At 51.5% G+C, this 56,758-nt stretch carries 53 protein-coding genes, 3 tRNA genes, 2 rRNA genes and 1 pseudogene (1 of these 59 cut by a window edge); 28 read left to right on the plus strand and 31 right to left on the minus strand.

Translation table 11 applies throughout. The features are described from left to right. Together LX59_RS13655 and rrf are read left to right on the plus strand one after the other, a co-directional pair. Positions 1-101: ribosomal RNA gene (locus tag LX59_RS13655) — 23S ribosomal RNA — on the plus strand; the annotation flags it as partial. A gap of 111 nt (positions 102-212) precedes the next feature. Beyond that, positions 213-328, plus strand: a 5S ribosomal RNA gene (gene rrf / locus LX59_RS13660). 101 nt (positions 329-429) lie between these two features. Here rrf and lexA read toward each other — a convergent pair. Further along, positions 430-1,035: a transcriptional repressor LexA gene (gene lexA, locus LX59_RS13665; RefSeq protein ID WP_144572796.1), complete on the minus strand. Its 606-nt coding sequence runs from the start codon at positions 1,033-1,035 to the stop codon at positions 430-432. A gap of 173 nt (positions 1,036-1,208) precedes the next feature. Here lexA and LX59_RS13670 point away from each other — a divergent pair, with 173 nt between their 5' ends. The 4 genes from LX59_RS13670 to LX59_RS13685 are packed head-to-tail and all read left to right on the plus strand — an operon-like array spanning position 1,209 to position 4,192. Further along, positions 1,209-1,859: a TetR/AcrR family transcriptional regulator gene (locus LX59_RS13670; protein ID WP_246118771.1), complete on the plus strand. Its 651-nt coding sequence runs from the start codon at positions 1,209-1,211 to the stop codon at positions 1,857-1,859. Between the two features lie 18 nt (positions 1,860-1,877). Next, positions 1,878-2,402, plus strand: a complete 525-nt coding sequence (locus LX59_RS13675) for a L,D-transpeptidase (protein WP_211354869.1) — start codon at positions 1,878-1,880, stop codon at positions 2,400-2,402. Between the two features lie 13 nt (positions 2,403-2,415). After that, positions 2,416-3,414 (plus strand): beta-N-acetylhexosaminidase, encoded by a 999-nt coding sequence (gene nagZ, locus LX59_RS13680; RefSeq protein ID WP_144572802.1) that lies wholly within the window; start codon positions 2,416-2,418, stop codon positions 3,412-3,414. Positions 3,415-3,442: 28 nt separating this feature from the next. After that, positions 3,443-4,192, plus strand: coding sequence for an S-methyl-5'-thioinosine phosphorylase (locus tag LX59_RS13685; protein WP_144572804.1), 750 nt, complete (start codon positions 3,443-3,445; stop codon positions 4,190-4,192). Positions 4,193-4,259: 67 nt separating this feature from the next. On the opposite strand, the gene LX59_RS13690 is transcribed toward LX59_RS13685, so the two are convergent. The 4 genes from LX59_RS13690 to LX59_RS13705 are packed head-to-tail and all read right to left on the minus strand — an operon-like array spanning position 4,260 to position 7,833. Then, positions 4,260-4,661, minus strand: a complete 402-nt coding sequence (locus tag LX59_RS13690; RefSeq protein WP_144572807.1) for a hypothetical protein — start codon at positions 4,659-4,661, stop codon at positions 4,260-4,262. A 38-nt stretch (positions 4,662-4,699) separates the two neighbouring features. Next, positions 4,700-5,041, minus strand: a complete 342-nt coding sequence (locus LX59_RS13695; protein ID WP_144572810.1) for a YdbL family probable chaperone protein — start codon at positions 5,039-5,041, stop codon at positions 4,700-4,702. 1 nt (position 5,042) lies between these two features. After that, on the minus strand, positions 5,043-5,228 hold the full coding sequence (locus LX59_RS13700) for a YnbE family lipoprotein (protein ID WP_144572974.1): 186 nt from the start codon (positions 5,226-5,228) through the stop codon (positions 5,043-5,045). A gap of 19 nt (positions 5,229-5,247) precedes the next feature. Further along, a complete protein-coding gene (locus LX59_RS13705) occupies positions 5,248-7,833 on the minus strand; it encodes an intermembrane phospholipid transport YdbH family protein (RefSeq protein WP_144572813.1) in 2,586 nt (861 codons plus the stop codon). Between the two features lie 562 nt (positions 7,834-8,395). Here LX59_RS13705 and LX59_RS13710 point away from each other — a divergent pair. Continuing rightward, entirely contained in the window at positions 8,396-8,596 is a 201-nt protein-coding gene (locus LX59_RS13710) for a hypothetical protein (RefSeq protein ID WP_144572816.1), read from the plus strand. Here LX59_RS13710 and rlmF read toward each other — a convergent pair. The 5 genes from rlmF to LX59_RS13735 all read right to left on the minus strand — a co-directional run bounded on the left by rlmF (position 8,593) and on the right by LX59_RS13735 (position 14,877). Next, the gene (gene rlmF, locus LX59_RS13715; protein ID WP_425457500.1) at positions 8,593-9,582 is read right to left on the minus strand and encodes a 23S rRNA (adenine(1618)-N(6))-methyltransferase RlmF; all 990 of its coding nucleotides are present in this window, start codon (positions 9,580-9,582) and stop codon (positions 8,593-8,595) included. The genes LX59_RS13710 and rlmF overlap by 4 nt on opposite strands. Before the next feature lie 43 nt (positions 9,583-9,625). Continuing rightward, positions 9,626-12,460 (minus strand): valine--tRNA ligase, encoded by a 2,835-nt coding sequence (locus tag LX59_RS13720; RefSeq protein ID WP_144572822.1) that lies wholly within the window; start codon positions 12,458-12,460, stop codon positions 9,626-9,628. 89 nt (positions 12,461-12,549) lie between these two features. Further along, entirely contained in the window at positions 12,550-12,882 is a 333-nt protein-coding gene (locus LX59_RS13725; protein ID WP_144572825.1) for a hypothetical protein, read from the minus strand. Between the two features lie 42 nt (positions 12,883-12,924). Next, positions 12,925-13,344 carry a DNA polymerase III subunit chi gene (locus LX59_RS13730; RefSeq protein WP_144572976.1) on the minus strand — a complete coding sequence of 140 codons (420 nt, stop codon included), beginning with the start codon at positions 13,342-13,344 and terminating at the stop codon, positions 12,925-12,927. A 45-nt stretch (positions 13,345-13,389) separates the two neighbouring features. Continuing rightward, positions 13,390-14,877: a leucyl aminopeptidase gene (locus LX59_RS13735; RefSeq protein ID WP_144572828.1), complete on the minus strand. Its 1,488-nt coding sequence runs from the start codon at positions 14,875-14,877 to the stop codon at positions 13,390-13,392. Positions 14,878-15,010: 133 nt separating this feature from the next. Between LX59_RS13735 and lptF the strand changes: the two genes are divergently transcribed. Continuing rightward, positions 15,011-16,141 carry an LPS export ABC transporter permease LptF gene (lptF, locus tag LX59_RS13740; RefSeq protein ID WP_144572830.1) on the plus strand — a complete coding sequence of 377 codons (1,131 nt, stop codon included), beginning with the start codon at positions 15,011-15,013 and terminating at the stop codon, positions 16,139-16,141. Then, entirely contained in the window at positions 16,134-17,201 is a 1,068-nt protein-coding gene (gene lptG / locus LX59_RS13745) for an LPS export ABC transporter permease LptG (protein ID WP_144572833.1), read from the plus strand. The genes lptF and lptG overlap by 8 nt, the downstream gene beginning before the upstream one ends. Before the next feature lie 13 nt (positions 17,202-17,214). Here the strand turns inward: lptG and LX59_RS13750 are convergent, their stop codons facing one another. After that, positions 17,215-17,724 carry an RDD family protein gene (locus tag LX59_RS13750; protein WP_144572836.1) on the minus strand — a complete coding sequence of 170 codons (510 nt, stop codon included), beginning with the start codon at positions 17,722-17,724 and terminating at the stop codon, positions 17,215-17,217. A gap of 90 nt (positions 17,725-17,814) precedes the next feature. Next, entirely contained in the window at positions 17,815-18,027 is a 213-nt protein-coding gene (locus tag LX59_RS13755) for a cold-shock protein (protein ID WP_144572839.1), read from the minus strand. Between the two features lie 485 nt (positions 18,028-18,512). Here LX59_RS13755 and LX59_RS13760 point away from each other — a divergent pair, with 485 nt between their 5' ends. The 3 genes from LX59_RS13760 (at position 18,513) to LX59_RS13770 (ending at position 19,704) form a co-directional block, all read left to right on the plus strand. Further along, on the plus strand, positions 18,513-19,175 hold the full coding sequence (locus LX59_RS13760; protein ID WP_144572842.1) for a Crp/Fnr family transcriptional regulator: 663 nt from the start codon (positions 18,513-18,515) through the stop codon (positions 19,173-19,175). 87 nt (positions 19,176-19,262) lie between these two features. After that, positions 19,263-19,565 carry a N(2)-fixation sustaining protein CowN gene (cowN, locus tag LX59_RS13765; protein WP_246118769.1) on the plus strand — a complete coding sequence of 101 codons (303 nt, stop codon included), beginning with the start codon at positions 19,263-19,265 and terminating at the stop codon, positions 19,563-19,565. A gap of 62 nt (positions 19,566-19,627) precedes the next feature. Next, positions 19,628-19,704: transfer RNA gene (locus LX59_RS13770), tRNA-Ile, on the plus strand. A 173-nt stretch (positions 19,705-19,877) separates the two neighbouring features. Here the strand turns inward: LX59_RS13770 and cptA are convergent. The 7 genes from cptA to LX59_RS13805 all read right to left on the minus strand — a co-directional run bounded on the left by cptA (position 19,878) and on the right by LX59_RS13805 (position 26,712). Beyond that, complete coding sequence (gene cptA / locus LX59_RS13775) at positions 19,878-21,629, minus strand: phosphoethanolamine transferase CptA (protein WP_425457501.1); 1,752 nt, start codon at positions 21,627-21,629, stop codon at positions 19,878-19,880. A 277-nt stretch (positions 21,630-21,906) separates the two neighbouring features. Next, positions 21,907-21,980, minus strand: a tRNA-Cys gene (locus LX59_RS13780). 38 nt (positions 21,981-22,018) lie between these two features. Next, positions 22,019-22,094: transfer RNA gene (locus LX59_RS13785), tRNA-Gly, on the minus strand. A 63-nt stretch (positions 22,095-22,157) separates the two neighbouring features. After that, a complete protein-coding gene (gene pgsA, locus LX59_RS13790) occupies positions 22,158-22,712 on the minus strand; it encodes a CDP-diacylglycerol--glycerol-3-phosphate 3-phosphatidyltransferase (RefSeq protein WP_144572845.1) in 555 nt (184 codons plus the stop codon). 178 nt (positions 22,713-22,890) lie between these two features. After that, the gene (gene uvrC, locus LX59_RS13795; RefSeq protein WP_144572848.1) at positions 22,891-24,714 is read right to left on the minus strand and encodes an excinuclease ABC subunit UvrC; all 1,824 of its coding nucleotides are present in this window, start codon (positions 24,712-24,714) and stop codon (positions 22,891-22,893) included. Continuing rightward, positions 24,714-25,358, minus strand: coding sequence for a UvrY/SirA/GacA family response regulator transcription factor (gene uvrY, locus LX59_RS13800; protein WP_144572851.1), 645 nt, complete (start codon positions 25,356-25,358; stop codon positions 24,714-24,716). Before uvrY ends, uvrC begins: the two co-directional genes overlap by 1 nt. Positions 25,359-25,632: 274 nt before the next feature. After that, positions 25,633-26,712: a 3-deoxy-7-phosphoheptulonate synthase gene (locus LX59_RS13805; protein ID WP_144572854.1), complete on the minus strand. Its 1,080-nt coding sequence runs from the start codon at positions 26,710-26,712 to the stop codon at positions 25,633-25,635. 315 nt (positions 26,713-27,027) lie between these two features. Between LX59_RS13805 and LX59_RS13810 the strand changes: the two genes are divergently transcribed. Continuing rightward, positions 27,028-27,456: an ArsC/Spx/MgsR family protein gene (locus LX59_RS13810; protein WP_144572857.1), complete on the plus strand. Its 429-nt coding sequence runs from the start codon at positions 27,028-27,030 to the stop codon at positions 27,454-27,456. Between the two features lie 15 nt (positions 27,457-27,471). Here LX59_RS13810 and LX59_RS13815 read toward each other — a convergent pair whose 3' ends face one another. Then, entirely contained in the window at positions 27,472-28,389 is a 918-nt protein-coding gene (locus LX59_RS13815; RefSeq protein ID WP_144572860.1) for a LysR family transcriptional regulator, read from the minus strand. Positions 28,390-28,556: 167 nt separating this feature from the next. On the opposite strand from LX59_RS13815, the gene LX59_RS13820 reads away from it, so the two are divergent. Together LX59_RS13820 and LX59_RS13825 are read left to right on the plus strand one after the other, a co-directional pair. Next, positions 28,557-29,573 (plus strand): zinc-dependent alcohol dehydrogenase family protein, encoded by a 1,017-nt coding sequence (locus LX59_RS13820; protein WP_144572863.1) that lies wholly within the window; start codon positions 28,557-28,559, stop codon positions 29,571-29,573. 257 nt (positions 29,574-29,830) lie between these two features. Beyond that, a complete protein-coding gene (locus tag LX59_RS13825; protein WP_144572866.1) occupies positions 29,831-32,011 on the plus strand; it encodes a methyl-accepting chemotaxis protein in 2,181 nt (726 codons plus the stop codon). On the opposite strand, the gene LX59_RS13830 is transcribed toward LX59_RS13825, so the two are convergent. The 5 genes from LX59_RS13830 to LX59_RS13850 are packed head-to-tail and all read right to left on the minus strand — an operon-like array spanning position 32,008 to position 36,707. Beyond that, positions 32,008-32,778: an ABC transporter ATP-binding protein gene (locus tag LX59_RS13830; protein ID WP_144572869.1), complete on the minus strand. Its 771-nt coding sequence runs from the start codon at positions 32,776-32,778 to the stop codon at positions 32,008-32,010. The genes LX59_RS13825 and LX59_RS13830 overlap by 4 nt on opposite strands. 16 nt (positions 32,779-32,794) lie before the next feature. Beyond that, positions 32,795-33,568: an ABC transporter permease gene (locus LX59_RS13835; protein ID WP_144572872.1), complete on the minus strand. Its 774-nt coding sequence runs from the start codon at positions 33,566-33,568 to the stop codon at positions 32,795-32,797. 10 nt (positions 33,569-33,578) lie between these two features. Further along, positions 33,579-34,415, minus strand: coding sequence for an ABC transporter permease (locus tag LX59_RS13840; RefSeq protein ID WP_144572875.1), 837 nt, complete (start codon positions 34,413-34,415; stop codon positions 33,579-33,581). Continuing rightward, on the minus strand, positions 34,408-35,628 hold the full coding sequence (locus LX59_RS13845) for an MFS transporter (RefSeq protein ID WP_144572879.1): 1,221 nt from the start codon (positions 35,626-35,628) through the stop codon (positions 34,408-34,410). The genes LX59_RS13840 and LX59_RS13845 overlap by 8 nt, the downstream gene beginning before the upstream one ends. A 5-nt stretch (positions 35,629-35,633) precedes the next feature. Then, entirely contained in the window at positions 35,634-36,707 is a 1,074-nt protein-coding gene (locus LX59_RS13850; RefSeq protein WP_246118770.1) for an ABC transporter substrate-binding protein, read from the minus strand. A 371-nt stretch (positions 36,708-37,078) separates the two neighbouring features. On the opposite strand from LX59_RS13850, the gene LX59_RS13855 reads away from it, so the two are divergent. Both LX59_RS13855 and LX59_RS13860 read left to right on the plus strand, forming a co-directional pair. Beyond that, positions 37,079-37,702, plus strand: a complete 624-nt coding sequence (locus LX59_RS13855) for a glutathione binding-like protein (RefSeq protein WP_144572882.1) — start codon at positions 37,079-37,081, stop codon at positions 37,700-37,702. After that, the gene (locus tag LX59_RS13860) at positions 37,699-38,739 is read left to right on the plus strand and encodes an NADP(H)-dependent aldo-keto reductase (RefSeq protein ID WP_144572885.1); all 1,041 of its coding nucleotides are present in this window, start codon (positions 37,699-37,701) and stop codon (positions 38,737-38,739) included. Before LX59_RS13855 ends, LX59_RS13860 begins: the two co-directional genes overlap by 4 nt. Here the strand turns inward: LX59_RS13860 and LX59_RS13865 are convergent. Next, entirely contained in the window at positions 38,718-39,809 is a 1,092-nt protein-coding gene (locus LX59_RS13865) for a sigma-54 interaction domain-containing protein (protein ID WP_144572887.1), read from the minus strand. The two genes, LX59_RS13860 and LX59_RS13865, sit on opposite strands and share 22 nt — an antisense overlap. Positions 39,810-39,942: 133 nt before the next feature. Continuing rightward, on the minus strand, positions 39,943-40,866 hold the full coding sequence (locus LX59_RS13870; protein ID WP_144572889.1) for a LysR family transcriptional regulator: 924 nt from the start codon (positions 40,864-40,866) through the stop codon (positions 39,943-39,945). A gap of 182 nt (positions 40,867-41,048) precedes the next feature. Here LX59_RS13870 and LX59_RS13875 point away from each other — a divergent pair, with 182 nt between their 5' ends. The 11 genes from LX59_RS13875 (at position 41,049) to LX59_RS13925 (ending at position 53,517) form a co-directional block, all read left to right on the plus strand. Next, positions 41,049-42,389: a dicarboxylate/amino acid:cation symporter gene (locus tag LX59_RS13875; RefSeq protein WP_144572891.1), complete on the plus strand. Its 1,341-nt coding sequence runs from the start codon at positions 41,049-41,051 to the stop codon at positions 42,387-42,389. A gap of 63 nt (positions 42,390-42,452) precedes the next feature. Next, on the plus strand, positions 42,453-43,352 hold the full coding sequence (gene ttdA / locus LX59_RS13880) for a L(+)-tartrate dehydratase subunit alpha (protein WP_144572893.1): 900 nt from the start codon (positions 42,453-42,455) through the stop codon (positions 43,350-43,352). Further along, positions 43,349-43,957, plus strand: a complete 609-nt coding sequence (ttdB, locus tag LX59_RS13885) for a L(+)-tartrate dehydratase subunit beta (protein WP_144572895.1) — start codon at positions 43,349-43,351, stop codon at positions 43,955-43,957. Before ttdA ends, ttdB begins: the two co-directional genes overlap by 4 nt. 89 nt (positions 43,958-44,046) lie before the next feature. Next, complete coding sequence (locus tag LX59_RS13890; RefSeq protein ID WP_144572897.1) at positions 44,047-45,678, plus strand: methyl-accepting chemotaxis protein; 1,632 nt, start codon at positions 44,047-44,049, stop codon at positions 45,676-45,678. Between the two features lie 150 nt (positions 45,679-45,828). Then, positions 45,829-46,695, plus strand: coding sequence for an isocitrate lyase/PEP mutase family protein (locus LX59_RS13895; RefSeq protein ID WP_144572899.1), 867 nt, complete (start codon positions 45,829-45,831; stop codon positions 46,693-46,695). Positions 46,696-46,956: 261 nt separating this feature from the next. Further along, positions 46,957-47,874, plus strand: a complete 918-nt coding sequence (locus LX59_RS13900) for a TauD/TfdA dioxygenase family protein (RefSeq protein WP_144572901.1) — start codon at positions 46,957-46,959, stop codon at positions 47,872-47,874. A gap of 424 nt (positions 47,875-48,298) precedes the next feature. After that, on the plus strand, positions 48,299-48,778 hold the full coding sequence (gene rppH / locus LX59_RS13905) for an RNA pyrophosphohydrolase (RefSeq protein ID WP_144572903.1): 480 nt from the start codon (positions 48,299-48,301) through the stop codon (positions 48,776-48,778). A 17-nt stretch (positions 48,779-48,795) separates the two neighbouring features. Beyond that, complete coding sequence (gene ptsP / locus LX59_RS13910) at positions 48,796-51,081, plus strand: phosphoenolpyruvate--protein phosphotransferase (protein ID WP_144572906.1); 2,286 nt, start codon at positions 48,796-48,798, stop codon at positions 51,079-51,081. Between the two features lie 49 nt (positions 51,082-51,130). Further along, positions 51,131-51,913, plus strand: coding sequence for a sulfite exporter TauE/SafE family protein (locus LX59_RS13915; protein ID WP_144572907.1), 783 nt, complete (start codon positions 51,131-51,133; stop codon positions 51,911-51,913). A 9-nt stretch (positions 51,914-51,922) separates the two neighbouring features. Further along, the gene (lgt, locus tag LX59_RS13920; RefSeq protein ID WP_144572909.1) at positions 51,923-52,726 is read left to right on the plus strand and encodes a prolipoprotein diacylglyceryl transferase; all 804 of its coding nucleotides are present in this window, start codon (positions 51,923-51,925) and stop codon (positions 52,724-52,726) included. Beyond that, entirely contained in the window at positions 52,723-53,517 is a 795-nt protein-coding gene (locus LX59_RS13925; RefSeq protein WP_144572941.1) for a thymidylate synthase, read from the plus strand. The genes lgt and LX59_RS13925 overlap by 4 nt, the downstream gene beginning before the upstream one ends. Before the next feature lie 4 nt (positions 53,518-53,521). Here the strand turns inward: LX59_RS13925 and LX59_RS13930 are convergent, their stop codons facing one another. The 4 genes and pseudogenes from LX59_RS13930 to rsmB all read right to left on the minus strand — a co-directional run. Further along, the gene (locus LX59_RS13930) at positions 53,522-54,424 is read right to left on the minus strand and encodes an AEC family transporter (protein WP_144572943.1); all 903 of its coding nucleotides are present in this window, start codon (positions 54,422-54,424) and stop codon (positions 53,522-53,524) included. A gap of 70 nt (positions 54,425-54,494) precedes the next feature. Then, positions 54,495-54,892 (minus strand): annotated as a pseudogene (locus LX59_RS13935) (acyl-CoA thioesterase). A 153-nt stretch (positions 54,893-55,045) separates the two neighbouring features. Continuing rightward, a complete protein-coding gene (gene trkA / locus LX59_RS13940) occupies positions 55,046-56,419 on the minus strand; it encodes a Trk system potassium transporter TrkA (RefSeq protein ID WP_144572944.1) in 1,374 nt (457 codons plus the stop codon). Next, positions 56,416-56,758, minus strand: partial view of a 16S rRNA (cytosine(967)-C(5))-methyltransferase RsmB gene (gene rsmB, locus LX59_RS13945; RefSeq protein ID WP_144572946.1) — the 3' portion only. The gene runs 986 nt beyond the window's last position; only the last 343 of its 1,329 coding nucleotides appear in the window; the start codon falls outside the window, past its right edge — the gene reads right to left on this strand; it ends in the stop codon at positions 56,416-56,418. The genes trkA and rsmB overlap by 4 nt, the downstream gene beginning before the upstream one ends.

Below are 56,758 nucleotides of genomic sequence, written 5' to 3' on the forward strand. Positions count from 1 at the left end.
CCCTAAAGGGTCGTCGAAGACTACGACGTTGATAGGCAGGGTGTGTAAGCGTTGTGAGGCGTTGAGCTAACCTGTACTAATGGCCCGTGAGGCTTGACCATATAACACCCAAGCAATCTAAATACGATTGGCCGAAAATGTGTGAACGTACCACCTTAAAGCTTCCATCACGAATCTGAATTGGGCTAGCTTACCCTAGCCGCACCGAATTGCTTGACGACCATAGAGCTTTGGAACCACCTGATCCCATCCCGAACTCAGTAGTGAAACAAAGCATCGCCGATGGTAGTGTGGGGTTTCCCCATGTGAGAGTAGGTCATCGTCAAGCGCTTAATACCGAAAAGCCCCTCAATGAGGGGCTTTTTGCTGTGCGCCTGAAATAAGGGCGAAAAGCTATTTAATAGACTCATATTCCTTGACTGTATTCTGTTAAAGATGTTTTCGTATTAAGCCAACACTAATGCCTTCAATACTGAATTCGTGGTCTGTGGGGTTAATCTTTATATGGGGAAACTCGGAGTTTTCTGCTAGAAGCCAAATAGCATTCGGTTCGATTCTAAGTTTTTTTACGGTTACTTCGTTATTCAGTCGGGCAATAATAATTTGGCCATTGCGAGCTTCCTGAGCTGTTTTCACAGCCAGTAAATCCCCGTCCAAAATACCAGCACCTTTCATACTATAGCCTGTGACTTTAAGTAAAAAGTCGGCGCTAGGATGAAAGAAATTCGGTTTTATACAGCTGTATTCTTCAATATGTTGTTGAGCCAGTATAGGAAACCCGGCAGCTACCTTACCGATAATAGGTAGACCTTGCTCTTGTTCAAGCTCTGGAATTCGAAGCCCGCGGGAGGCTCCGGGAGTCATTTGAATCACTCCTTTGCGATTTAAAGCTTTTAAGTGCTCTTCAGCGGCGTTGACTGACTTAAAACCAAGTGCTTGAGCAATTTCTGCACGAGTGGGGGGATAGCTATTTTCCTCAATATACTGCTTGAGAAAGCCTAGTACTTCGGATTGGCGTAAGGTCAGTTTGTGCATACTGTTATTTTAAGGCATATCATTATATGCGAGCATTTATATCTGGTTATGCTCATTATGTCTTGTTTTTATTGTCTTAAGAGTAGACGGCTAAAAATACAACATAGGTTGACCTTAATCTGATGAAGGGTTAGTTTCAGGAATCTTTTTCGATCTGCCTAAGTTTGCTTGCTATGGCGCACTCTGAGACCGTTGAGCGTATTCTGGACGCAGCAGAGCAACTGTTTGCACGATATGGTTTTGCTGAAACCTCTCTACGCCAAATTACCACTAAGGCGAAGGTTAATTTAGCCGCAGTGAATTATCATTTCGGTTCAAAGCAATCTTTAATTCAAGCTGTATTAATGCGGGTTTTGAATCCAGTAGCCCACAGAATTTTGCTTGACCTTGAGCATTATGAGTGCCAACGGGATGCTGGAGACTTAAAGCATCTACTGAAAATTTTGCTTAAAGCTTTGTTGGGTGTACAAGCCCGCACTCATTTTTCATTAGGTGTGTCCTTATTGAGCCGAGCCTTTTTGGAAGCTGAGACTGAAATCACCAGCGTGGTTTCAAAAACTTATGGAAAGGCTTGGCAGCGTTATTTATTAGCAATACGTCCTCTATTACCACATCTATCTAATTTTGAGTTAAGTTGGCGTCTGCGTTTTATGTTGGGCGGTTTGTTGTTTGCTCTTTCGGACTCACGATTATTTGATGGTTTATTACCTGAAGATGCTTATTTTGAGATGAGCATTTCTACAGATCAATCGCTGGACATGATTATTACTTGTTTAGCGGCTGGCTTGAGCGCAAAACCCACCCTTACTGAGTTAGGCTCGTAACGGAGCGAGAAATGGACTATGGCCAGTCAACCCATTCTAGATTTGTTGCATATCTCATTGGCAGATCAGCGCTTATATGCCTATGCACAGGGCAAGCTCCAGATGGATTTGTTGGTTTCAACGGCTTTAAATGGGGCTGGCGAACTTAATGGTTCTGGTTGTACCCCAAGAGGATTGCACCAAGTACGTGCTCGCATCGGTGAGGGTTTACCTACTTATGCTGTATTGCGTGGGCGACGTTGGACGCAGGAAATTTGGTCTCCTGAATTACATGCCCGTTTTCCGAATCGTGATTGGGTTTTATCACGAATTTTATGGTTAAGTGGCTGTGAACTGGGTTTTAACCGTCTGGGAAATCGAGATACTTTTCGGCGTTATATTTACCTGCACGGCACCCCCGAATCTGAGCCTATGGGCGTTGCACGTTCACACGGTTGTATTCGTCTGCATAATGCCGATATGGTGCGCCTTTTTGCTCAGGTTCCTGTGCATTGTGCCGTGCGTATTGTCGAGGAATCTGGTCAGCCAGATATGATCATTTAATTGAGGAAGTGTGATGCAAGGCGCGTTGATGTTGGATATTGCAGGGACTTGGTTGACCTCTGAAGATCGTCACTTATTGCGCCAGCCTGAAGTAGGCGGTGTTATTTTATTTTCCCGCAATATCGAACATCCGCGCCAAGTTCGCGCTTTATGTCACAGTATTCGAGCTGTACGCCCTGATATATTGCTGGCCGTAGATCAGGAGGGGGGGCGAGTTCAGCGTTTACGTCAAGGCTTTGTGGCTGTGCCCGCAATGCGCCGTTTTGCAGAACATCCTAATGCATCGGCTTTGGCTAAGGCTTGTGGTTGGTTGATGGCGACCGAAGTATTGGCGGTGGGCTTGGATTTTAGTTTTGCTCCCGTACTGGATTTAGACTACGGACGCAGCAGGGTTATTGGTGCTCGGGCGTTTGAGCAAGATCCTGAGACAGCGGCCCAATTAGCAGGTGCCTTCATTGATGGTATGCATGAGGCGGGCATGCCTGCGACGGGGAAACATTTTCCCGGACACGGTTGGGCCGAGGCTGATTCTCATGTGGCTATTCCTACCGATGAGCGGACTTTAGGTCAGATACAGGCGACGGATTTAATTCCCTTTCAACGGCTTGCTCAGCGCTTGGATGGGGTGATGCCGGCCCATGTGATTTATACCCAAGTGGATGAGCATCCGGCTGGCTTTTCTCCCTTCTGGTTACAGAACATTCTGCGGCAGCAGCTAGGTTTTACCGGGGTAATTTTTAGTGATGACCTGTCTATGGCCGGTGCTCAGGTTGCTGGAGATGCAGGGGCTCGTATTTTAGCCGCCCTGGGTGCAGGCTGTACTATGGGCTTGGTATGTAATGATCGCGCTGCAGCTGAGTTGGCTTTGTCTTGCTTGCAACAACAATCGGTACAGCCTCCGCATGGCCTATCCTTGATGCAGCGCCGAACGTGCGTCGAGCTAAATTACAAAGAACATCCTCGCTGGCTACAGTCCTTGGGACTTTTGCGCATTGCAGGACTGGTTGACTGATAACAAACTGAGCAAGAGGAGTGTAGGCATGACGGTATATGCCATCATAGGTGGTACAGGTCTGACAGAGTTGAACGGTTTGCAGTTGCGGGAGGCTTTGTCGATTGATACGCCCTACGGTGCGCCCTCTGCCAGCGTATTGCGTGGTGACTACTTTGGTCAGGAGGTTTTATTCTTGGCTCGCCACGGTCACCCCCATCGTATCCCTCCTCATCAAGTCAATTACCGCGCAAACCTGTGGGCTTTGAAGGAGGCCGGCGCTCAAGCCATTTTAGCCATGAACGCAGTCGGTGGTATTCACGCCAGCATGGGGGCGGGGCACTTTTGCGTTCCTCATCAAATTGTTGACTATACCTATGGCCGCGCGCATAGCTTTTTTGAAGGCCCAGATTTGGATCATGTAACCCATATCGACTTCAGCTATCCCTACGATGAGTCCCTACGCCAGCGTTTGATCAATGCTTTGCAGACAGAGGCTTGCCGTTTCAGTGCTCAGGGTGTGTACGGTTGTACTCAGGGCCCGCGTCTAGAAACGGTAGCCGAGATTGTGCGTATGGAGCGCGATGGCTGTGACATTGTGGGTATGACCGGAATGCCGGAAGCGGTTTTAGCTCGTGAGCTTAATCTGCCCTATGCTTGCTTATCTTTAGTGGTTAATCCAGCAGCGGGTAAATCTGCTGGAATTATTACTATGGCTGAAATTGAAGCGGTATTAGCAGAGGGAATTGGTCAAGCTCGCTCTGTCTTAGGGCGCGTGTTGCAGGCTGCTGATGTGTAACTAAAGCCTAAGCCCGGTTGATCAGCCATATAGGTTTCACACTGGCCTCAATCGGGATTGTTCCGATTTAACGGCATTCTTTGCGTACCAGAGAAATCGCTTCGTCATAGTCGCTGTGGGCATTAGTAACACGTCGGTATTCGCTGCCACAGTCATCGCGTAAATCTTTGGATTCTGCACAGATACGTAAGCGGCGTGCTTGCTCGGCTAGGCGGGCTCCCGCAACGGCTGCGTGTTGGCGGCGATTGTGGCAACTGCTTCCCCTATCGTTATCACGATCATGGCGGTCGTAGTCTTCATCTTGGTAGCGCTCATCTCGATACTGATCCCTGTATTGATAGGGTGTTTCGAAGCGGTATTGTGTGGGTTGATAACCCTGTAAATCTCGAAAATCATCTTCTGCTGCACTGGGATTAGCGGCCAGCAAAGACAGAGGTAACAGGGCATAAAGAAAGACTGAGCGTTGCATAGGATAATATGACCTATGTAAGGGGATGCAGGCAGTGACTACTTTTTAACCCAAGCACCATTACGTTGGATGTAATGTCCTGCCGTGGTTTTATCAATGGCTTTTTGGCCGGCAATGACTTCGACATCCTGAAGACGGGTTCCGTTCTGTTGGGCAATGCGCTGATATTCCGCTCGCCGTGCTTGGTTAATCAGGGTGGTGATTTCTTGAGCTTGGGGTGTACTTGTGACAACCCCTAAGTAGCCGTCGGGTTTTTCTCCCACCAGTCCGCTGGCTTTAGCCGTTCCTAGAGCGCTCATAGCATCACTGAGCGTCATGGCCTGCAGGGGAAGGCTCAGGGTCAGCAGCAAGAGTAGGGCGGTGATAAAAGAGGCTTTCATGTCAGAACAGTCCGCTGTCTTCGTTGATGATGTTATCAAGCGCCTTGTCTACCTTAATATAAATCTCGTGTTCAATTTTGACATTCAGATTGATGTTAATCGGCTTATCTGCCACTGCTAATTCGACTCTGGGGGTACAGGCCGCGCTGCTCATAAGCACGATGAGGCTTATCAGAATCGGCAGCATGGAGCATTGTGGCATGGAGTCAGTCTCCTGTTGGGGTGGCTGGTGTTGGATTGTTTTTTAGCTGTTGTTGGACGCGCTGTTGGATGCGCTCACTCACACGATCAGAGAGCTGTAAGCTGGTGAGCAAGGTAGGAATGTTTTCCTCTAACTGAATGCTGAAGTGAATAGGCCTACCTTGCTCTAGTTCAGGATTACGACCCTGCAAACGTAGTCCAAGTTGCAACCAACCTTGGGTAGTGTAGTGGATGTCACTGCTCAGGTGCTGATAGTGAAAATTATCCAGAGCTTGAGTGACAACACGCGTAGCGGGATTGGTCGCACCCATGGCCTGAATCTGTGGTGAGCGCAGTTGTAAAATCCCCGGACTACGAGCGGATAAACTGCCTTTGTCGATGCTAAAGCCCTTTGGACTGTGTTGTAGCTCAAAGTTTCCATCAATAAGGCCCGTACCCTGTAACCCTTGAGCAGGGTAGGCGGCAAACAGTTTTTGTATGTCTAAGCCACGTAGGTGTAGGTTCAAGGCTTGGCGCTGGCTGGCAAGGTCAATACGGCTGGCAGGAGCCCATATTTTTGCCCCAAAGGCTTCTAACTGAGCGTGCTGCCAACTCACCAAGCCTCGACTAGGCTGATCTAAGTAAGCCCAGTAACGCCCTGAGAGAGATAGAGGGCCGAGCGGAAAGCCGGGGTTAAGATGTTGCACGCGGAGTTGATGGATTTCCGCGCTCATCTGCTGTCGGTACAGTTCTAAGGTTAAATGAGCCTCAAGCCCCTGTAACTCGCTGCGATTGAATTCGCCCGCTAAGTTGTGCAGTTGAATCTTAACGCTTGCTTCAGGATCTTTCTGTGCAGGGACTGTGATTTGCCCTTCTAGTCCAATCTCTCCCTGATGAAGCTCTAAAGTCTCTGGCCAGTGTTTCAGGGTTTGGGCCAAGGCATTGGATGCTGGCTGTAGTTTTAGGGACTGGAGCTGCGTCTTAAGTTCAAGAGCAGCGTCCTGCTGTCGGCTGAGTTGTGTTGCAAGCGTTAGGCGGCTGTCGTTACTGAGCTGCCCTGTCAGTTGTTGTTGCAGGGCTGTACCTTTGAGTTCTCCTTGCCAATCCCAGCCTTGGGTTTTGAGTTCGGGATGCTGAAGTTGCTCTAGGCGTGATTGAACTTGGGTGTATAGGCTAAAGCTCTGAGCTTTGGGGAGGCTAAATTTGGTTTGATTTAGCTTCAGACGCAGTTGGTCTAGCTGTAGCTGATAGTCCGTTGCAGATATACGATCTGCGTTAAAAAAGCTGCCATCGGCTAGCTGTATATCCAGTTGTTCTGGAGTCCATTGCCCAGAAAATGCGCTGCTGATGTGTAGGTTATTCAGCTGCACTTGATCTACGTTTAGGCGTGGTACTTTGAATTCAAGATGGGCCTGAGGGCCAAAGTCCAAACGCAGTGGATGGGTATAAAGCTGTAGCTGCGGCAGCTTCACATTCAGTTTGGGACTACCTTGGGTGGTCAGACTCAAATTAAGGGGCAGAGACTGATCTTTTGCTTCAGTGGTACGCGGCAAAACCTTCAAACGTATATGACCTGGATGCAGTTCCGTAGGCCAGCGTTCTAGGTGGCTTGGGTCTGGTTGTAGGGTCAGGTCAGCGCTTAGCTGGGAAGGTATCCATAGCTGTGCCCGTAACTCTAAAGCTAAGTCTAGGTTGCCCTGTAGTGTCCCTAGTTGGGGAATGGGCCAAGGAGTGGGCGAATTCAGCGCAAGCCTAATGTTCCCTGTAGGCGATTGTTCGGAGTGGCCTAAAGAATCAAAGCTCCAACTAGCACCTAGGCGAATATCCGTCATAGCCTGTGGGGGGACAGCAGGCTGGTAGCTGAGCCAATCACTAAGCCAATCCAATAACCAGGATGCTTCCGGTAGTTGGCTCAGGTGGAGTGCGCCACTCCAGCGCAGATCAGAAGGAGTGAATAGCAGTTGTTGCTGCGACTCTAAACGGGATTGCTCATCTAAGGCGAGTTTTAGGCTGACTTCCAGTTGCTGTTGAGCTGTGGCTTTTGTTTGTAGGGCTATGTGGGTTTGATGCGGGTCACGATATAGATACAGATCTAATTGAGTCGCTAAGGCTTGGGTATCCGCCTGTTTCCAACTCAAACGGCCCTGCTCATGGCAGAGTTCTAGGGTGGCGCAGGGTAATTCTAAGTCAAAGTGTTCAATACTGAGTTGCTGAGGGAGCCAAGCTAGGCTGTCTTGGATGCTACTCCAAGAAGGAAGATTGGGAGCCTCAACAGGCGTTTCTAACCCAGAAGGATTGTTGTTTTGGTAACGAACCTTAAGACGTTTGAGCTCTATCTGGTAATTCGGTATGGCCAGAGGTACTAGGTTTGACCAACGTAAGCTTAGGCCTTGGGTTTCGATGTGTAACTCTGTGCCCTCAGGGCTATGCTGCTGCCATACCAAGTGCTCTAGTTGAACGCCCTCTAGGGAAAGCTTAAAGCCTGTCCAGTCTAGTACTTCAATACCCTGCTGAGCTTTGACTTGTAACCAGGTCTGCCACAGTACAAATCCCCCTCCAACACTAACAGCCAGACTGAGGCATAACCACAGCAGATAATACCAAATGCGCATGAGTCTCAGCTTCCAAGCTGGTTAAGGTGGGTTTAAGCCGAAACACACTGTAGCGGTTTATAAAGCCTATTTACACACAAGAAGTGTGAGGCTTTTGTCAAGAGACTTAATCAAAATAAAAGGCTTTGATTATTTAGAGTTTATAAAAAATAACTCATTGAAAAATAAGAATAAAATTCTTCTGTATAAAAAATCGACAGTTTGATTACAGGCCGCGGATTATCAGTCTTGTAGCGGTTTTTTAGTCAGTTGCCCACAGACTTATCCACAGAAATTGTGGATTTTTTGCGAGGTAAATCAGGTCAATATCTGCTGAAAAATCAAGTCCTTTTTAAATTATTTTGCGGCTAATAAAGGGATTCACTGATAGTTGTCATAAAGGCTAAAGTCTTTTCCCTGATACATGAACATGGTCTCAGACACAGCTTATATTGAGGGGTAAACTATATAGCTCCAGCCTTTGGAGGAGTCTAAGGGATTCAGTATGCCTTTGTACTGTCGCAGAATCGTAACTAAAGCCCTGTAGAAAGCCGCATACGTTGTTGTTTCAGGAGTTTTTGTAATGTCTCGTTCAATGCATGACCTAACCCATAATATTGCCCGGCTTTATCCATTGCGTGATAAGCGGCTCGATAAACGCTACCGCATCGTGGACGAGCTAGCAGGAACTACCGAACTGGAAGAAATCACTGGGCGGCCCCGTTATGTATCAACTCAGGAGTTGCAAAATCAGCAGTTTTGGGAGTTAGATCTGGCTTGCTAGTCCTTGGCTTGGATTGGAGACAGGTAACAGGCTTGACGCTGCTGGGTATCCAAATAGCTCCAAGCGACAAAACGGCTGCGCTTTTGTCCCTGTCCCATATCCACCACTTGGACACTAGCTGCCCTTAGACGCTTCAGTTGAGCCTGCAACAGGGAAACATGGCCAACTTTGGATACCAGAGTACTAAACCAAACCACCTGAGTGGCAAAATCTTGGCTCTCGGTGGCCATGCGTTTAATAAAAGCTAGCTCTCCGCCTTCACAATAGAGTTCGGCAGCTTGGCCCCCAAAGTTCAGCTTCGGGAGGCTGCGTTTGGGATCGAGTTTACCCAGATTGCGCCATTTACGACGGCTGCCTTGGGTAGCCTCTTCCAAGGAAGCGTGAAAAGGCGGATTACATAGGCTTAGGGTAAAGCGCTCGCCAGCTTGGATCATTCCCTGAAAAATCTGCTGGGCTTGAGTTTGTTGGCGCAGTTGAATAGTTTTATTGAGCCCATTGCTCTGAACCAGTACCTGTGCTGCTGCTAAAGCCGGTTGGCTGATATCGGTTCCCACAAATTGCCAGCCGTACTCAGCTTGACCGATCAAAGGATAAATACAGTTAGCCCCACAGCCGATATCCAATACCTTAATGCCTTGTCCGCGTGGAATTTGGTGATGGCTATCCATAGCCAAGAGGTCGGCTAAACCGTGTATGTAGTCAGCTCGGCCTGGAATGGGAGGGCAGAGATAACCTTCGGGAATATCCCAATATTGAATGCCGTAAAACTGCTGCAGTAGGGCTCGGTTAAAAACTTTAACTGCCAACGGGTCAGCAAAGTCGATACTGAGTTTGCCGTAGGGATTGGTAATGACGAAAACGGCCAGTTCTGGGCAGACTTTAATTAACGCGGGAAAGTCATAACGTCCCTGATGGCGATTACGCGGATGTAATTTACCGGAGGGTGTAGGGGCCGGAGCGTTGGGTGATAAGGACATGGCAGCCATCCAAAACGAGGGGCTGCCATTGTCCCATAGCAAAGCGGATCTGTTACAGGCTAGCGATACGGCTGCGTTGCTCACCTAAACGGGTCACGGCCTGCTCGGCTTCATTCAGTTTGGCGCGCTCGCGCTCAATGACTTCTGGCGGTGCTTTGGCCACGAAGCCTTCGTTGCCCAGCTTGCCGCCAATGCGCTGTACCTCGGCATAGAAGCGGGCGATTTCCTTATCTAGGCGGGCCAGCTCAGCATCCTTGTCAATCAGGCCGGCCATGGGAACCAGTACTTCCATGTCGCCGACCAGTGCGGTGGCGGCCAGCGGAGCCTCTTCGCCTGCGGCTAGCAAGCGAATGCTTTCCAACTTGGCCAGCTTTTTCAGCAGAGGCTCATTGGCGCTCAGGCGGCGTTGATCCAGTTCGTTGGCATTGCGCAGCACCAGATCAATGCGTTTGGCCATGGAGATGTTCATCTCGCCACGAATCTGACGCACGCCCAGCATCAAGGCTTTAACCCACTCGATATCGCCTTCGGCTTCAGCATCCAGACGCTCTGGATCGAACTCCGGCCAGGGCTGCAGCATCAGGGTTGGGCCGGTTTTGCCTGCCAGTGGTGCCACACGCTGCCAAATTTCTTCGGTGATAAAGGGCATGAAGGGGTGGGCGAGGCGCAGCGAGGTTTCCAGTACCCGAACCAGAGTACGACGGGTGCCACGTTGGCGCTCAGGGCTGGCGTTTTCGTCCCACAGCAGGGGTTTGACCAGCTCCAGATACCAAGCGCAGTACTCATCCCAGACAAACTCGTACAGGGCTTGAGCGGCCAAGTCGAAGCGGAAGGCTTCCAGTTGGCGATTCACTTCGGCTTCGGTGCGTTGCAGGGCGGAGATAATCCAGCGATCCACCGAGGACAGTTCGACCGGCTCATCATTCAGGCCGGTGTCCTTGCCTTCGGTGTTTTCAAACACGAAGTTGGCGGCGTTCCACAGCTTGTTGCAGAAGTTGCGGTAGCCTTCCACGCGGCCCATATCAAACTTGATATCACGGCCTGTGGAGGCCAGCGAGCAGAAGGTAAAGCGCAGGGCATCGGTGCCGTAGCTGGCAATGCCTTCGGGGAATTCAGCCTTGGTTTGCTTGGCGATCTTTTCGGCCAATTTAGGCTGCATCATGCCGCTGGTGCGTTTTTCCAGCAGGGCATCGAGGCTGATGCCATCCACGATGTCCAGTGGATCAAGGACGTTGCCCTTGGATTTGGACATCTTCTGGCCCTGACCGTCACGCACCAGACCGTGTACATAAACAGTCTTGAACGGAATCTGGCCGGTCAGGTGGGTGGACATCATAATCATCCGGGCCACCCAGAAGAAGATGATGTCAAAGCCGGTGACCAGCACATCGGTGGGGTGGAAGGTTTCCAGTTCTGGCGTTTGCTGCGGCCAGCCAAGGGTGGAGAAGGTCCACAGGCCGGAGCTGAACCAAGTGTCCAGAACGTCTTCGTCTTGGCGTAGGGCTTCGTCGTTGCGGATGTTGTACTTGGTGCGGACTTCGGTTTCGTCGCGGCCAACGTAGACGTTGCCCATCTCGTCGTACCAAGCGGGGATGCGATGCCCCCACCACAGCTGACGGCTGATGCACCAGTCTTGAATGTCGCGCATCCACGAGAAGTACATGTTCTCGTATTGCTTGGGCACAAACTGTACTTCGCCGCTTTCCACCACAGCGATGGCACGATCAGCCAGCGGTTTGGTGGAGACATACCATTGGTCGGTCAGCCAAGGCTCGATGATGGTGCCGGAACGATCGCCGCGTGGGACTTTCAATGCGTGGTCGTCGATTTTTTCCAGCAGGCCCATAGCCTCAAATTCGGCAACGATGGATTTGCGTGCATCGGCGCGATCCATATGCGCGTAGCCATCGGGCAGGCTGGCATCAAGAGCTTCGTTTAGGCTGCCATCTAGGTTAAAGACTTGGGCTTTAGCCAGTACCGCTGCATCTTTATCGAAGATGTTGATCAGCGGCAGGTTGTGGCGCTTGCCGACTTCGTAGTCGTTGAAGTCGTGGGCCGGAGTAATCTTAACGCAGCCGGTACCAAATTCGCGATCGACATAGTCATCGCCGATGATCGGAATCAGGCGATTGACCAGCGGCAACAGCACATGCTGGCCGATCAGGTCTTTGTAACGCTCATCCTCAGGGTGTACCGCCACCGCCGCATCACCGAGCATGGTTTCGGGGCGGGTGGTGGCTACCACCAAATAGCTTTGACCTTCCGCTGTTTTTGCACCCTCGGCCAGCGGATAGCGCAGATGCCAGAGGTGGCCTTTTTCGTCGTGGTTTTCTACTTCCAGATCGGAAATGGCGGTGTGCAGCTTGGTATCCCAGTTCACCAAGCGTTTGCCACGGTAGATCAAGCCGTCTTCGTACAGACGGACAAAGGCTTCCTTCACTGCTTCAGACAGGCCTTCATCCATGGTAAAGCGCTCACGCGACCAATCCACCGAGCTGCCCAGACGGCGAATCTGGCGGGTGATGGTGCCGCCGGATTGCTCTTTCCATTCCCAGACTTTTTCTAGGAATTTCTCGCGGCCCAAATCGTGACGGCTGACATTCTGAGCGGCCAGTTGGCGCTCCACCACCATTTGCGTGGCGATACCGGCGTGGTCAGTCCCAGGTTGCCATAAAGTGTTGTGGCCTTGCATGCGTCGCCAGCGGATCAACGCATCCATAATGGCGTTGTTAAAGCCGTGGCCCATGTGCAGGCTGCCGGTCACATTCGGCGGCGGAATCATAATGGTGTAGGGCGTGCCTTGGCCCTGAGGCGCGAAGTAATTATTGGCTTCCCATTCGGCATACCAACGGGATTCAATGGCGTGGGGCTGGTAGGTCTTGTCCATGCAGGGTGGCCCTTAAGAGCAGGATCAATGAGTGAACCATGCAGTATAAAGGGAAACCCTTAGGCGGCGGATGAAGAAAACAGCCAAGCCTAGGTTTCGGATTGATCCTTAGACAAGGGTATTAGGTATTGTTGTACGCGCTGTTTCAGCTCTGCTTCGATACGCGGCTGAAATTCCGTAAGAATCTCTTGCAGGATTTGCTCGGCTTTATCCTGTGAGAGCACTGGATGGATGGGGATTGGCGGCTCAGTAACAACGGATATGGAGGGAGTCTCAGGTATGGCGGGGGGGATGATCTTTGCGGGTTGAATAGGATCAACTGCTGTGAGAATTTCAGTACCCTGCACATCACTGAGTAAATCATGGAGTGATTGAAGTTCTGCAACGACTTGGGCAATAGAGTATGGGCTGTATTTTGTCATGGATGGCGACCGGATCAGTGGGGGACAGCCTTAGGTTGTGTCTTAGAGCTCAACCCGTTGTGGATCATAGCCGCAGCGCCGGTAGTGACGGAAGTTTTCTCGCGCACTGTTCAGGTGTTGCGGATCTTGAACCACAATTTCGATAACGCGTTCAAATAAACCATATTCCGGGGGAATTTGGGTTGCCAAGTTAATCAGCAGTTGTGGCTGAGGTAGCGTGGGAATGGAGTCTCCCAGCACAATAGGAGCATGCGGATTATCCCTATAGCGATTATGGGGAAGAAAGCGCTCAGGTGGATAAGACCACAATAAAGCGTCTAGTTGCTCCATTTGGGCGGTATCTTGGCAACGAATAAAGGTATTGATGCCCTGTTGCCAAGCTTTAGCGCTGAGGCGGCAACTGGTTTGTAGGCGTTCTTGAAGGTCGCTGCTGGGTAAAACGTAAAAATCAATACGGGTCATTGAGCTCATCAAAGGAGCCGGAATACCGGCTCCTAGCTAGGGTGATTACTGGGCGCGATCTAATAGGTATTGCATTAATAGAGGCACGGGGCGGCCTGTGGCTCCTTTTTCTTTTCCGCCGCTAATCCAAGCTGTACCGGCAATATCCAGATGAGCCCAAGGATACTGTTTGGCGAAACGAGACAGGAAGCAGGCCGCTGTGATAGTGCCTGCTTTAGGGCCACCGATATTGGCGATATCAGCAAAGGGACTGTCCAGTTGTTCTTGGTATTCGTCGAACAGAGGCAATTGCCAAGCGCGGTCGTCGGCATTCTGGCCAGCTTCCAGCAATTGATTGATTAGCCCAGAGTCATTGCCCATTAAGCCCGTAGTATAGCTACCCAAAGCAACAATGCAGGCTCCGGTTAAGGTGGCAATGTCCACCACCGCTTTGGGCTTGAAGCGCTCGGCGTAGGTTAGGGTATCGCATAAAACTAAGCGGCCTTCGGCATCGGTGTTAAGGATTTCTACGGTTTGGCCGCTTAGGGTGGTGACGATATCTCCGGGGCGTGTGGCGCGGCCGCTGGGCATGTTTTCAGCGCAAGCCAATAGGCCCACAACATTGATGGGCAATTGTAACTCCACCAAGGCTTTGAATACGCCCAATACGGTGGCAGCACCGCACATATCGTATTTCATTTCGTCCATGCCTTGACCGGGTTTAAGGCTAATGCCACCGCTATCAAAGGTGATGCCTTTGCCGACTAAGGCGTAAGGTTTTTCGGATTTTTTGCCGCCGTTGTAACGCAGCACAATCAAGCGTGGGGGCTGTTCACTGCCTTTAGCCACCGCCAGAAAAGCTCCAGCACCCAGAGCTGCCAGTTTTTCCTCATCTAAAATTTCAACTTTGAAGTTTTTGTGTCCTTTAGCCAGCTTTTTAGCTTCTTCGGCCAAATAAACGGGATGACATAGGTTAGGCGGAAGGTTGCCCAGATCCCGAGTGTACGCCATGCCCAAACTGATGGCCGCAGCATGGCTGACCGCTTGTTCTAAACTGGTTTGCTGTTCCTGAGTGCTTATTAGGGTGACTTTTTTCAGGCTGACGGGGTCAGCTTTTTGGCTTTTGAAGGCATCAAAGTAGTAAAAGTGGTTGCTAAAGACCTCCACTAGGGTGCGCGCACTTTGGTAAGCGGTTTTGTCTTTTACCTGAATCTCTTGAAAGGCCAAACTGGCATCGGAGCCTCCCAAGGTCTTTAACTGAGTGGCAATGCTGCTGGCTATTTTGCGCCACTGGCGGATGTCCAAGGCTTCAGCTTTGCCGAGGCCAACCAGCAAAATACGTTCAGCTTTTAGCTCAGGATAGCCTGGTACTAAAAGCGTCTGACCCACTTTGCCCGCGAGATCACCTTGTTTTAATAGACGACTGAGAGCGCCGCCTACAAGGTTATCCATAGCTTGGGCTATACCTTCTAGGCTTGGGCCTTCATAAACCGCTAAGACCAATGTAGCCGTTTTTAAGGAAGCCGCATTGGTGCTTTTGACAATAAATTCCATCTAGACAGGTCCCCAAGACAAAGATATGGGTTTACAGGATAATGCGCTCAGTTGTTCAGTCGGTTAAGACCACTGGCGATGACCTGTAGTTTGAGCATAGCTACCTGAGCCTGACAACCCTGGAGCGGCTGGTTTGATTATCTTTCGTTACCTATTCCGCGAGCTTCTGATTACCCTCACTGCGGTGAGTGCCGTACTGCTGGTGATCGTCATGAGTGGTCGATTCATCAAATACTTGGCCCAAGCGGCACAGGGGATATTAGACCCTGGTGTTTTGTTGACCATCATGGGTTATCGACTACCCGGATTTTTACAGTTGGTGCTGCCTTTAGGCTTATTTCTTGGCATTTTGCTGACCTATGGACGCATGTATTTAGAAAGCGAAATGGCGGCTTTATCGGCATCAGGGATGAGCCAAGGTCGTTTACTCAAATACACCCTAGCACCGGCGGCCTTTGTTGCGCTCTTGGTGGCTTGGCTGAGCCTGATTTTGGTACCTTCAGGATTGGCAGAAGTCACTCGCATTATGAATGACCAAGACTCCTTAACCGAGTTTGATACCCTAGTTCCGGGGCGTTTCCAAAAGTTGCGGGATGGCAGTCGTGTGACCTACACCGCAGAGCTGTCGGAGGATCGCACTGAACTGGGCGGTGTTTTTATCTCCGAAACCGTGGTTTCCCGAACCGATGGGCATGAGCGCGGCCTATCCATTGTGGTCGCTGAGCGCGGCAGTCTGATGGTTCAAGAAGATGGCAGTCGTTATCTGGTTCTTGGCAATGGCTACCGCTACGATGGTCGTCCGGGGCAAGCTGATTACCGCGTTATTAAATACGATACCTATGGCGTGTTATTGGCGCGGCCTGCGGCCTCGGCTGAGTTGGGTAAGTTGGCTACAGTGCCGACCCGTGAGTTATACGCCAGTGACAATTTAGAGTATCAAGCCGAGTTTCATTGGCGTTTATCCTTGCCGTTGTTGGTGTTCGTAGTCACGATATTGGCTGTGCCGCTCTCCAAGGTAAACCCACGCCAAGGACGTTATTTGAAACTCCTGCCAGCCATTCTCCTATACATTGCTTACTTGGGGACATTAATTGCGGCGCGAGGCGCGTTAGAGCAAGGGCGTACCCCCCTGTATTTGGGACTTTGGTGGGTGCATCTTTTGTTTTTAGGAGTGGCGTTACTGGTGTTTTATTGGGAATCCTTCAGCCTGTGGATGGCTGCTTACCGCCGTCGTTGGGCGGGTCTGAGGACGCATCATGTCTAAGTTAGACCGGTACATTGGAACCAGCGTACTCTGGGCCATTTTAGCTGTATTGGGTGTATTGACTGGCTTGATCATGCTGTTTGCGTTGGTCGATGAAATGGGGGAAGTAGAAGGCACCTATGGCATTGTGGATGCGCTGCTGTACGTCCTATTAACCATGCCACGACGAATCTATGAAATCATCCCTATGGCTGCCATGATCGGTTGCTTGATTGGTTTGGGTTCATTAGCGAGCAGCAGCGAACTGACCGTGATGCGAGCAGCGGGTATTTCTTTAGCCCGCATTGTGTTTGCCGTTATGAAGCCGATGTTAGTACTGATGCTGACCGGTGTGCTGATTGGTGAATATGTAGCACCCGTCGCCGAGGATATGGCGCAGGCCGGGCGCTCCAAAGCTCAGGGTGGTGCTATTGCTCAGAGCAGTAAAAGTGGCCTATGGCACCGTCAGGGTAACGAGTTTATTCACATCAACTCGGTACAACCCAATGGTGTTCTGCTGGGGGTTACCCGTTATCAGTTTGATGAAACACGCCGTTTATTGTCTGCCAGCTTTGCCCAACAAGCTCAGTATCAAGACCAGACTGATCGCTGGTTATTAAAAGACATTGTGAGCACGCACTTTAAAGAGCAGCAGACTGAGTTAAGCAGCCTACCGGAGCAGCTTTGGGAGGTATCTTTAAGCCCGCATTTGCTAAGCGTAGTGGTCGTAGAGCCTGAGGCCTTATCCATCGAGGGGCTGTGGGATTACATTCATTACTTGACCGCGCAAAACCTCAATACTGACCGCTATTGGCTAGCCTTTTGGACAAAAACCTTACAGCCCATAGTAACGATGGCTTTAGTGCTGATGGCGATTTCCTTTATTTTTGGGCCGTTGCGTTCGGTAACCTTAGGGCAGCGTATTTTTACAGGCGTTGTTGTGGGCTTTGTGTTTTATATCGTTCAGGAACTATTAGGGCCAGCGAGCCAAGTCTTTGGGTTCTCTCCCTTAATTGCCGTGCTCGGGCCTGCTACAGGCTGTGCCATTGCGGGCTGTTGGTTGCTGCGAAAAGCGGGTTAGTAAATTTTGTGGCTTAGGCTTGTGGTCGGGTTTTATAGGCATCTTTAGGAAGTTGGACGATCTGACTTTCTGAGTAAATATCCGACCATGAGCGTTTAGACTGATTAAACATAATCCAAAGATAGCCTAGCCCCAGACAGGCTAGGGAGGGTATGGCCACTAAAAAGCGCAATAAGGCCTGCCATAAATCAATAGCTGTACCGTCTGCGTTTTGTACCCGTATTCTCCACACTTGCATGCCTAGGGTTTGTCCGTTTTTAGTCCAAAACAGAGCGAAAAATCCGAAGAGACTGCACAGTAAAAGACTGGATAGCAGAGGATCTTTATCTAGTGCGCCGCTTTCGGCTAGGTGCTGAAGCTGTACTCCACCATACCATAGGCGCAGACCGATCTGCTGGTAGGCCAAAGTAATGACCATGATCAGCGCAAGGCATAGTAGGGAGTCGTAAAACATTGCGGCCAACCGACGCATGAGCGAGGCTGGAGGGAAGGAGGCATGGGGAGTAAGCAGAGGCTTGGACATAAACTTTTAAGTCATCGAGAGCTGAGGACTTAAAAGTTTACAGCAACTAAAAGCCCCCGATCATTGATCAAGGGCTTTTGGAGCGGAGGCTTAGCCCAGAATCTGGACTTGATCGGCTTGCATGCCTTTTTGGCCTTGAACAGCCACGAAAGTGACTTTCTGACCTTCTTTCAGGCTTTTGAAACCATTGCCTTCGATTGCACGAAAGTGAACGAATAGATCAGGACCGCTTTCTGGGGTGATGAAGCCGTAGCCCTTCTCGTCGTTAAACCACTTAACAGTGCCGCTCTGACGATTCGACATATCTAATTACCTTGAAACTATGTTGAAAGACAGCCCACAGGTTAGGGCTGGGGACTGTTGCAGCAGGTAAGAGAAGTCGAGCGATGAAGCGGATCTGAAGATCTACCGCACCAGGTCACGATTCAACAGCGACCTATGCAAACAGTGAGGACACTCTACGCTAAGTTTGAAGGAAAAGCCAACCCCTTGGATAAGGTTCCAGGCACCAAATACAAAGTTTCATAAACCCAGTACATCTCGGTGCAATGTACTTGCCAATACAGATCGGGGCTTTGTAGTAACCTAGGGGCAAGACCGTAGGTAATATGGTTTTTATAACTTATAAGAGACAGCATAAAATATTGCTGAGTAGACCAAAAACGCGTTTTTGGAAAGTACAATACTGAATACCTTTATACAATTATTTTTTATCGCAGACGCGGTGGCTCTGTGCCGTTCCTCCCAGTCGAGTTATGCTCGGCCCAAAATCTTAAAATGCCTTGGTTATGATGCATAAACGTGGATCTGCTATTGATCACCTACAAGCTCTGGATCGAGCTGCACTGCTAGAGGGATTTCGGCAGCGTGCCCTAGTGGAAGGCGAACTGGTAGGTACACCAAATACTGAGCGGGACAGCGTATTCATTGTGCGTAGTGGCTGCATTCGGGTTTTTTTGGCTTTTGAAGATAAGGAATATACGCTTACCTTCTTAGAGGCAGGTGATATTTACAGCACCCACAGCACGGCTTATTTGCAGGCGGTCAAGCCGACTGAAATTCTGGTGGGCAGTACCGCTTTAATGCTGAGTAAACTCAGCGTGTTGCCTGGGGCAGTGCCTATTATTATTCGCGTGCTAGGTCAAACGCTGGAGCGTTCCATGCGTTTGATTGAGGATTTGGCATTTAGAGACGTAGAAGGGCGGCTGGCTCGTTTTTTATACGGTATGTTGAACCGTAAGGGGTTTAAGCAAAACGGTGTGTTGCGCTTAGAGCTGGACTTAAATACAGAAGATATTGCCCGTTTACTAGGCACGACGCGGCAAACTGTTTCTTCACTGATTAATCGTTTAGCGCGTGAGGGTATTTTGACTCGCATTAGGCCAGGCTGCTTCGACATACATCATCCGGATCTTTTGCAGCAGCGTAGCCAAAAAATGGTGACTAAGTAGGGTGTCATCTGGCTGACAGACAGTCTTAAGTACCTTTTCTACCATAAGCGTTATTCCCGATTGGGCTTGTTTGATTAGGAGGCGCTTGTGAATGATCCCAAAATCACTACCTACCGGCATATCAGCGGTGATAGCCCACTTCCTTATATTGATTGTGATCGGTGTATTCGCAAAATTTATGCGCGCATCCATCAGTACATCGGTCAATCGGCTGGTCGTTGTCCTATCTGTAATTATTTTGTGGACAAGATTGGGTCACGAGATGGCTCAGAGGAAGATGCTCGTTTGCTGATACATGCCCAAATTAATTTAGTGTTTGAGTTATTTGAGCGTAACGACGACGAAGAGTATTTAGAGTTATTACGCCGAGTCGAGGATGATTGCTGTTAAATGATCCCTGTTAAAGACTTGGCATCTGAGGGAAGAACTCTATATAATCCGCCGACTTCTGAGGGCCTGTAGCTCAGTCGGTTAGAGCAGAGGACTCATAATCCTTTGGTCCAGGGTTCGAGCCCCTGCGGGCCTACCATATAGCTCCTGCATCGCCTACTGTTGATTGAGTACTTTTGTATTACAATCCAGTGGACGTGCAGGGATCGCGCTTTCAGGGCTATTCTAAGCCAATTTCTTATACAGCTCTTTTCTAGCTTAGCGCTAATAATGAAGGGCTAAAAGCTTTCTCTTAGCTAAGTTTCCCAGTTATTAGTTGCGTGTTAGCTGGCTGCTTTGGTTGGGTTGTAGGTGTAGACGGGTAAACTCCATAAGACTGTTGGGTTTATAAGGGTCGCCAATTAAAACAGGGTAGGTTTTAAAGCTTGGGCTCACTAGGCTTTTGCTTAAATCCTGTTCATCAAAACGAAGTCCTGCTAAATCACTCAGGGTATGGATGAAGTTAGCACTGCTGTACAAGCGGTGCAGTTGATGGCGAAACTTCTGAGGATGATTCGCTTGCCATTGGGGTGAGCGCCAAAGAATAAAGGGAATAGTGTACATAGCCGCAGTGGGACTGGCTTCGTTTCGTCCTGGAATGCGGTCTTTAGGCTCATCGAACACGCTTTCTCCATGATCGGATAGATAGACTAAGAAGCCGTTAGGATCTGTGGCTGCAAAGTGCTTGATCAGGCTGGAGACGACATAGTCGTTAAAACGAACAGCGTTATCATATTGGTTGTAGAAGGCCAACTCCTCTGTTTCATCCACCCATTCCGGCACACCTTCACGACTGTTGGTCGCGAAATACTCTTCATTTTGCGGGTAACGGTAACGATATCCCATATGCGTACCTAAAAGGTGTACCACGATAAATTTACGCGGGGCGGGGTCGTTCAGCTTGTCAGCAAAGGGAGCTAATACCTCGTCATCGTATTGGCGGGCGTTTTGATTACGGTTGTGGTTGAGGTATACCTGCTCGTCGGCTTGTTCTGAGAATGCGGTCAGCATCGTATTGCGTTTGGTCATGGTTTGCTGATTGGTGATCCAGAAGGTTTTATAACCGGCCTGTTTCATCAAGTTCACTACCGAAGGTGTGGTCAGATACAGATCGGGGTTAAGAGGATCTGCAAAGGTCAAAACTTGCTCTAAGGCTTCAATGGTATAAGGGCGTGGGGTGATGACGTTGTCAAAAACATCCAACTGGCCGCGTAAGGCATCTAAGCCGGGTGTTGTTGGGCGATGGTATCCGTACAAGCTCATGCGTTCGCGGTTTGTGGATTCCCCAATAACCAAGACGATGGTAGAGGGTGCATTTGCTTGTATATCTTTAAGATTTTTTAGTGGTGGAATCGCGGCATTAGCCGTCAATAGCTGCTGCATGGCTTGGTTTTGTTGGTGGTATTTGGTGTAGCCAAAGAGCAGTTGCCAGGGCACGGCAGGCTCCATGCGATTCATCAAATGTCCTATTGTCCATTCGGGGGATTGGCTTTTTAAGTAGCCTGAAGCAACAGGATAGACAAATAAGCCCAACACTATGGTTAAGCTAAGGCCGATACGAACAGTGTTGGGTGCGTAAATAGGCCGTATACGCCGCCATAACAGCCAGCCTGCAAGAGAGTAAGCCAGAAAGACGCAGGGTATCCACCATGCAAAATACTGATCGAGGTATTCGGCGCTTTCTGTTGCGTTAGATTCAAACAGAATAAAGATAACGCTTTGGGAAAACTCTTGGCCGTAAATGCAAAAATAGCCCAATCCCACAAGGGAGGTGGCCCATAGAACAAGGCCAATACCCCCCGATAATATTCGCGTGTAACGTGGAAAAAATAGCAGCGGGATGACCCACAGTAGGCTCATCAAAGAGGCTTGTCTAAATCCTTTAAAACCCGCTGAATCCGTGAGTTGGATGAGCAGATGTGTAAAACTGCTGAGGTACCAAAAAAACAGGCAAGCCCATCCCAAAGATCCCCAATCCATTTTAGTGGCGGGTTTTTGAGGAAAGAGGGGTGCAGAGATAGCCATAATAAACTGCTCTTCTAAGCGACTTATGGCTCTAGCCTGAAGAGCTGGGGGTGAAAAATCTGTTAAGCGGATGTCAAAGGAAGTGCAGTCTTGAACTTTAATAAATAGTTCATCTTGTATGCTTTGGTTTCAAAAACTTTTTGAATATACACATAGGCATACAAGCCGAGCAATGTTATATGGAGGCATACGGGAGTGTATAAAAGCAAAAAACCCGCATTAGGCGGGCTTTCTCTGAAGATATCCAAGCATGTGGAGGCATGTAGATACTTCGATATGGAGGCCGAGGTCGGAATCGAACCGGCGTACACGGATTTGCAATCCGCTGCATGACCACTCTGCCACCCGGCCTAAGCAATGCTGCTTTACAGCAAATATTGCAAATAAATTGGAGCGGGAAACGAGACTCGAACTCGCGACCCCGACCTTGGCAAGGTCGTGCTCTACCAACTGAGCTATTCCCGCATCGGTGACGGGCGCCATTATATAGATTAAGGGCATACCGTCAAGCTATTGATCAAAAAAGTTTTATTTGTTGCTGGCCATTAAGTGGGGCATGGCAGCAATCAGGTAACGAATCATCGACCAGAGTGTTAAGGCGGCGGCGATAATTAAAAGGATGTACCCAATACCTACCCAAAAACTAAAGACAGGGGGGTTAGCCAGTAGAATAATAAGTGCCGCCATTTGAGCTGCTGTTTTCCATTTACCTAATTGGGAAACCGCTACATGAGCGCGTGCCCCCAGCTCAGCCATCCACTCGCGTAGGGCTGATACAACGATTTCTCGTCCGATAATGATGGCCGCCGGGAGGGTAAGCCACAGGTTGGCATGTTCAGCAACCAGCAATACTAAGGCTACCGCTACGATGAGTTTGTCAGCTACGGGGTCTAAGAAGGCTCCAAAAGCTGTCGTTTGTTGCCAGCGGCGGGCTAGGTAGCCATCAAGCCAATCGGTAATGGAAGCAATACTAAAGACAGCGCTGGCCGCCAAGTAATTCCATTGTATGGGAAGGTAAAACAGCAGCACAAACAGAGGAATCAGTAGTACACGCAACAGGGTCAGGATATTAGGTATGTTCATTGATGTTGCACGAGGTAAACCCCGTATCCAAAGGAGCGGGGAGGGATAGCGCGGCGATGTTGAGTCGCCCCTGTCTCGTGTCCTCTTTAGTTAAGGCTATCTGTACTTACAGAATGTCCTGATGGTGACGCTTCCATTCTGTTGGGCCGGTGGTGATCGGTGTGCAGCGCGTGGAATTTTATTCATGATGCAGGCTGTTATAAATAGATTCAGCAAGCCTCTGACTGATACCGGGCACTCGGATAATCTCCTCAATGCTGGCATTTTTTAGGGCCTGAAGGCCACCAAAATATCGCAACAGTTCGCGCCGCCGATTAGGACCAACCCCTCGAATACTCTCTAGTGTAGAGGTTCGACGGGCTTTATTTAGCCGCGTTCTATTGCCCGTTATGGCAAAGCGATGAGCTTCGTCTCGAACCTGTTGGATTAAATGCAGGGCTGGTGACTGAGGGGCTAAGTTTAAAGCTTGGTCTGGCGTATTTAGGTACAGGCTTTCTAAACCAGCTTTTCGAGTATGGCCTTTGGCGACAGCCAACAACGGCATATTCAAGCCAAGTTCAGCAAGAGTACGGCGTGCTCGCTGTAATTGGCCCGCTCCACCATCAATCAATAACACATCAGGGTGTTTATTGGCTTGTGCATCGGATGAGGTAAAACGCTTCCGCAAAGCATGTTCTAAAGCTGCATAGTCGTCGCCTGTAGATATTTGATGAATGTTGTAGCAGCGGTAATCCGATTTGATGGAGCCCTCTGGGCCAAAGGCAACGCAGGAAGCGACAGTGGCCTCTCCCTGTGCGTGGCTGACATCAAAGCATTCCAGACGTTGAATGGCTTGATTAAAGCCTAAGGCGTTTTGTAAGGCTTCTAGGCGCTGGGCGATCTGTTGTCGATCCTGAGTGCGGTGACTTAGTGCTAGCTCAGCATTTTGCTGTGCTGTATGCAGCCAACGGAGTCGAATACCTCGGTGTGGGTAGTTAATGGAGACTTTGCGGCCTTTTAAGCTACTGAGTGCTTGGATCAGCGGCTCGAATCCTTCGTGGGTATGGCTAACAATCAATTGTTCAGGAATATTGGATTCTGTAGTCCCCAGATAATGCTGTTCCAGAAAGGCCAGCAAGACCTCAGGAGCTTCAGTTTCTAAGGCTAAATGGGGGAAAAAGTGCTGATCGCCAAGCACCCGTCCATTGCGTACGCTCATTAAGCCGATCACGGTCTGTGCGCCTTGCACTACCGCAACAATTACATCCAGATTCTCCTGCTTACTTTCCATGTCTTGTTGACTTTGGATATTACGCAGCTGGGCAATCTGGTCTCGTAATTGAGCTGCGCCTTCAAAATCCAGCACAGCAGCACGTTCTTCCATGCGGGTGGCCAATTCAGCGGTTAGGGTATTGCTGCGACCCTCTAAAAAAAGAGTGCAGCAACGAATATCCTCGGCGTATTCCTGTGGGTCTATGGGGTAAACACAGGGAGCTTTGCAGCGTTGAATTTGGTGTTGCAAGCAGGGTCGGCTGCGGTTGCTGAATTGGCTATCTTCACATAGGCGTACTAGAAAGGTTTTTTGCAGCAGATTTAAGGTATCCCGAACCGCGCCACTACTGGGATAAGGCCCGAAATAACGCCCTGCTTTTGGGTTTTTCGCCCCTCGATGTAGGCTGAGGCGTGGGTAAGGGCCGTGGGACACCAGAATGTAGGGATAGGACTTATCGTCCCTGAGCAGAATGTTGTAGGGCGGGAGCCATTCCTTAATCAGATTCTGCTCCAGAATGAGGGCTTCTGTTTCATTCTGAGTGATGCTTAGCTCAATCTGCGCAATGCGACTGACGAGCGCCGCCGTTTTGGGGGCTAATCCTGAGCTGCGGAAATAGCTGGATAAACGTTTTTTCAGGTTTTTAGCCTTGCCAACGTAGAGCAGTTGCCCCTGTGCATCCAGCATCCGATAAACACCGGGGCGTTGGGAGCAATGGCTTAAAAACTGTGTTGCATCAAACAGGTTGAGCATTAGTGCAGATTATCCACCATGCCATGCCGAACGGCTAACAATGCTAATTTTACGTCGCTATCGACATCCAGCTTTTCAAAAATACGGTGTCTGTAGGTAGTAATGGTTTTAGGCGACAGACATAGCTGATCAGAAATACTTTGAGGTTTTTGACCGTTCGCCAGCATGAGCGCTACCTGTATTTCCCGCTCTGAGAGCAGATCAAAGGGGGATTGGCTCTTCTGAGGCTGAATGGCTTGACGGGCCAATTGTTGCGCAATGGGTGGGCTGATGTAATCCTTGCCTGCAAATACATCCTGAATAGCCTGCACCATTTCTTTCAGGTCTGCCCCTTTGGTGAGATAGCCCGAAGCGCCCGCTTGCATTAAGCGGGTTGGAAAGGGAGCTTCGTCGTAGGCGGTTACTGCAATGACTTTCACATCGGGGTGGGTGCGCAGTAGACGGCGCGTTGCCTCAAGGCCATCCATGCCCGGCATACGAATATCCATCAGCACCACGTCCGGTTTTAACAGACGCACTTGGGCAATGGCTCCTTCCCCTGAGTTAGCCTGCCCTATGACTTCAATACCCTTGATATCTGCCAACATCTTGACGATACCCGTGCGTACCAGATCGTGGTCGTCAACCACTAGAACCTTAATCAAAACAGGACACCTCTTTGTTATAGGGGTACAGAACGTATTAGAGGGCCATCCTTATCCAAGATCCCAGCGGTTGCCGAAAACGGCTGGGGTCTTCCAGTATATTTTAGTGTTGCTGCATTTTTATATGAGGTTTTACTTTATTGAAAGCAGCCGATTGACACTCTATCGATGTGTAAACTATCTCTTTAAGCATAGCCTATTTGACATTTATGAACGAAGTATAGAACGAGTAGCGGTGTTCTGGGTTTAATAAGAACACCGCGACAAACGGCTGTTAGCTGGGCTGACGACGGTTGGGCAGTGCATCTTTGAGCTTGTGATGCATGGTCAAAATAGCCTGTTCTGTGGTTTCCCAGTCAATGCAGGCATCGGTGATGGAGACACCGTACTTAAGTTGGCTAAGATCGGCACACAGTGGCTGATTGCCCCAACCGATATGGCTTTCAACCATAAGGCCGATGATGGAGCGGTTACCCTCTAGGATTTGGTGGGTCACATTTTCTAGGACTAGGGTTTGTAGTGCCGGATCTTTGTTGGAATTGGCGTGGCTGCAATCGATCATGATGTTGGGCTGGATTTTAGCCTTGGTCAATTCCTGTTCACACAGGGCAACGCTGACAGAATCATAGTTAGGCTTGCCATTTCCGCCGCGCAAGACCACATGACCGTAAGGATTACCCTTAGTGGTGACGATGGAAACCGATCCCGATTGGTTGATGCCCAAAAAGCGGTGTGGACGAGAAACCGACTGTAGGGCATTGATGGCTACCGTTAAGCTGCCATCGGTTCCGTTTTTAAAGCCGACAGTTGAAGACAGACCTGAAGCCATCTCCCGATGGGTTTGGGATTCGGTGGTACGTGCGCCGATGGCTGCCCAGCTAATCAGATCCTGAAGGTACTGCGGAGAAATGGGGTCTAGGGCTTCGGTCGCGGCTGGCAGGCCCATTTCAGCCAGCTCCAACAAAAGCTTGCGGCCGATGTGCAGACCGTCCTGAATTTTGAACGAGTCATCCATATAGGGGTCGTTAATTAGGCCTTTCCAACCCACGGTGGTACGGGGTTTTTCAAAATATACCCGCATGATCAGGTACAGGGTGTCTTCTACTTGGCGAGATAGCTGCAATAGGCGCTGAGCGTAATCATGGGCAGCGTTGAGGTCATGGATAGAGCAAGGGCCAAGCACCACAAACAGGCGGTGGTCTTTAGCATCCAGAATGTCTCGCACCACTTGGCGGGCATGGGATACGGTGGCCTGAGCCTTAGGTGTTAACGGTAGCGCCTGTTTCAGAGCTTCAGGTGTGATCAGGGGTTCGTTGGAGGAAATGTTGATATCGTCAATCGGTAGGTCAGCCATCATATTACTCATTAGATTGTAGATCGCCCAGATTGAGCCAGTCCTAAGACCTAGTCTCTGGGATGAACCACGACTCCAGTCTGGGTTGCTGCCTTGAACACTATTGCTTAGGAGGCCGCTCGTTACAGGTTAAGTTTGAATGACTTTACCATGATCAAACTTAGGGGCGCAGTTGCTGTAGGGGGTTTTTGCAATCAACTTTCGTTGTGCGTCGCTAAAATCCGAGCTTTAGGTAATGTCTTGGAGCTCTGGCTGGATGGATTAAGATTGAGATAGGCTTAGGTCGTTTTGGGTTTCCTTGAGAGTAAAAACACCATGAGTGGACAAAAAAGCGTCGTTTTTTATGAAAAGCCAGGTTGTGCCGGTAATCGCCGTCAAAAGGATTTATTGCAAGAGCACGGTATTGCTTTAGAAGTGCGAGACTTGCTGAAAACTCCTTGGACTAAAGAGCGCCTTAATGCTTTTTTTGCAGATTTAGAGCCTTCTGCCATTGTGAATACGGCCTCGCCTAAAATTAAATCTGGCGAAATTGATCCTGTGGCTTTGGGTCGGGAGGCTTTGATTGAGCGGATGCTGCAAGAGCCTTTGCTGATCAAGCGTCCCTTGATTGAGGTAGGGGATACCAAAGTCTGCGGCTTTAATATTCCACGTTTGAATCAGCTTTTGGATGTAGAGATGCCAGTACCAGAGCACATCAATGCCTGTACCTCTACGGATAAGTGCAGCGGTTCACATAAGCACTAATCTTGGAGTTAATGATTAGCGCGCTATTTCTGGGACACCGCAAAACATCTGGATGCGCGATCTAAGCCAGCGCTCGGCGGGGTCGTTATCTTGAGCGCCTCGCCATACCATATGCAGCTCGAAGCTGGGTGTTTCAAGGGGAAGGGGTTCACTGCGCAGCCCACCCACAGCCGTTAGGACGGCTGCGGTGTAGTCGGGGACGCTGGCCACTAAATCCGTACCGGCTAGCAAAGCTCCAAGCCCGTTAAATTGCGGCACGGCTAGCACGACGCGCCGCTGTCGGCCGAGTTTAGCCAGTTCACCATCAATAAATCCGCTCAGGTCTCCAGCAAAGGACACCAAGGCGTGGGGACGCTTGCAATATTCATCCAAGGCCAAGGGGCCGGGTATGGCATCGGCGCGCAATAGGCGTGGATGAGTACGGCGTAAGACTTTGCGCTTAGCGTTGGCGGGCAGCTCCTCGGTATAGCTCACTCCCACAGATATTTCTCCAGAGGCCAATAATTGTGGCATCAGCAGATAATTAGTGCGGCGTACTACTAATTGAATCCCCGGTGCCTCGGTGCGTAGGCGGCGCAGTAGTGGCGGCAGTAAAGCGAATTCCACATCATCGGATAGGCCAATGCGAAACACGGCCTTGCTGGTGGCTGGGTGAAAGTCGGCTGCCCGGCTCACGGCGGTGGATATGGAGTCTAAGGCTGGAGAGAGTAGGGTGAAGATTTCTTGTGCGCGGGTAGTAGGCTCCATAGTACGCCCGGTGCGCACAAATAAAGGATCATCAAACAGGGTACGCAAACGAGACAGCGCCGCACTGATGGCCGGTTGCCCTAAAAATAGTTTTTCGGCAGCCCGAGTTACACTGCGTTCATGCATCAGTGTTTCAAACACAATCAATAGGTTTAGATCAAGGCGGCGCAGATCGTTGCGGTTCATGGAATTGTTCACTCAGGGCTTATCAAAGTGCCCTTGTCAGAGCTGTGCGTCAAGCACTAACAAGCTGTTATCAGCAGTGTTTATGGTGACTATCAGTGCTAAAGACTTGGTACCCTTGTATTGAGATAGATAGAGTCCTGATTCAGTGTTTGAGGCTGAGGTGTGCCATGTCCCGCATGATTCGTTTCCATGCCTTTGGTGAGGCCAGCGTACTGCATTTGGAGGAGCTGCCGACCCCAGTTCCCGGCGCTGGCGAAGTGCTGATTCGCACGGAAGCTTTAGGGATGAACTGGCACGATGTTCTATGGCGGCAGAATTTGGCCCCAGAGTTAGCCCAACTGCCTGCTGGTATAGGCTCTGAATTAGCCGGAGTGGTGGAGGCCATAGGCCCTGATATTGAGGATCTGCATCTAGGTCAGCGGGTAGCTTCCTTTCCGGCCTGTACGCCTAATCGCTATCCTGCGTGGGGTGATTTTGTGTTGATGCCACGCAGGGCGCTAACGCCTTATCCCGATTGCCTGAGTGCTGTACAGGCCGCAGTTCATTACAGCCCTTACCTTTATGCTTATTTTGGGTTGATGAATCTGGCCCATTTGTGCCCCGGTCAGTGGGTATTGGTGACTGAGGCCGGGCATTGTTTAGGGCCGCAGGTCGTTCAAATGGCTAAAGCTTTGGGAGCGCGTGTTATTGGGGCCACCAGCGAGGCGGAGAGTCAGAAATTTATTGAGTATCTGGGGGCTGATCACATCGTTCTGACCGAGGAGCAGGATTTAGTATCTGAGGTATTGCGCCATACGGGAGGGCAGGGAGTGCAGATCATTATGGATCAGTGCGGTGGCCCTCAAATGAAGTCCCTTGGTGATCTGGCGGCTGTACGGGCTAAGCTGGTGCTGTACGGTTTAAATGGCGGTAACGATGCGGCTTTTCCTGCCTGTGAAGCCTTTAAAAAGCACCTGCAATTCTTCCGGCACTGTATTTTGGATTTTACCGGCTACCCTGAATTAGGCATTGAGCCTCAGCCAGAAGCAGTACAGCAGGCGCTGCGGCAGATCAACCGCTTGACGGAAGAAGGTAAGTTACAGGTACCCATCGACCGAGTGTTTTCTCTTAACGACTTTGTGGAGGCCACCCGCTACTTGGAGCTATGTCCCAGTCGTGGGCGGGTGGTGATGCAACTGAATTAACAGAACGCGTGCTGATAAGGGTTGTGAAAAAGCGCACGGCTGGCTCTGTGGTTTATCAATCAAGCACGAACACAACACGAAGTACGGCAGAAAACAGCACCAAGGTAGTGGTTGTCTGCGGCCATTGACCGATGCCGTTCATGCGCTGGGTTGTCCAGAATAATTGTTACCGTTCAGCTCGTTTTATCTCCCGCTAGGTTTATAGTTGTTGGATAGGTTGGGTGTGTTGAGGCAGTACTTCATGCGTGGGGGCACAGATGCAGCTTCGGTCAATACAACAAAAAATAGCGGTTGCGGGTGGCCTATGTCTGGTGGTGGCCATCGGATTGCTGATTGCCTTCGGTGTTTACTCCAACACCAACAGCCAAGCTTTGGTGGTGGCACGGGTCAGTAGTCAAGTTGAGAAAGACAGTTTACAAAGCCTACAAAATTTAGGCGGGCGCTACGCCGGTGAAATTCGCGCGCGTTTTGATGTGGCTTTAGATGCCGCGCGCACTCTGGCGCAGACCTTTGCCGTTTCCAAAATGGCGGCTCCAGAAAGTGGGGATCTGCGTTTAGGGCGTTCGCAGATTAACGCGGTGTTGTTAAACGTGCTGCGCAGCAATCCCGACTTTAACGGCACCTATTCCTGTTGGGAGCCGGATGCGGTGGACGGAGCCGACAGCCAGTTTCGTACCGGGCGGGACGGCAACAATGCGGTGACGGGGCGCTTTACTCCCTATTGGACGCGCGGAGCTGATGGCCATATCGCGGTGCAACCCTTGGTGGAGTACGACACCCGCGATACCCACCCTAACGGCGTACTGAAAGGCGGCTGGTACATCGGCCCGCAAGAAACCCGCAAAGAGAGCGTGCTGGGGCCTTTGCCTTACATCGTGCAGGGTAAGCCGGTGTGGCTGGCGACCCTATCGGTGCCCATTATTGCCGGAGGGCGTTTTTTAGGGGTGGCCGGTACCGATTACAACCTGAATTTTGTGCAACGCCTCAGTGAGGAAGTCTCTCAGCAACTCTTTCAGGGCCAAGGTGCAGTGAGCATCCTGAGCGATCAAGGCTTAATCATTGCCGACAGTCGCCAGCCGCAACTGATTGGCCAGCCCTTCAGCCGCCTACAGACGGCGGATGCGGAGCGAGGGTTAAAGGCGGTGCAGGCTGGAGAATCTTTAGCCCGCATTACTTCAGATGGACAGGTCGAGGTATTTTCACCCATTGTTCTGGGACGCACGGGTAAGCCCTGGTCGGTGTTGCTGCGTTTGCACAAGGATGTAGTTTTACAAGAGGCGCAAGTCTTGGCTAGGGAAATGAGCCAGCATAGCCAATCCAGTTTGGTGTTGCAGATTCTTTCCGGGGTCGTAGTAGCTTTACTGGCCTCGGCGGTGCTCTGGTGGTTAGCGCGTTCCTTGGCCGATCCTATTCGTCGGGCGGCGCTCTTGGCAGGCTCTATTCAGCGCGGTGATTTTTCCGGGCGTTTGCGGCATGCCTCGGTGGATGAGGTGGGGCTGTTGTCAGCCAGTTTGGATCGCATGGCCGAAAGTCTTGAAGCCCAAGCCCTGTTGGCTGAGCGGATTTCTCAGGGCGATCTGAATCTGGAGGTCAAGCTGGCCTCGGATCAGGATCAGTTGGGGCTGGCCCTACGACGCATGGTGGATAACCTGAATCGGTTGGTGGCGCAGGTGCAAGGCGGTGCGGGCCAGATCACCACTAAAGCTTCCGAAGTGCGGCATTTGAGCGAGGAGCTGGCCCTGGGGGCTACGGGATCGGCCTCGGCAGTGACTCAAATTGGGGCCACCATTCAGCAAATGGCGGCGCAAATCAGCCAAAGCTCAAAAAATGCCAGTCGGGCGCGCGATTTGTCCTGTGAGTCCGAACACTTGGCACAAAACGGCAACCGTTTGATGCAGGGCTTGAAGGAGGCCATGCAAGAAATTGATCGCTCCGGGCAGGACATCACCCGCATCATCAAAACCATTGAAGAGATCGCCGCCCAGACGAATTTGTTGGCCCTAAACGCCGCTATTGAAGCCGCGCGCGCCGGTGAGCATGGGCGCGGCTTCGCCGTAGTGGCGGATGAGGTGCGCCATTTAGCGGCGCGCAGTGGGGAAGCGGCTCAGCAAACGGCCTTGCTGATTCAGACTTCCAGTGAGCGCTCGGTGCGGGGCATGGCGCTAACGGATGAAACGGGACAGGCTCTGGAAAGCATCGTGCAGGGGGCGACTCAGGTTTCGCAACTGGTGTCGGAGATTGCCGAAGCGGCTCAGCAGCAAGCCTCTGGAATTGAGCAGGTCAGCCAAGCCATTAACCAGATCGACAGCGTTACCCATCAAAACAGCCGTCATTCCGAGGCTTCAACCCAAGCGGCTCAGGAGCTGACCGGTCAGGCGGAACAGCTCAATGTGCTGGTTGGGCAATTCCGGGTACGGCCTCAGCGCTACTCAGCTTAAGCCAAGGCTGTGTTGGGGCTGTGGCTAAAGTCCTGCAAAATATCCTGACGCAGCTGTACTAACTCCAATTGATCGCGGCGGCGCGGGTGGGGAAGATTGACTTCCACTACGCGCCGAATCCGCCCCGGACGCGGCTCCATCACCACCACCCGATCCCCCAGCAGCACCGCTTCATCCACATCGTGTGTGACCAGTACTGTCGTGATGCCTTCGGCCAGCCAGATGCGCGCCAGCTCGTCCTGAAGTTGGGCGCGGGTCAGAGCATCCAGTGCGCCAAAGGGCTCGTCCAGCAGCAATACCTTGGGCCGGTTGACCAAGCCCCGAGCAATAGCCACCCGTTGACTCATGCCGCCAGACAGCTGCGAGGGCCAAGCTTTAGCAAAGCCACTCAGGCCGACCAAGGCCAAATGTTCCTGTACCAGCTCATGGCGTTGAGCTTTGCTCAGGGGCGCATTGGCCAGCGCCAGCAGTACGTTGTCCTCCACCGTTAGCCAAGGGTAGAGGCGGTGGTCCTGAAACACGATACCCCGTGCCAGATCGGTGCCGCGAATGGGCTCGTTCTCCAGCAGTAAGCTACCGCCGGAAGCCTCTTCCAGCCCCACCAGCAGACGCAGTAGGGTGGATTTACCGCAACCGCTGCCGCCGACGATGCTGACAAATTCCCCTTGCCGAATGTTGAGGTTGATGTCCTGAAGTACCGGCAGTGGCCCATCGGCAAGGGCGAAGCTTTTGTGGACGCGTTGCAAACTGAGAAAGGCCGCAGTCATAAAACATTCCTTAAAATCAGCGGTGATCGCGCCAACGCAGCAGGCGGCGCTCTAAAGACTGGGCCAGACGATTGAGCAGTAGCCCCACCGCGCCCACCACCATCAGGCCGTACAGCACCTGATCCATATGAAAATGCTCGCGGCCATCAATCATGCTGTTACCGATACCGGGCGCGGCGGAGAAGAAGTACTCCGCACCCAAGGTGGCCAGCCACGCATAAATCAGCCCCAGATGCAGGCCGGTAAAGAGCGCCGGAGCCGCAGAAGGCAGCACCAAATAGCGCAGCCGTTGCAGGGGTGATAAACGGAGCACTTGGGCGACCTCGTACAGCTCGCGGCGTACCGAGCGGATGCCCTCAAAGGTGTTTAGGGCTACGGGGTAGAACACGGCAAGAGCAATAAAGGTCACCTTGGCCGGTTCGCCAAACCCAAACCATGCCGAGAGCAGGGGAATCCACGCAAACAGGGCGATCTGCTTTAGGGCATGGAAGGTGGGGCCAATCCAATGCTCTGCCTGTCGTGACAGGCCCAGCAATCCGCCAAACAAGAGTCCTGCTAAAACCCCGAGGGCAAAGCCATTCAGGTTGCGGATTAGGCTGGCGCTTAAATCCACCCACAGCTCGCCACTTAAGGCCGCTTTGCTAAAGGCGGATAACACCGCCAGCGGACTGGCCAGCAGTCGAGTGTCTACCCAGTCGAATGCAGTGGAGAGCGTCCAAACCAGCAATAATGCCAGCGGCAGCACCCAGCCGCGCCAGTCGTAACGGGAAATCAGGGATAAGAGGGCCATCAGTCAGCCCTCAAAAGGCAGGACGCTGCCAGCGTTGCAGGCGCATTTCCACCCACGCCAGCCCTTGATCCAGCAGCAAACCCACCACGCCGATCACCAACATGCCGACAATTACCAAATCCAGCTGGAACATCTGCCGTCCGTCCACCATCAGGTAGCCAATGCCTTCGCTGGAGGCCAGCAGCTCTACCGTTACCAGTGCGATCCAACCTTTGGTCAGAGCAAAGCGCACGCCGGTAAAGAGGCTGGGCAGAGCGGCGGGCAGAATGACTCGTCGTAGGCGCTGGGCCAGACCCAGCTGGTACACCTGAGCCACTTCCAGATAGCCCTTGGGAATGTTGCGAATTCCTGCCAGTGCATTCAGGGTGATCGGCACCATTACCGCCTTAGCAATCACCAGATATTTCAGGCTCTCGTCGATGCCTACCAGCATCATCAGCAGCGGAATCCAGCCCAGCACCGGTACTTGGCTGATGGCTTGAAAGCTGGGCAGCACATAGGCCTCCAGCGTGCGCGATAGACCCATGCCGATGCCGAGCAACAAACCGGCGGCACTGCCGAGGACAAAGCCGATCAGCACCCGCTCTAAACTGATGGACAGCTCGCGCCACAGATCGCCGCTGTGCCACAGCTGTAGGAGGCTTTCCAGCACTAAGCTTGGGGGCGGCAGAATTTGTGCCGACACCCAGTGCCGATTGACGGCGACTTGCCATAACACCAATAGCAGCGCCGGAAACACCAAGGCGCTGGCTTTGCTACCGACCCAAAGCAGACTAGGCGCGCTAAAGCGGCTGATGTCCGCCCGTAGTGATAAGGGCCGCCACGAAATTAAGGGTAAGTTACTCATCCAAGACTCTCCTGAATACAAAGCGGGTGGGAAGCATCGGGCGCAGGCCATGCAGCGCAAAGACTGCAAACACCGGCACAAAGAATAGAAACAGCGGTTGCAGGCCAATCACTCCGCCTAAGGCTGCGCCCAGCAGGCAACCGGCCAGACTGCCAGAGGGGCCAATCAGTACCGCCAAGCCAGCAATACGGCCATGCCCTAAGTGGCGGCCATGTTCGGCATAGCGCGATAGGGTGACGACCTGTAACAGCCCCAAACTGATGCCGAGCAGTACCGCACTCAGCCACACCAAGGCCGCGTTATCCGTGAGGCCCAGAATCAGCAGTGCTACCAGATTGAGCAGCAAACAGGCCGGACGACTGATTTGGGGGAAGTCCGCCAGTAAACGCCCTAGGAAGAACAGCGCCAGAATAAAAGCCAGCCCGTGTACCGTAATCAAACAGGCCGCTTGATGGGCCGACCAGCCCAAGTCCTGTACTGTGATGGCGACGATAAAAAAGCTGAAAAACTGAGCACTGGCTTGCACGCAGAAATCCAATAGGCCATTGGCCCTTAGCTCAGGCTCTTGGCGCAGCAACCCCAGTTGCCGTTGCAGCGCCGCTAGGCTCAGGGCTTCTGCCCCCGGACTCTGTGCGGACTGTCCCGGCAACACCTTCCACGCCAGCAGCATGGGGCAGGCGAACACCAAACCGATCACGGGCCAACTGCCCGCCGCTCCAAAGGCAGCGAATAGGCTGGCGGCTAAGGGTGGGCCAATCAGCAGAATGCCAATCAGTTGGGCACCGCGCAGCCAGCCGGTTTGCGAAGGCTTGAGAAAAGCTAACTGCTGCATAAAGACCGCGTTCAGTGCCACTAAACGGCAGGGCATGCACAGTCCGAGCAACAGGCTCATCAACATCAAGGGCAGGGCCTGCTGTAGTCCGGCCAGTGCTTGACACAACAGCGCTGCCAGTAAGCTGCCAATTAGGTACAGCCGCAGTGGCCCAAAGCGCTCAATCAGCAGCCCACAGGGTAAACTGGCCAGCAGCAGCCCCATCGTCTGAGCGCCAGCAATCAAGCCCAGCTCCAGCGCCGAGGCATTCAAACTCAGGCCATGCAGCGCCAGCCCAATTTTGGCCAGCCCAATCCCGATCCCTGAGAGGCTGCTCAGCAGGACAAAATGCCCTAAAGCCAGTACGGGTGGAGGAATGGCCTCCGCTTCTGTGAGGGTCATGAGTGTCACAGGGCTTTTTTGGGCTGATTATTGGCATCGTATTCTGGCCATAGGTTTTTGAAGCCCAGCCGCTCGAGGGCGTTGTTGACGTATTTAGGCTCAACCCAATCCTTCACCTCTACATCACCGCGCAGTAATCCCAACTCGCGGGATTCGGTCACTGTGGCGCGGTAACGGTCGATGAAGAACTCATCAATGCGTGGGGAGTAACGTCGGATAAAGGATTGGCCCTCTTGCTCAGCCCGCAGAGATTCAATACGCACCCCAGCGTTGGCCCAGAGGGCTAAAGCGGCCTCCTCATTCCCTGGCGTTGTGGCCCAGGCGGCGGTTTTCACCAAGGCATCCACTACTTTTTGCACTACGGCTGGGTATTTTTGCTCAAAGGCAGCATCCACCAGTACGTGGCCTTGGCGGGTGAATTTAGGACTCTTAGCGCGGGTATCGTAGATGATGCGCGCCACGCCTGCGGCCTGTAGGTCGAAGGCTTGGGCGGGCATCCAAGCGCCATCAATATCCTTAGAGGCGAGGGCGCTGGACATGGTGGAAAACTCCATATTCACCGTCCGAAAGTCGCGCTCGCTCAAACCCTCAGCCTTAAGGGTGCGCGCGGTGGCCAGCTGTAAGTTGGTGCCCTTGAATTGGGCGACCTTTTTACCCTTGAGGTCTTCAAGAGTTTTGGCCGGTGAGTCTGCCGGAACCACCAGATACACTGAGGTCAGCAAAGAGTCAGCCGTAATCAGTTTGGTATTCAGGCCGCCGGCTTTGGCGATGACGGCGGGTAAGTCGCCTTGCCATGCAAAATCCAATTGCTTGTTGGCGAGGGCTTCGTTGACCGCTGGGCCTGCGCCTTTAAAGAACACCCAATCGACCCTGATATTGTCGGCCTTGAGTTCCTCCTCAACGGCTTTGCGTTGGTGGGCGAGGCCGGTAACAGAGCCTGCCGCAAAGGGCGTTCCTCCCTTGCCCACGGTGGCTACACCAAAACGTATGACTTCCGGTGCATCTGCAGCGCTGGCAAGGGCACACCAGCCGGTGGCAAAAAGGGTAAGTAGGGGGAGCAACACTCTGGATTTCATCATCAGGCTTCCTGTGGCCTTGTGAAACGACATCCCGGATCAATCCGGCGTTATTCCCAGAGTGCAGGGGCTGTGCCATGCCGTTAAATCAAAAAGCCATATATAAATAGCCCGATAGGAGCCGCCTTATCTGATGGCTTTGGGCGGCCACAGGGGTTGCTCAGTCCTGTGTTTAGGGCATGGACGACTGTGCGCAGGTGTTGAAATTCGCACAGATTGCGCGCCCCAGTGCGGGAGAAGCCACAATGGCCCTTGCTCCAGAGCAGTAAATCTTTCAGGCTGAAGCGGCCTAACCGGCTGCTTGAAAGGCTGGCATGCTTTCTGCCTAGTCTCGGGCGGCCCTTTCTTTTTCTACATACGGCCCGAGGTTTTTGATGAGCACGCTCTATATCGCCCCCAGTGCCTGTTCCTTAGCCAGCCATGCGTTGGTGTACGAGCTGGGTTTGCCGATTCAGATTGAAAAAGTAGCGGTACGTACCCCGGACTCTCCCATCCACGCGGTCAACCCCTTGGGCCGCGTACCGGCGCTGGTGCTGGAAGATGGCAGCCTGCTGACCGAAAACACGGCGCTGTTGCCCTATCTGGCCGATCTCAAGCCAGAGGCGGGCCTGTTTGCGCCCGTCGGTAGCGCGGAACGGGCACAGATTCAGCGTTGGTTGGGCTATTTGGCCACCGAAATTCATGTTGGTTGCTTCCGGCCTTTGCGTCGCCCGGAGCGCTATTCCGATGAGGTGAGCACTCACCCCGGCATCCAAGCCAAAGCCCGCCAGCAACTGCACCAAGCTTTACTGCATGTAGAACAGCATTTACAGGGCAAAACTTGGTTGGTCGCTGAACGTTACACCATTGCTGACCTTTACCTGAGCGTGGTTGCTGGTTGGTTGCTGCCTTTGGGTGAGCCCTTTACCGAGCTGACCGCCATCAATCGTCTGCGTGATAGCGTGCGGGCTCGTCCAGCGGTGCAAAAAGCCTTGAAGCTGGAGGGCCTGATCCCATGATCTACCGTCCTCTGGGTCGTACCGACTTGCAGGTCAGCGCCTTAGCTTTGGGCAGCATGACTTGGGGTGAGCAAAATACTGAGGCTGAGGGTTTTGAGCAGATCCGCCGGGCTCAGGCCGCCGGTATCAACTTTATTGATACTGCCGAGATGTATCCGGTGCCGCCGAAAGGCGAAACTGCGGGCGCTACGGAAACAGTGATCGGTAATTACTTTAAACGTCATGGTGGCCGCAGTGATTGGATCATCGCCACCAAGGCCGCGCCGCCCGGTAACGGTATTACCCATATTCGCGGCGGAACAAACCATTTTGATCGCGCCAATTTGACGGCTGCGCTGGAGGCTAGCCTTAAGCGTTTGCAGACCGATTACATCGACCTCTATCAGCTGCATTGGCCGGATCGCTTCACCAACTACTTTGGCCAGTTGGGTTATCAACACGACCCTCATGCCCATATCACTCCCATCGAGGACACCTTAGCGGTGCTGGATGATCTGGTCAAAAGCGGCAAGATTCGCCATGTGGGGCTGTCCAACGAAACTCCTTGGGGGGTGCATCGCTTCCTGCATTTGGCGGAAACACGAGGCTGGCCGCGTCCGGTGTCGATTCAAAATCCCTACAATTTGCTCAATCGTAGCTTTGAGGTGGGGTTGGCGGAGATCGCCATCCGTGAGCAGATCGGTTTGCTGGCCTATTCACCGTTGGCCTTCGGTTTGCTGTCCGGTAAATACGAAAACGGCGCGCAACCGCCTAAAGGCCGCTTGACCCTGTTTGAGCGCTTTCAGCGTTACAACAACCCACAGGCCCGCAAAGCCGCCTCGGCCTACATTCAATTGGCCCAAGCCCACGGCCTTGATCCTGCGCAGGTCGCCTTGGCCTACGTCACCACGCGGCCCTTTGTCACCAGCAACATCATCGGTGCGACCACGCTGGAGCAACTGGACAGCAACATAGCCAGCCTAGAACTAAAGCTGAGCGATGAGCTGTTAGCGGCGATTGAGCAAATCCATATCAGTCAACCGAATCCCGCGCCCTGAGTGGGTTTAAGGGTATGAGTAGGGCGAGCGAGGGGCAGTAGGTTGTAGCGCTTCATCAGGGTACGCAGGGCGTGGCGGCTGATACCGAGGCGGTCGGCACTGTGAACCTGATTGTAGTGGTGGCGGCGTAGGGTGGTTTCCAGCAGCAGACCTTCCCAGCGCGCCAACAGCCCCTCGTCGCCACGCTCCAAGAGTTCGCTGAGCTGGTGCTGAATGTTTTGCCACAGGGGGTCGATGCTCGGTTCGGCGCTGCGTCGGTTTTGAGGCTGTCCGCGCAGTTGCAAATGCCCGCCTTCAATGCGCTCACCCTGAGCCAGCAGTGCGGCGGACAGTAGAACGTTCTCCAGCTCGCGAATATTGCCCGGCCAGCGGTGGCTTAATAAACGTTCAACGGCCTCAGGGCTGAGGCTCGGTGTAGTACGGCCTTGCTCTTGGGCAAACTGGCGCAAAAAATGTTGGGCTAGGGGCAGAATGTCGTCGGGCCGATCGCGCAGGGGCGGAATGGCAAGGGTGACGATGTTCAGGCGGTAGAACAAATCCTCCCGAAAACGCCCACCGCTGATGGCGTTGTGCAAATCCACATGGGTGGCCGTGACGATGCGCATATCAATGGGAATGGGTTTGCGCCCGCCAACCCGCACCACTTCTCGCTCTTGCAATACCCGCAGCAGTTTGACTTGCAAGTTCAGCGGTAAATCGCCGATTTCATCCAAAAATAAAGTGCCGCCGTTGGCGGCTTCAAACCAACCTTCGCGGCGGCTGTGGGCTCCGGTAAAGGCTCCGGCTTCGTGGCCAAAGAATTCACTTTCGGCCAGATTTTCGTTAATGGCCGCCCCGTTGACGGCCACAAAGGGCCCTTTGCGCCCGCTGCGTTGGTGCAGGTGGCGGGCGAGTAATTCCTTGCCGGTGCCGGTTTCACCCTGAATCAGCACGGGAACCGAACTGTGAGCAACCCGTTCGGCCTGTTCCAATAGTTGTTGGGAGCGTGCATCGGCAAACAGTAGGGCTTTGGCGCGAATGTCGGCACGGCTGTTTTCATGGGCAGCCAGCGTCAGGACGGGACCGTTCATCGTGTGGCCTCGGATCGAGTGAGAGAGCATGCGGCAGGACTCTAACGGGGCTTTGTTATGATTAAAAATAATCAAATTTAATTTGTATATTCTATTTTGTTTTTATAGTGGGCTGAAGACGGGCCGCTGATACTCACCAAAGGGGCAAGCGCTTGGTCGGGCCATCGGTGCTTTTTCGCAGAAAATCGCGCATGTATTCCACAAAAAAACTCACTTTAGCCGATAAGTTTAGGCGCTCCAGATAAACGGCGTAAATATCGGCAGGCGGGGTTTGATAATCGGATAACACCTCGACTAAACGCCCACTGCGTAGGTATTTAGCTAAGTCCCATTCGGCGCGCATCAGGATGCCGTGCCCTTCCAAAGCCCAATTCAGGGCCACCTCACCGTCGTTGGTACTCAGAGCACCGCGTACTTTCACCGACTCGCCGTACTCCCCTTTGGTCAATTTCCACGTGCCAAAGGCCACATCGTTTTGGCGCAAAACAATGCATTGATGCTGGGCTAATTCTTGGGGGGTTTCAGGTGTACCAAAGGCTCTGAGGTAATTGGGAGAGGCGCATAACAGGCGGCGATTGGCGGCGATTTTGCGCGCAACAAGGCGCGAATCGGGTAAATCTCCAAAGCGAATTCCCACATCAATGGCATCGTCGGGCAAGTTAATCGGGCGATCGGTGAGCTGTAGCTGTACCTCAATTTCAGGATGCCGTTTGGCAAAGCCTGAAATAGCCGGGCCAACGTAGGTGCGGCCAAACCCCAAGGGCGCATTCACCCGCAATAAGCCCTTGGGCTCGGCGCGGCTGCTGGAGATTTGATGCTCCATTTCTTCGATTTCTTTCAGGATGCGCTGGGCATTAGCCAGATATACCTCGCCCTCATTGGTCAGGCTGATGCGCCGCGTAGTGCGGTTGAGCAGCCGCACGCCCAAGCGTTGTTCCAGTTGACTCAGACGCTTGGAAACCGCCGGAGGGGTCAAATTCAGCTCGCGGGCGGTGGCCGCCAGACTGCCTAGACGGATCAGTAAGGCAAAAAAGGCCAGCTCGGAAACTGGGTTCATTGGTAACTCCAATTCACTAATGTTTTAAATTTGAATCGATTATACGAGTTCAGAAAAGCAGTAATCTTGCCAGCATACAAACCCGCCGTGTTTTTAGGTTTGTGCTTTGGCTGGTTGTGCGCGTTCAACAGCGTACGAACAGTCTTTTTTCCTACCGTTAATAAAAATAACTCGGAGGATCAATGATCGGGAATTTCCTTGGAAAACTTTATGTTCAAGTGCTGATTGGTGTGGTGGTCGGCATTTTGCTGGGCATTTACACACCAGAAATTGGCACTGAATTAAAACCCTTGGGCGATGCCTTCATTAGGCTCATTAAAATGGTCTTTGCGCCCATCATTTTCGCAACCGTAGTCTTAGGTATTGCGCGAATGGAGAGCATGAAGGAGCTCGGGCATGTGGGTGGTAAGGCACTGATTTATTTTGAAGTGCTGTCCACGCTGGCCTTAGCCTTGGGTCTGATTGTGGTCAATTATTTCGAGCCCGGCGTGGGCATGAATATTGATCCTGCTACTTTAGATACTCAAAGTATCGCCACCTATACCTCAGCGGCTGCTTCAGGTAATAGCACGTCCTTTGTTGACTTCCTGATGAAGTTAATTCCAGCCAGTGTTGCCGACGCCTTTGCCAAGAATGAGATTCTGCCGATTCTGGTGTTCTCCACCTTCTTTGGTGTAGCGCTGGCGCAGATGGGGCCGCAAGCCAAGCCGGTGGTGGATTTTCTGGATAGCTTCTCCCACGGCATGTTCAAGATCGTTGGCATGATCATGCGGGTTGCACCGCTGGCTGCGTGCGGTGCGATGGCCTTTACCGTGGGTAAATACGGTTTGGGTTCCATTGTGTCGCTGGGCAAGTTAATGGCCTGCATGTACATCACCTGCTTCCTGTTTGTGGTGGTAGTACTGGGTAGTATTTGCCGAATCTGCGGTTTTAGTCTGTGGAAGTTCCTCAAGTACATCCGCGAAGAACTGTTCACCGTACTGGGAACCAGCTCCTCTGAATCCGTTGTTCCGCAACTGATGAACAAGCTGGAGAAGGTGGGGGTTTCAAAACCCGTTGTGGGTTTGGTGATTCCATCGGGATTGACCTTCAACCCGGATGGCCAGTGCATTTACTACACCATGGCCGCCATCTTTATTGCTCAAGCCACCAATACGCCACTGACCTTCACGGAAGAGTTAATTGTGCTGGGCGTTTTGATGCTGACCTCCAAGGGTTCTGCAGGCGTGACCGGCTCAGGCTTTATCACCCTCGCGGCCACCTTAGCCTCAATGGACAAGATTCCGGTAGCCGGCATCGTACTGCTGTTGGGCGTGGATCGCTTTATGTCTGAAGCGCGCTCCATCACTAACACCATTGGTAATGCGGTAGCCACTATGGCCATCGCGCGTTGGGTCGGTGCTTTGGACCAAGAGCACATGCACAAAGTCTTGGATGGCAAGCAAGAGTCTCTAAAAACGACAACAACTACGGCGACTCAAGGCACTTTTGATGAGTCTGCTGCTCAGGTTAAGTCCGTATAAATCGGCACTAATTTCCTGAGATCAACCGTTATTGGGTCGCGTGAGTGGCCCGAGGAGATAATCGTGGATAAAGAACAGGCCGTACAATCACTGACTGACGTGATGGCTAAATTCACCGCCTATATCGGCAAGCGTTTACCTACCGATATTAAAGGCAAATTGGCTGAGCTTCAGGCCGCTGAAACCAACTCATTGGCGAAAGAAGTCTATGCGTCCATGTCCAGCAACCAAGAGGCTGCGGATCGTTTAGACCGCCCCAGCTGTCAGGATACCGGAGTCATTCAATACTTCATCAGCGCCGGTGCTAAGTTTCCCCTATTGGGCGAGTTGGAAGACATTCTGCGCGAGGCGACCTTAGAGGCCACACGCAAAGGTCCACTGCGCCACAATGCGGTGGAAACCTTCGATGAGAAGAACACCGGCACCAACACCGGCTCTCGGGTGCCTTGGTTGGACTGGGAAATCATCCCCGACAGCGACAGCGCCATTATCGACGTTTATATGGCCGGTGGCGGTTGCACCTTACCGGGCTCGGCCAAGGTATTGATGCCGGGACAAGGCTATGAAGGGGTCACCGAGTTTGTCTTTGATGTGATTACTTCGCGTGGGGTGAATGCCTGTCCTCCGTTGCTGGTCGGAGTGGGCGTTTCCACCTCGGTAGAAACGGCAGCGCGTTTGTCCAAGCGTGCCATCCTGCGCCCGATTGACTCCAAGCATCCGAATGCCAACGCCGCCAAGATGGAAGAGCTGCTGGAAGAGGGGCTGAACGAAATCGGTATTGGCCCACAGGGACTCAGCGGTAAAGCCAGCGTGATGGGCGTGAACATTGAATCCTCCGCCCGCCATCCGTCCACCATTGGGGTTGCGGTTTCGACCGGCTGCTGGGCCCATCGTCGTGGAAAAATCCGTATTAACGCCGACCTTTCCTACGATGTTCTCTCCCACGAAGGAGTTGCACTGTGAAAAAGATTCTGACTACTCCGATCAAAGATGAAGATCTGGAATCCCTGAACGTGGGCGATGTGGTGTATCTGACCGGACGTTTGGTGACCTGCCGCGATGTGGCCCACCGCCGACTGATCGAGTTAAACCGCGAGCTGCCGGTGAATTTAGAAGGCGGCGCTATTTTCCACGCCGGCCCCATCGTGCGCAAAAAGGACGATGGCCAGTTTGAAATGGTGTCCATCGGCCCAACCACCAGTATGCGCATGGAAAAGTTCGAGAAGCAGTTTATCGAGCGTACCGGCGTTAAGTTGATTGTGGGTAAGGGCGGCATGGGGCCAGAAACGGCTGAAGGTTGCCAAACCCATAAAGCGGTGCATGCCGTATTCCCCGGTGGTTGTGCGGTTTTGGCGGCCACTCAGGTGGAAGAGATTGAAGGCGCGGAATGGCAAGACTTGGGCATGCCGGAAACCCTGTGGGTGAACCGAGTACGGGAGTTTGGCCCGCTGATTATTTCCATTGATACCAAGGGTAATAATCTGTTTGAGCAAAACAAGGCCCGCTTTAATGCCAAGAAAGGCCCGGTGATTGAGCGCATTAACAGCCAAGTGAAGTTTATTAAATAAACTCATCTTATGGGCAGGTGGCTTTGATGCCACCTGCATTCATGCTGCCCCATTTAGTCGGTTTTATTATCCTTTTAGGATGATAATTAATGCTTAATAAAATAAGTGTAAAATCTGGTTTTGTTTCCATCTTATTGCTTTTTACCCTACTTGTTATTTTGGTTGGATACCTCTCTTGGAGTAATGCGTTATCCGCACGATCAGACTTTATACAGTTAGAGAATTTATTTTCTAAGCAACTGGATAAAATTAATAATGCCGCCATTTGGCTTACCAGAGCCAGCTCGACAACCCATTTAACGCTTATTGAGCGAGAGTCTGGGCGTATCAGCAACCTAGAAAGCAGTATTCTGGCAGTCTGGGATCGACTGAATGCAGCGACTCAGTTAATGACCGAGGTTAAGCGCTCTATATCCAGTGACTCCGATCTTTACGCAGAAGCCCAAAAGCTGGAATTAAGTTTTACTCGGTATAAAGAGTTAATTTTAAAGCAACTGGATGTTATAAAAAGTGGCAGTTTGGCGAACTATATTAATGTAAATGAAGAAACGAAAGTAGCCAGTAAAGCCTACAGTGCTGCCCGGCAGGTGTTAACAGATTTATTGAACGTAAAAACTAATACATTGATCATACAGGCTGATAATAAAGCCGAGCGTGCAAAACATAGTTTGTTTTTAATAGCGCTATTCGCGGTTATTTTAATATATGTGTGTGGTTTTTTTGTGAATGGCACTATAGTCACACCATTATCTGAAGTAGGTGCTTGTTTTAAAGAAATGGCTGAAGGAAATCTAACAGGTGTCGTAAAGCCAAAGGGTATGAAGGAAGTTAATGAGCTGTTTAGCTTATTGTTTAAGATGAAAGATCAACAGCGTAACCTTCTTACTCAGATAATAGATACCGTTAATTTGTTAGAAAATTCGGCAAAGAATTTGGATGATACTCTGGCTAAAAGCAATAAAAATATTCAGAATCAGTACCAAGAGTTGGAGCAAGCGGCTACAGCGGTTAATGAAATGTCAACCTCTATCGAGGATATAGCCAGGCATACCGTACATGCATCAAGTTCTGCAGTATTAGTGAATGACATATCTAACGAAAGCCGCCAAAAAATCCAAGAAACCCTAGTTGAAATAAATAAGATGGGGTTTGAGGTTAAAAGTACAGAGCAGGTCATTGATCATCTGGCGGCTGAAGCACAGGGAGTCGGAAAGGTTCTAGAAGTTATTCGAGCCATATCAGAGCAAATAAACTTATTAGCTTTAAATGCGGCTATTGAAGCTGCTAGAGCTGGAGAGGCGGGGCGAGGATTTGCCGTGGTTGCTGATGAGGTTCGAACCTTAGCCTATAGAACCAGTCAGTCTACGCAAGAAATTGAGCACATAGTCGTTAGGATTCAAGAGAGTGCTGCAAAGGCGGTAGCCTCAGTAAACGGGGCAAATGACCATGTGTTAGTGACCGTAGCAGCCACTAAGAGTACGGGTGATTTATTAGAGCGCTTATTTGGCAATATTGCTGAAATCACGGATGGAAGTATCGTGATTGCCGAAGCGGCACAGCAGCAAGCTGAAGTATCGCGATTAATAGATAAAACCATCGTAAATATTAGCAGTTTGGCATCAGAGTCCAGTGCGGGCTCTCAGGATGTGGGTAATTTAAGTGCAACGCTTGTGAGTACAATACAAAAATTAAGTGCTGTTTCAGGCAGGTTTAAAATTTGATCTCGTTTTGTGTGAGCCAAAGAATGCATCACTATAGGGGTTTTGCATTCTTATTTTCCCTAGCTTGTTAATCAAGCTAGGGATTTTTTATCAACATAAGCTATTAGCTTACCGCGTAAGCTGGAGCGCTTATTTATCTGTGGTGCTTTTATGTCTACTCCATATTCTAGCTTCGAATTACGCAAACATTTTCGAGCTTTACTTGAGTCTAATAAGTGCTATCACACCGCTTCAGTTTTTGATCCCATGTCGGCCCGAATTGCCTCTGATCTCGGATTTGAAATGGGTATTTTGGGCGGCTCAGTGGCTTCTTTGCAGGTCTTAGCGGCTCCTGATTTTGCATTGATTAGTTTGACCGAGTTTGTAGAGCAGGCCGTTCGTATTGGCCGAGTAGCTCGTTTGCCTATTATTGTCGATGCAGATCATGGTTACGGTAATGCTTTAAACGTAATGCGTACCGTGGTTGAGTTAGAGCGAGCAGGGGTTGCCGCCTTAACCATTGAAGATACTTTATTGCCTGCTAAGTTTGGCCATAAATCCACGGATTTAATTGGGATTGATGAGGCTGTAGGTAAAATACGCGCAGCTTTAGAGGCTCGGGTTGATCCTTCGTTAAGTATTATTGCGCGTACAAATGCCAAAGTTATTAGTACTGATGAAGTGATTGAGCGAGCTAAGGCTTATCAAGCTGTTGGTGCCGATGGAATCTGTATGGTGGGTGTCTCAGATTTTGAGCACTTGGAGAAAATAGCCCAGCATTTAACCGTACCTTTAACGCTAGTGACTTACGGCAATCCAAAGTTGCGGGATAATGAGCGTTTGGCTCGTTTAGGCGTTAGGGTGGTTATTAACGGCCACGCTGCTTATTTTGCAGCTATTAAAGCCACATACGATTGTTTATGTGAGCAACGTGGGATGAATACCTGTGATCTTAATGCTTCAGAGTTATCGGTAAAATACTCTACTGCCGATGAGTACATGGTTTGGGCTGATTCTTTTATGCACGTTCGAGAATAATATCCTTATTTTATTGGGATATCCGCGCAAGGGTAGCGGGCTTTTTACATGATGAGGTTTTACTGTGCTATATCGCGCAGTAGTGCGGGAATTACTGTGATTTATACAACAGTTTTTGGCTAGTTAAGGCTGAACAGCCGCAAAATAGGCGGGTTTCTTCAGTGGCATGCTTCCTGCTCTTTATCAAAAAGGAATCTGACAGAACAAACAGCCCTCTGTCTTCTTCGATTTTGCGGGTTTTGTCCCCTAAAGGAGCGCAGCATGTCATTGGAAATTCGTCCCATCACTGGCCGCATTGGTGCTGAAATCAGCGGTGTTCGCCTTACCGATTTAACGGAAGCTCAGTTTGCTGAGTTGCAACAGGCGATCCTCAAATACAAAGCCGTGTTTCTGCACGATCAGCACCTGAGCGATGCTGAGCAAGAAACCGTATCCCGCCGCTTTGGCGATTTGGTGGTACACCCCACCATTGCTACCGCTGAAAATACCCAAGGCATCTTTGATGTGGACTCCGAGCGCTCCCGGGCTAACTCTTGGCACAGCGACATCACCTTTGTGGTCGACTACCCCAAAATCACCATTTTGCGCGGTGAAGTGATTCCTGAAGCCGGTGGCGATACGGTGTTTGCTAACACTGTTAGCGCCTATCAAGACTTGCCTAAGCCGCTGCAAGTGCTGGCGGATAGCCTGTGGACACTGCACACCAACGATTACGACTACGCCGCACCCAAGCAAATCGAAGCCATTGCGACCCACCGTTTCCGCAATGAGTTCACCTCCACTCTGTATGAGACTGAGCACCCCTTGGTGCGCGTTCACCCAGAAACCGGCGAGAAGGCCCTCGTACTGGGGCATTTTGTGAAGAAGATTCTCGGTGTGAGCAGTCACGACTCTCAGCAGCTGCTGCGGATTTTCAACCACTACGTTACTCGTCTGGAAAACACCATTCGCTGGCGTTGGACTCCGGGTGATGTAGCGCTCTGGGATAACCGCGCCACCCAGCATATTGCGGTAGACGACTACGGCAGCGCGCGCCGCATCGTGCGCCGTACTACGGTGATTGGTGAAATTCCGGTATCGGTCAGCGGTGAAAGCAGCCGTGCGATCAAACCCAGTCCCGACAGTCGTATTCCTCATTCTGAGGCGGACAAGCAGCAACAGTTGAAGAAGGCCAGCTAATTATTGTGTATCAGCTCAACAGAAAGGAGGGTCAAAGCAGTACTGATAGGGATGACTCTTGCCCACAGCCTTTGGGGTGTGGGCTGTTTTAATTTACGTGTTGTATCCGCTACATCAGGCCAGGGTGCGTAGCCGTCGCTTGGGTCATTTTGAGATAGCCCTCTCCATAGAGCCTCTTTTTAGGCTCATCTCTATTTAGTTCCAAAATTAAAGGCACATCCAACGTTAGTGTTTGGAGTTAAGCCACGTTCAAGAGGTCTACCGGCATAGGTATTTCCTTCATACAAGCACCTTATCCTCTCTATGTGGAACAGAGGCTTGATTGAGCAGCAGTTTTTCCATAAAAGTGGCGGCTAGTCTGCCTTTCGGAGGTTAGGCTTTTTATGGAACAATGCTCTGTCCAGTCATTCTGAGAGCATATGCTGTGATTGATTTCGATGGTTTCCGTCCCAATGTCGGCATTATTTTGACTAATGCTGCTGGGCAGGTGCTATGGGCCAGACGAGTCAATCAGGATGCTTGGCAATTTCCTCAAGGGGGAATTCATGATCGTGAAACCCCCGAGCAAGCTTTGTACCGTGAGCTACAGGAAGAAATTGGCCTAGAGTCCAAGGATGTCAGGGTTTTAGCCTGTACGCGGGGCTGGTTGCGTTATCGTTTACCCCAGCGTTTGGTGCGTTTTAACACCCAACCGGTGTGCATTGGCCAAAAGCAAAAGTGGTTTTTGTTGCGTCTGCTCTCGGATGAACACCGGGTGCGCATGGATTTGTCCCCTAAGCCTGAGTTTGATGATTGGCGTTGGGTCAGCTACTGGTATCCCTTGGGGCAGGTTGTATCCTTTAAGCGAGAGGTTTATCGCCGTGCCCTAAGGGAGCTTGCTCCACGTTTGATGGCTCGGGATTGAAAGGGGATGGAGCAGATATGCTCAACACACTGCGTAAGATTGTTCAGGAAGTTAACACCGCTAAGGATTTAAAGTCCGCGCTGGGCATTATCGTACAGCGGGTTAAAGAAGCCATGGGCAGTCAGGTGTGCTCCGTATATTTGTTGGACGTACATACCCATCGTTTCGTGCTAATGGCCACCGAAGGGTTGAATAAAAAAGCCATCGGTAAAGTGAGCATGGCCCATAACGAAGGCTTAGTGGGCTTGGTAGGTTCGCGGGAGGAGCCCCTAAATCTGGAGCGTGCCAGTGAGCATCCGCGCTATCTGTACTTTGCTGAAACCGGTGAGGAGCGTTATGCCTCATTCTTAGGGGCTCCTATTATTCACCACCGGCGGTTGCTGGGGGTTTTGGTGGTACAGCAAAAAGAGCGCCGTCAGTTTGACGAGGGGGAGGAGGCCTTTTTGGTCACCATCAGCGCTCAATTGGCGGGTGTGATTGCCCATGCTGAGGCAACCGGCTCCATCACAGGCTTGGGTCGTCATAAAGGCATGCGAGATACACGCTTTACGGGGATTGCTGGAGCCCCCGGTATTGCTATTGGCAAAGCTGTCGTTGTGTTGCCGCTGGCTGATTTAGATGTAGTACCAGAAAAAAACCTGCGTAAGGATGAGATTACCCGTGAGCTGGAGTTATTTGAGGCGGCCCTAGACTCGGTGCGGGCGGATATGCGCTCGCTTTCCAGCAGGCTAGCAGGACAGATGCGTCGTGAAGAACGAGCCCTGTTTGATGTATACCTGATGATGCTGGACGAGTCGGCCCTAGGGGGTGAAGTCACACGAGTGATACGCAGCGGGCAATGGGCTCAGGGCGCGTTACGGAAAGTGGTTAGTGAGCATGTACAGCGTTTTGAGTTGATGGACGATGCCTATTTGCGTGAGCGCGCCTCCGATGTGCGGGATATTGGCCGTCGCCTGCTGGCCTACTTGCAACAAGCCCACCAACAAACTCGGGTGTATAAAGATCAGACGATTTTAGTCAGCGAGGAGCTCTCACCCGCCATGTTGGGTGAAGTGCCCGAGGGTAAATTAGCCGGACTGGTGTCGGTGCAAGGCTCAGGCAACTCCCATGTGGCGATTTTAGCGCGTGCGATGGGCGTTCCCACTGTCACCGGCGCTTTGGATTTACCCTATGCCAAGCTGGATGGCTTCGAGCTGATCGTAGATGGCTATCGGGGCGAGGTGATTACCAACCCGGGATTGACCTTGCGCAAGCAATACATGGAGTTGGTGGAAGAGGATCGTCAGTTGGCTCAAGGCTTGAGCCAGTTGCGTGAGCTACCCTGCGAAACTACGGATGGACACCGTATTGATCTTTGGGTCAACACAGCACTCTTAGCAGATGTAAAGCGCGCCCTAGATCGAGGGGCCGAAGGAGTTGGGCTCTACCGCACTGAAGTGCCCTTTATGATGCGTGATCGCTTTCCCAGTGAAAAAGAGCAATTAGCCATCTATCGAGAACACTTACAGGCGTTTCATCCGCAGCCTGTGACCATGCGTACCTTGGATATTGGTGGCGATAAAACCCTGTCTTACTTCCCGATTAAGGAAGAAAACCCATTTTTAGGGTGGCGGGGTATTAGGGTGACTTTAGATCATCCGGAGATTTTTTTAGTACAGGTGCGGGCCATGATTAAAGCCAGCGAACACCTGAATAATTTGCGTATCCTGCTGCCTATGATTTCTGGGCCTCAAGAATTAGAAGAGGCGTTGCGTTTGATCCACCGAGCTTGGGCTGAGGTGCGCGAAGAAGGCTGTGATGTCCCCATGCCGCCCGTAGGAGTGATGATTGAAGTGCCCGCCGCCGTGTATTTAGTGCGTGAGTTGTCGCGCCAGGCGGACTTTTTATCGGTGGGCTCCAACGATTTAACTCAGTATTTGTTGGCCGTAGATCGGAATAATCCACGGGTTGCACCTCTGTATGACTATCTGCATCCTGCGGTATTAGCCGCCTTGCAAACGGTGGTGAACGGAGCCCATGCAGAAGGCAAACCTGTGAGCATTTGCGGTGAAATGGCCGGAGATCCTGCTGCGGCTTTGCTACTGCTGGCGATGGGTTTTGACAGTTTATCTATGAACGCCACCAACTTACCCAAAGTGAAATGGCTGCTACGGCAAATCAGTCTGCAGGATGCGCGAGAGTTATTGGCACGTGTGATTCGTATTGATAATCCCCAAGTGATCCGTAGTACTTTGCAACTGAAGTTACGTCATTTTGGTCTCAATCGGCTGGTAAACCCGATGGTTGCCGCCTTAAAAGGCTAACCGATGGCCATGCGTATTGCGTGTTAGCTCAATGATTTGGGGATAGTGTATGGAGTTTGTGCTCTATCTGCTGCTAGGAGGACTAGCAGGAGTGTTGGCCGGATTATTTGGTATTGGCGGTGGGATTGTAATTGTGCCAGTGCTGGTGCTCAGTTTTAGCGCCCAAGGCTTTGATCCCTGCGTGTTGACTCATATGGCGGTAGGTACTTCCTTAGCCAGCATTGTATTCACTTCGATTAACTCCATTTTGACCCACCACCGTAAAGGGGCTGTGCATTGGCCTGTGGCTCTATGGATAAGTGTGGGTATTGTATTCGGAGTTTGGTTAGGGAGCTTAACCGCTGCCGCCATTCAAGGCCCGATGCTGCAAAAAATTATTGGAATATTTGCCTTGCTGGTTGCGGCCCAAATGGCTTGGGATATTCAACCCAAAGCCAGTTTGGGGATACCTAGCCCTCCTACTTTAGGCATTGTGGGTGTGGTTATTGGTTGGGCTTCTGCCATCTTTGGGATTGGCGGCGGTTCTTTGACCGTGCCTTACTTGGTGTGGCGTAGCTTCCCTATACAACAGGCGGTGGCGACAGCCTCGGCCTGTGGTTTTCCCATTGCTTTGGGTGGAGCCATGAGTTTTATCGGGATCGGTTGGTCAGAAGCCCAATTACCGCCGTTAAGTCTCGGTTTTGTGTACCTACCCGCTTTAGTTGGGATTGCCCTAACCAGCATGTATTGTGCGCGACTGGGGGCTAACCTAGCTCATCGTCTGCCGCCACGCCTGCTTAAGCGTTTGTTTGCAGCACTCTTGGCCTCGGTGGGGCTTTATTTTTTGATTTAAGGAGCATTCATGCTGGCCTATCCCCATATTGACCCTGTGGTGTTTTCCCTAGGGCCACTGCAAGTACACTGGTACGGCTTGATGTATCTGATTGGCATCGGCGGTGGTTGGTGGCTGGCTGCACAGCGTGTTCGGGCGTTTGATCCAAACTGGACACGGGAAACACTATCAGACTTGATCTTTTGGATTGCCCTAGGGGTGATTGTCGGAGGACGACTGGGCTATGTGTTGTTCTACGATTTGGAGGCTTATTGGCACGATCCCAGTCTGATTTTGCAGATTTGGCGCGGGGGAATGTCCTTCCACGGTGGTTTTATTGGCGTGATGCTGTGTTGCTGGTTTTTTGCCCGCCGTCATGGCAAAAAATTCTTTGAACTGATGGATTTTATTGCCCCCTTAGTGCCGCTCGGTTTGGGTGCGGGACGTATTGGCAACTTTATCAATGCCGAACTCTGGGGTAAGCCTACCGATGTGCCTTGGGCAATGATTTTCCCCACCGACCCTGCCCAGTTAGCGCGCCATCCGTCGCAGTTGTATCAGTTTGCCTTAGAGGGCGTGGCACTCTTTATCATCCTATGGGTATTTTCCCGTAAGCCTCGTCCGATGATGGCTGTTTCGGGGATGTTTGCCCTCTGGTACGGCGTATTCCGCTTCCTCGTCGAGTTTGTGCGTATGCCTGATCCGCAACTTGGCTATTTGGCTTGGGGTTGGGTCACTATGGGGCAGATTCTGTGTTTACCGATGATTTTAGGCGGATTGCTTCTATTAGCCTTTGCCTATCGTGAGCCCTTAATGCAAAGGTTTCGTCCATGAAAGCTTATTTAGACCTGATGCGCCTAGTACGAGAGCAGGGCACCTATAAGTCAGACCGCACAGGAACCGGAACCTACAGTGTTTTTGGGCATCAGATGCGCTTTGATCTGGCCCAAGGCTTTCCGCTGGTGACCACTAAAAAGTGTCACCTAAAGTCCATCATCCATGAGCTGCTGTGGTTTCTGAAGGGCGATACTAACGTGCGCTATCTTCAAGAGCAGGGCGTGCGCATTTGGGATGAGTGGGCGGATGAGCAGGGTAATTTAGGGCCGGTCTACGGTTATCAATGGCGCAGTTGGCCTGCCCCTAATGGGGAGTCCATCGACCAAATCAGCAAGCTGTTGCACATGCTGCGCCATACGCCCGACAGCCGCCGCTTGATCGTTTCAGCGTGGAATCCGGCGCAAGTGGATGAGATGGCTTTGCCGCCTTGCCACGCCTTGTTCCAGTTTTATGTGGCTGAAGGGCGTTTGTCGTGCCAGCTCTATCAGCGTTCGGCGGATATATTTTTGGGCGTGCCCTTTAATATTGCCAGCTATGCACTTTTGACCTTGATGGTGGCTCAGGTGACGGGCTTACAACCCGGCGACTTTGTGTGGACGGGCGGTGACTGTCATCTGTATGCCAACCATTTGGAGCAGGCAGATATACAGTTAGCGCGGGAGCCTTATCCCTTACCACAGATGCGTTTAAATTCTGCAGTAGCGGATTTATTTGCTTTCCGTTTTGAGGATTTTGAACTGCTCAACTATCAAGCTCATCCCCACATTAAGGCGGATGTAGCGGTGTGATGGATTAGCCTAGCAACTGAAGCACTAGCGGTAGACTCATCGCAGCCAATAGGGTTTGTAGGGCGATCAAATTAGCCATCAGGGTACTGTCGCCCTTAAGCTGATGGGTGAGGGTGTAGGCTGTTGGGGCTGTAGGTAGGGAAAAAAACAGCACCAACAGGTTGCGCTCTAAGGGCGGTAGCTGCAAAGCAAGAGATACCGCCAGCGCAATGACAGGCATTAGCAGTAAACGCAGGCTGCTGTTCCACACCAAAGCAGAACCCGCTAGATGCTTGCCTTTAAGTTGCAACGCCGCTCCCACACAGAGCAATCCCAAGGGCAAGCTGGCCGAGGCTAATAAAGAAACCAAGCGATCTGCTCCCCAGGGTAAACCTAGGCCTGAGAGGTTAATCGAGGCTCCTGCCACGCAGGCTAAGATCAGCGGGTTTTTGATCAGAGCTAACAAGGATTTACGGTTAAAACCTTGATCGCTGGTTAAGGCCCATACTGAGAGCAAATTGGCACTGGGCACCAGCAAACCCAATATGACAGCGGCTAGGGCAAGTCCTTGAGGGCCGTACAAACTCCCAACGATGGCTAAGCCCAAATAGGTGTTAAAGCGCAGAATACCCTGTACCCAAACCCCGAAGCGTTGGGCAGGCCACCAGTATTTACGGCGAGCTACCAATAAACCGACCCAGGCTAACCCTAGTGTCAGGAATACACCCGCAGCCAGAAGCGGTAGTTGAGGGTTATCCAGTGGGGCAGTGGCCAAGCTGTTCAGCAGCAGCGCAGGGAAGAGCACGAAGTAATTTAAGCGTTCTGCTCCGGGCCAAAAATCGGGGTTAAGAAAATGGGTACGGCGCAGCAACTGTCCCGCTAGAATCAGCGCAAATAAAGGCCAGAGGGCATACCAGAGTGTCAGCATTAGCGCCGTCCTTATTGACTCCCCGTCCTCTGTAGTAACTCAGAAGAGGTGGGTTAGCTCAGTAGACCCATTAAGCACCGGGAATAGCACGGGTACGCCCGGCATCGTCAATGGCAACGAATACAAAAATACTCTCAGTGACCTTGCGTAGCACCTGTGTGATGAGGTTTTCTTTCCACACTTCCACCAACTACGCACCGAGGTACGGCTGATTTCTAAGGGTTGGGTATAAAAACACAACTGGCTACCTACTTCGACGGGCATCATAAAGGCCATACGGTCGATGGAGACGGTGGCAACCTGTCCTACGGCTAAGCGACAGGCCATAGCCGTGCCTGCTAGATCCATTTGGGATACTAGCCAGCCCCCGTAAACGTTACCAAAGCCATTGGTTTCCCGAGGTAAGGCCGTAATGCGTAAAGTCAGAATACCCTGTGGTTCGGGTGCATCCTGTTCGTAGTGGTTCATGACGATGATTGTGACTCAATTGTTTTTTTTGTGGTAAAGAAGCAAGCACACGAGAAAGCCGCAATATTCGAGTATAGCGGCCTCCTTAAGACAACAAGCAGGGCATAGTGTCGCTGAAATTTTAAAAAATTTAGATAAGTTCTCGTTCAGTGCCTAAAAAAAAGTCAGACCTGCCTGAAACAAGCGCTCTACCTCATGAATACTGTGTTTGTCGATCAGAAACAAAATCACATGATCGCCGGAGGCAATCCGCAAATCATCCTGAGCAATCAGTACTTCCTCTTCACGCACAATGGCTCCGATGGTGGTGCCGCTGGGTAGAGAAATTTCTTTGATGGTACGGCCCACCACTTTGCTGGAGCTTTTGTCGCCGTGGGCTACAATCTCAATGGCTTCAGCCGCCCCTCGGCGCAGGGAGTGGGCACTGACAATGTCGCCTCGACGCACATGAGTCAGTAAAGAGCCGATAGTGGCCAGTTGGGGACTGATGGCCACGTCTATTTCGCCAGACTGCACTAAATCCACATAGGCTGTATTGTTAATCAGGCTCATCACCTTGCGTGCGCCCAAACGTTTGGCCAACAGCGAGGACATGATGTTGGCCTCATCGTCGTTAGTGAGGGCTAAGAAAATATCGGCTTCGTTGATGTTTTCTTCGAGTAATAAATCCCGGTCTGAGGCATTGCCCTGTAGCACGATACTGTTGTCCAGTGTGTCGGACAGATAGCGGCAACGGTTTGGGTTAGTTTCGATGATTTTGACTTGATAGCGACTCTCAATGGCTTCTGCCAAGCGCTCACCAATATGCCCACCCCCAGCAATGATGATGCGTTTATAGGTGTCCTCTAAGCGCCGCAGCTCGCTCATTACCGCTCGAATGTGGGCTTTAGCGGCGATGAAAAACACTTCGTCATCGGCCTCAATCACCGTATCGCCCTTAGGAATGATGGGGCGATCCCGGCGGAAAATGGCGGCTACTCGTGCTTCAATATTAGGCATGTGCTCGCGGATCTGGCGTAGCTCTTGACCCACTAAAGGGCCACCGTAATAAGCCTTAACCGCAACGAGCTGTACTTTACCTTGGGCAAAGTCGATCACCTGCAAAGCACCGGGGCACTCGATCAGGCGCTTAATATAGTTGGTGACCACTTGCTCAGGGCTAATCAGTACATCAATAGGAATGGCTTCGTTATTGAACAGGTCGGAGCGCACCAGATAAGCTGCTTCGCGCACTCGGGCGATTTTGGTCGGTGTGTGAAACAGGGTAAAGGCGATTTGGCAAGCAATCATATTGGTTTCGTCGCTGCTGGTAACGGCGACCAACATATCGGCATCATCGGCTCCCGCTTGGCGCAAGACGGTGGGGAAGGAGCCGCGTCCAACAATGGTTCGGATATCTAGCCGATCCCCAATTGAGCGCAAACGGTCGGCATCGGTGTCAATCACGGTGATGTCGTTGGCTTCACCGGCCAAATGCTCTGCAAGGGTTCCCCCCACTTGGCCTGCGCCCAATATGATGATCTTCACGACAGTTTCTCCTGAACACGCGGCTGAGCAGCTACTTTAAGCAGCTTTGCATAATAAAAACCATCATGGCCGTTTATTTGGGGAAATAGCTGTCGTCCTTGTGGCTGAGTTAGGCCACACTTAAGACCTAGATCCAACTCACGAGCACCTTGCATCCGAGCTAAAAAAGCCGCGATGACTTCTCGGTTTTCCGTTGGGAGTACCGAGCAGGTGGCATACAGCAGAATGCCGCCCACGGCCAAAGTGGGCCAGAGTGCGTCCAAGAGTTGCCCCTGTAATTCGGCCAATGCGCTGATGTCTTCAGGATGTCGGGTGAGTTTGATATCAGGATGGCGACGA

The organism is Azomonas agilis, assembly GCF_007830255.1.
GTDB classification, from domain to species: Bacteria; Pseudomonadota; Gammaproteobacteria; order Pseudomonadales; family Pseudomonadaceae; genus Azomonas; species Azomonas agilis.

Excerpts from the sequence above, each read along its gene's own strand:
- lexA (WP_144572796.1), bottom strand. The coding sequence starts at position 1,035 with ATGCACAAACTGACCTTACGCCAATCCGAAGTACTAGGCTTTCTCAAG.
- LX59_RS13670 (WP_246118771.1), top strand. The coding sequence starts at position 1,209 with ATGGCGCACTCTGAGACCGTTGAGCGTATTCTGGACGCAGCAGAGCAA.
- LX59_RS13675 (WP_211354869.1), top strand. The coding sequence starts at position 1,878 with ATGGCCAGTCAACCCATTCTAGATTTGTTGCATATCTCATTGGCAGAT.
- nagZ (WP_144572802.1), top strand. The coding sequence starts at position 2,416 with ATGCAAGGCGCGTTGATGTTGGATATTGCAGGGACTTGGTTGACCTCT.
- LX59_RS13685 (WP_144572804.1), top strand. The coding sequence starts at position 3,443 with ATGACGGTATATGCCATCATAGGTGGTACAGGTCTGACAGAGTTGAAC.
- LX59_RS13690 (WP_144572807.1), bottom strand. The coding sequence starts at position 4,661 with ATGCAACGCTCAGTCTTTCTTTATGCCCTGTTACCTCTGTCTTTGCTG.
- LX59_RS13695 (WP_144572810.1), bottom strand. The coding sequence starts at position 5,041 with ATGAAAGCCTCTTTTATCACCGCCCTACTCTTGCTGCTGACCCTGAGC.
- LX59_RS13700 (WP_144572974.1), bottom strand. The coding sequence starts at position 5,228 with ATGCTGCCGATTCTGATAAGCCTCATCGTGCTTATGAGCAGCGCGGCC.
- LX59_RS13705 (WP_144572813.1), bottom strand. The coding sequence starts at position 7,833 with ATGCGCATTTGGTATTATCTGCTGTGGTTATGCCTCAGTCTGGCTGTT.
- LX59_RS13710 (WP_144572816.1), top strand. The coding sequence starts at position 8,396 with ATGTCTCGTTCAATGCATGACCTAACCCATAATATTGCCCGGCTTTAT.
- rlmF (WP_425457500.1), bottom strand. The coding sequence starts at position 9,582 with ATGGCTGCCATGTCCTTATCACCCAACGCTCCGGCCCCTACACCCTCC.
- LX59_RS13720 (WP_144572822.1), bottom strand. The coding sequence starts at position 12,460 with ATGGACAAGACCTACCAGCCCCACGCCATTGAATCCCGTTGGTATGCC.
- LX59_RS13725 (WP_144572825.1), bottom strand. The coding sequence starts at position 12,882 with ATGACAAAATACAGCCCATACTCTATTGCCCAAGTCGTTGCAGAACTT.
- LX59_RS13730 (WP_144572976.1), bottom strand. The coding sequence starts at position 13,344 with ATGACCCGTATTGATTTTTACGTTTTACCCAGCAGCGACCTTCAAGAA.
- LX59_RS13735 (WP_144572828.1), bottom strand. The coding sequence starts at position 14,877 with ATGGAATTTATTGTCAAAAGCACCAATGCGGCTTCCTTAAAAACGGCT.
- lptG (WP_144572833.1), top strand. The coding sequence starts at position 16,134 with ATGTCTAAGTTAGACCGGTACATTGGAACCAGCGTACTCTGGGCCATT.
- LX59_RS13750 (WP_144572836.1), bottom strand. The coding sequence starts at position 17,724 with ATGTCCAAGCCTCTGCTTACTCCCCATGCCTCCTTCCCTCCAGCCTCG.
- LX59_RS13755 (WP_144572839.1), bottom strand. The coding sequence starts at position 18,027 with ATGTCGAATCGTCAGAGCGGCACTGTTAAGTGGTTTAACGACGAGAAG.
- LX59_RS13760 (WP_144572842.1), top strand. The coding sequence starts at position 18,513 with ATGATGCATAAACGTGGATCTGCTATTGATCACCTACAAGCTCTGGAT.
- cptA (WP_425457501.1), bottom strand. The coding sequence starts at position 21,629 with ATGGCTATCTCTGCACCCCTCTTTCCTCAAAAACCCGCCACTAAAATG.
- pgsA (WP_144572845.1), bottom strand. The coding sequence starts at position 22,712 with ATGAACATACCTAATATCCTGACCCTGTTGCGTGTACTACTGATTCCT.
- uvrC (WP_144572848.1), bottom strand. The coding sequence starts at position 24,714 with ATGCTCAACCTGTTTGATGCAACACAGTTTTTAAGCCATTGCTCCCAA.
- LX59_RS13805 (WP_144572854.1), bottom strand. The coding sequence starts at position 26,712 with ATGGCTGACCTACCGATTGACGATATCAACATTTCCTCCAACGAACCC.
- LX59_RS13810 (WP_144572857.1), top strand. The coding sequence starts at position 27,028 with ATGAGTGGACAAAAAAGCGTCGTTTTTTATGAAAAGCCAGGTTGTGCC.
- LX59_RS13815 (WP_144572860.1), bottom strand. The coding sequence starts at position 28,389 with ATGAACCGCAACGATCTGCGCCGCCTTGATCTAAACCTATTGATTGTG.
- LX59_RS13820 (WP_144572863.1), top strand. The coding sequence starts at position 28,557 with ATGTCCCGCATGATTCGTTTCCATGCCTTTGGTGAGGCCAGCGTACTG.
- LX59_RS13825 (WP_144572866.1), top strand. The coding sequence starts at position 29,831 with ATGCAGCTTCGGTCAATACAACAAAAAATAGCGGTTGCGGGTGGCCTA.
- LX59_RS13830 (WP_144572869.1), bottom strand. The coding sequence starts at position 32,778 with ATGACTGCGGCCTTTCTCAGTTTGCAACGCGTCCACAAAAGCTTCGCC.
- LX59_RS13835 (WP_144572872.1), bottom strand. The coding sequence starts at position 33,568 with ATGGCCCTCTTATCCCTGATTTCCCGTTACGACTGGCGCGGCTGGGTG.
- LX59_RS13840 (WP_144572875.1), bottom strand. The coding sequence starts at position 34,415 with ATGAGTAACTTACCCTTAATTTCGTGGCGGCCCTTATCACTACGGGCG.
- LX59_RS13845 (WP_144572879.1), bottom strand. The coding sequence starts at position 35,628 with ATGACCCTCACAGAAGCGGAGGCCATTCCTCCACCCGTACTGGCTTTA.
- LX59_RS13850 (WP_246118770.1), bottom strand. The coding sequence starts at position 36,707 with ATGATGAAATCCAGAGTGTTGCTCCCCCTACTTACCCTTTTTGCCACC.
- LX59_RS13855 (WP_144572882.1), top strand. The coding sequence starts at position 37,079 with ATGAGCACGCTCTATATCGCCCCCAGTGCCTGTTCCTTAGCCAGCCAT.
- LX59_RS13860 (WP_144572885.1), top strand. The coding sequence starts at position 37,699 with ATGATCTACCGTCCTCTGGGTCGTACCGACTTGCAGGTCAGCGCCTTA.
- LX59_RS13865 (WP_144572887.1), bottom strand. The coding sequence starts at position 39,809 with ATGAACGGTCCCGTCCTGACGCTGGCTGCCCATGAAAACAGCCGTGCC.
- LX59_RS13870 (WP_144572889.1), bottom strand. The coding sequence starts at position 40,866 with ATGAACCCAGTTTCCGAGCTGGCCTTTTTTGCCTTACTGATCCGTCTA.
- LX59_RS13875 (WP_144572891.1), top strand. The coding sequence starts at position 41,049 with ATGATCGGGAATTTCCTTGGAAAACTTTATGTTCAAGTGCTGATTGGT.
- LX59_RS13890 (WP_144572897.1), top strand. The coding sequence starts at position 44,047 with ATGCTTAATAAAATAAGTGTAAAATCTGGTTTTGTTTCCATCTTATTG.
- LX59_RS13895 (WP_144572899.1), top strand. The coding sequence starts at position 45,829 with ATGTCTACTCCATATTCTAGCTTCGAATTACGCAAACATTTTCGAGCT.
- LX59_RS13900 (WP_144572901.1), top strand. The coding sequence starts at position 46,957 with ATGTCATTGGAAATTCGTCCCATCACTGGCCGCATTGGTGCTGAAATC.
- ptsP (WP_144572906.1), top strand. The coding sequence starts at position 48,796 with ATGCTCAACACACTGCGTAAGATTGTTCAGGAAGTTAACACCGCTAAG.
- LX59_RS13915 (WP_144572907.1), top strand. The coding sequence starts at position 51,131 with ATGGAGTTTGTGCTCTATCTGCTGCTAGGAGGACTAGCAGGAGTGTTG.
- lgt (WP_144572909.1), top strand. The coding sequence starts at position 51,923 with ATGCTGGCCTATCCCCATATTGACCCTGTGGTGTTTTCCCTAGGGCCA.
- LX59_RS13925 (WP_144572941.1), top strand. The coding sequence starts at position 52,723 with ATGAAAGCTTATTTAGACCTGATGCGCCTAGTACGAGAGCAGGGCACC.
- LX59_RS13930 (WP_144572943.1), bottom strand. The coding sequence starts at position 54,424 with ATGCTGACACTCTGGTATGCCCTCTGGCCTTTATTTGCGCTGATTCTA.